This window comes from Streptomyces sp. NPDC088910 (assembly GCF_044749865.1).
Lineage (GTDB): Bacteria > Actinomycetota > Actinomycetes > Streptomycetales > Streptomycetaceae > Actinacidiphila.
The window spans coordinates 57,672-115,342 of record NZ_JBIVIV010000012.1; the positions used below are offsets into that span (position 1 = coordinate 57,672).

Below are 57,671 nucleotides of genomic sequence, written 5' to 3' on the forward strand. Positions count from 1 at the left end.
AATACGGCACGGTTTTCTCCCCGCACGGCGAGAACACCATCGTGGTCTACGACGAGCACGACATCCCGGTACGCCTCGCGGTGAAGGACTTCGTCGACGACATCAACGTTTCCGCGGACCCACTTCCCGAACACGACGGCATGCCGGACGACGTACGCCAGGTGCTGCTCACCGAACGGCCCGAATTCCTCACCCAGTTCATCCACGCGGGCCTCTTCATCGGGGTCCTGCGCTATCTCGCGCCCCTGTGCGAGGCACAACTGGACGTGCCCGAAGCCGAATTCTGGACCCTGGTGCGGGACGAGATCATCCGCCACCAGGAGCGCTTTCCCGAACTCAAGGAACGTTTCGCCGCCTTCGACCTCCTTACGCCCCGCATCGACCGACTCTGCCTCAACCGCAATCGGCTGCACCTCGACGGCTACCGCGACCGGGCACAGCGCCCGCACGCCGCCGTGCACGGCACGGTCGCCAACCCCCTCCACCTTCCCCGTCCCTGAGGCGCGCCGCGACCGAGCCGATACGATCCGAGCACGGGGACCCGGTACGGAATCCCGTACGGAACGCGTACGGGAATCACCGCGGAAAGGTGGGGGCGGCCATGCGGGAGGCAGCGGGCGCCGAACCCTGCCCGGAGTGCGCTACGGCCGTGCGGCCGGGACAACTGCTCTGCCAGGGCTGCTTCGTGCCCTTCTCGCTGATGGCCGCGGCCCGCGCCGCGCAGACCCCGCCGCAGGGAGCCGCCCCCGAGGCATCCCCGGAACCGACCGCGCTGCTGCCGAGCGCCCACGGCGCCGACTCCGAACACACCCGAGTGATCAACGTGATCCCCGGAGCGCTGCCCCGACCCCTGGAGACGCGCAGGGACGCACCGCCGCGGGCGCTGCGACTGCGGTTCCCCAGCGGCGAGATCGTCGCGGTGGAGCCGGCCAACTCGATCCGGCTCGGCCGCGACCCGAAGCACTGCCCCGCCGTGCCCTTCCTCTCCGCGCACGACAATCTGTCCCGTATCCACGCCATGGTCGGCGTCGAGCCCGACGGCTCCGCCTGGATCTCCGACGAGAGCTCCACGAACGGCACCTTCGTCCACGGCTACCGGCTCGCGCCCGGCGAGCGGGCGCCCGTACGCCCCGGCGACACCCTCCGGCTCGCCGCCGACGTCACCGTCCGCGTACTGCTCTGACCTCCGCGTAGGCGGCGATGCAACGGGCCAGCGGGTGCTCGGGGCCCAGCGTCTGCGCGGCGTCGGCCGACAGCTCCTCGAAGCGGCGGACGACGGCGGCCGTGCCGTTCAGACCCTCCAGGGCCCGCGCCCGGCCGAAAAGCGCCGCAAATGGTGCGGCCTCGTTTTCCGCACCCTGGCGCGCGATGTGCTGGAGCGCCTGCCAGTAGCGCTCGTCCGCGTCGGTGAACCGGTCCGCGGCGAGCAGCCCCTCGGCGTCCTCTAGCAGCGCCCACAGCACATGGCCGGCGCTCTGGTCCAGCACCGTGGGACTGCGCCGTACGGGAGCGGGCCGCATCAGCGCGCGCAGCCGCTCGGCCACCTCCCCGGCGTCGGCGGGCCGGTCGTCCGGCTTCTTGGCGAGCATCCGGTGCACCAGGCGCGCGAGTCCGGCGGGCACCTCGGGGCGCCGCCGCTCGATGGGCTCCGGCACCTCGTGGACGTGCATGTACGCGTATCCCACGGACGTCCCGGCCGAGAAGGGCGGCCCCTCGGCGAGCATCGCGTACAGGACGCAGCCGAGCGAATAGAGGTCGGACCGCGCGGTCACCTCGGCGCCGCGCGCCTGCTCGGGCGAGAAGTACGGCGGTGAGCCCATGACCGCCCGCGGATCGGTGTACCGCGTGGCGCTGTCGTCGCGGTGCGCCACCAGGCCGAAGTCGCAGATCTTGACGACGCCGTCCGGGAGAAGCATCAGATTCTCCGGCTTGATGTCCCGGTGGACGAGACCGCGCTCATGCGCGTGCCGCAGCCCGGCGCTGATCTGCATGCCATAGGCGATGACATCGGCCACCGGCAGTCCGCCGCGGTCCAGCAGCACTTGGCGGAAGTCCGCGCCGCGCAGCAATTCCATGACGATGAACGGCCTGCCCCGGTGCTCGCCCGCGTCGTGGACGGTGGCCACATTGGGATGGCTCAGCGCGGCGGCGGCCATCGCCTCCCTGCGGAACCGGCCCTGGCGCTCGTCACGCTCGCCGTCGCCCCAATCGGCGCGCAGCGTCAGCACCTTCACCGCGACACGCCGCCCCAGACTCCGGTCGAGAGCCGCGTAGACCTGCCCGTACCCGCCGCCGCCCAGCGACTCCTCCAGGAGGTACCGGTCGCTGAGGACCGTACCGATCCCGATCTCCCCCGACACGTCGTCCTCGTCCCCGCTCGTTCGCCGTCGCGGCCCGGTTCACCCGGGCTCCTGCCCCGGCGGCCACGGTACGGCCATCATGGTGGGACCCGCCGCGTCCGCGCTCACCCGCGGTCCGACGGTACCGTCCGCCGGGTCCTCCTCGAAGACGAACTGACGGCCGCTGGGCAGCAGTTCCAGCCGTTCGTGCAGGACGACGGAATCCCCCTGGCGCAGATGCCACAGCGCGCCGTGCGGCAGCGGCACCAACTCGTCACCAGTGGGGCGGCGGCACCGCACCCAGGTGCCGTTCGCACTGCGCTCGTCCACCACGCTCAGCCCTGTGCCGTCGTAACTGACCATCACATGAGTACGGCTCACCGACTCGACCTCGGTGTCGTCGATCCAGGCGCCGAGGACGACACCGCCGTCGGCGGGCGCCCGGCCGACCGCGAGCGGCTCGCCCGCCGTCACCATGAAGCGGCCCCGCACCGTCCCGTCCATGACCACCTTCACCTGCGCGCGGGACGGACGGGGACCCGCGTCCGCCAGGGGCAGCCCGTGCGTCGGGCAGAGAACCTGGGATTTCCGGCGGCGGGGGAGCGCGGTGCTCGGCCGGTCGGCGGCGCCGAACAGCGGGCAGTCGGCCTCGGGACAACGCCAGTCACGGCCGAGGACCGCCCGGTGCGCCGACCGGTCCCAGCGCCGGTACACGCCCGCCTCCAGGAGCAGCCCTTCCTCCTCCTTGCGGGAGACCTGCCACTCGGGAGGCACCGGCATGATCCGCGGCCGTACGCCGATCACGCCGTCCGGCTGAAGGAAGGGCCGCAGAAAACGGTCCCGGTTGCCGGGAATCCACGGATAGGCGCGGTGGAAGTCCAGGAAATTGTCCGCGCTGACCACCCGCAGCTCCAGCGCGTCGGCCAGCTCCAGGATGCGGTCGTCCGCCCTCGGCAGGACCTCCAGCAGCCCTTCGAGATACCAGCGGTCCAGGCGCTGCCGCTCCTCGGGCGTCAGACGGCCGTCGGTCAGCAGGGAGCGGTCGGTGATCGCGTACACCTGCACGGCGGGATCGCGGGTGAATTCCGCCAGCGCGTCCAGCAGACCCGACAACCGGGCCAGATCCGCCGCCCGTTCCCCGCCGAGCGCCGGTTCACGCACCACATTCGCGACGTCGATCACATATTCCGCGGCGGAGGCATCCAGAGTCAGGCGGCGCTCGAACGGCATGTGTCCAGAAGCTATCACCGCCCGACTTGAACGGTCCGCCGAACGATCCGCGGCACCCGGCGCGGACGGCGATGTCAGTGCGGCCCTCTAGGCTTGCCTCCCTATGACTGCCACGCCCCCACCCGCGCTCACCGACCTGCTGCACGCCGCCGTCACCGCCGTCGGAGGTGTCGAGCGGGCCGGTCAGGTCACCATGGCCCAAGCCGTCGAGGCCGCCGTGGACGACCAGTCCCATCTGCTCGTCCAGGCCGGTACCGGCACCGGAAAATCGCTCGGCTATCTGGTGCCCGCGCTCGCCCACGGCGAGCGCGTGGTGGTGGCCACCGCCACCCTCGCGCTCCAGCGCCAGCTCGTCGAGCGCGACCTGCCGCGCACCGTCGACGCGCTGAAGCCGCTGCTGCGCCGTGAGCCGCAGTACGCGATGCTCAAGGGCCGATCCAACTACCTGTGCCTGCACCGCCTGCACGAGGGCGTGCCGCAGGACGAGGAGGACGGTCTCTTCGACCCCTTCGAGGCCGCCGCGCCGACCAGCAAGCTCGGCCAGGACCTGCTGCGGCTGCGCGACTGGGCCGACGAGACCGAGACCGGCGACCGGGACGGCCTCACCCCCGGCGTCTCCGACCGCGCCTGGAGCCAGGTGTCGGTCACCTCGCGCGAGTGTCTGGGCGCCACCAAGTGCGCCTACGGCGCCGAGTGCTTCGCCGAGGCCGCCCGTGAGCGCGCCAAACTGGCCGACGTGGTGGTCACCAACCACGCGCTGCTGGCGATCGACGCCATCGAGGGCGCCCCGGTGCTGCCGGGCCACGAGGTCCTGATCATCGACGAGGCGCACGAACTGGTCTCCCGCGTCACCGGCGTCGCCACCGGCGAGCTGTCCCCGGGCGCCGTCAACCGCGCGGTCAAGCGCGCGTCCCGGCTGGTCAACGAGAAGGCCGCGGACGCCCTGCTCACCGCCGCCGAGGGCTTCGAGCGCGTGATGGAGCTGGCCCTGCCGGGACGCCTGGAGGAGATCCCCGAGGATCTGGGGTACGTCCTCGCGGCGCTGCGCGACGCCTGCCGCCAGGTCATCACCGCCATCGGCGACACCCGCGACAAGTCCGTGCAGGACGAGGACGCGGTCCGCAAGCAGGCACTCGCCGCGGTGGAGCACATCCACGGGGTCAGCGAGCGGCTGGTGCTCGGCTCCGAATTCGACGTGGTGTGGTGCGAGCGGCACGACCGGTACGGGGCCTCGCTGCGGGTCGCCCCCCTGAGCGTGTCCGGATTGCTGCGCGAGAAGCTCTTCACCGAGCGCTCGGTGGTGCTCACCTCCGCCACCCTCAAGCTGGGCGGCGACTTCAACGGGGTGGCCGCCTCGCTCGGCCTGGCCCCCGAGGGCACCGAGGGCGAGGACGTCCCGCAGTGGAAGGGCATCGACGTCGGCTCGCCCTTCGACTACCGCAAGCAGGGCATCCTCTACGTCGCCAGGCACCTCAACCAGCCGGGCAGGGACAGCAACCGCGAGGACATGCTCGACGAACTCGCCGAGCTGATCGAGGCGGCCGGCGGCCGTACCCTCGGGCTGTTCTCGTCCATGCGCGGCGCCCAGGCCGCCGCGGAGGCCATGCGGGGCCGCCTGGACCACCCGGTGCTGCTCCAGGGCGAGGAGACGCTCGGTGAGCTGATCCGTACGTTCTCGCAGGACGCCAAGACGTGTCTGTTCGGGACGCTCTCGCTGTGGCAGGGCGTCGATGTGCCGGGTGTGAACTGCCAGTTGGTGGTGATGGACCGGATCCCGTTCCCGCGGCCCGACGACCCGCTCATGAGCGCCCGGCAGAAGTCGGTCGAGGAGCACGGCGGCAACGGCTTCATGGCCGTGGCCGCCACCCACGCGGCCCTGCTGATGGCACAGGGCGCGGGACGGCTGATCCGGGCTATGGGCGACCGCGGCGTGGTCGCCGTCCTCGATCCACGGCTGGCCAACGCCCGCTACGGCAGCTTCCTGCGGTCCTCGATGCCCGACCTCTGGTACACGACCGACCGCAATCAGGTCCGGCGTTCTCTGGCGGCGATCGATGCGGCGGCGACGGCGGCGGTCGTCGGCTGACAGGACGGGGACAGGGCAGGGACAGGACGGGGAAAGGGCGGGGACAGGGCGGGGACAGGGCCGACCGGAGCGGGGCTTCAGGCTGGCGGCTGACAGGGGAGTCGTACGGCTCAGTCGACGCGAGGACGGCCACTCAGCGGGCATGGCGGGGCCCCGGAACCGGCGCAGAGGTCCCGGGGCCCGTTCGTTGGGGTCGGTCAGACCCGGCGGAGCACCGCCACCACCTTGCCGAGGATCGTCGCCTCGTCGCCGGGGATGGGCTGGTACGCCGCGTTGTGCGGAAGCAGCCACACATGGCCGTTGTCCCGCTTGAAGCGCTTCACCGTGGCTTCGCCGTCCAGCATCGCGGCGACGATGTCCCCGTTCTCCGCGACGGGCTGACGGCGTACCGTCACCCAGTCGCCGTCACAGATCGCCGCCTCGATCATCGAGTCGCCGACCACCTTGAGCACGAACAGCTCGCCGTCGCCGACCAGTTGGCGGGGGAGCGGGAAGACGTCCTCGACCGACTCCTCGGCGAGGATCGGGCCGCCCGCCGCGATCCGGCCGACGAGCGGCACATACGAGGCGGAGGGCTTGCCCGCCGTGTCGGTGGGCTGCGGGTGGCCGCCGTCGGAGCCGCGGACCTCGTACGCGCGGGGACGGTGCGGGTCGCGGCGCAGGAAGCCCTTGCGCTCCAGGGCCATGAGCTGGTGGGCCACCGAGGACGTGCTGGACAGGCCGACGGCCTGGCCGATCTCGCGCATGGACGGCGGATATCCGCGACGCTGCACGGAGTCCCTGATGACCTCGATGACGCGGCGCTGCCGCTCGGTGAGCCCGGAGCTGTCGGCACGAATACCGGGGGGCCGCCCGGGGAGCGATCGTGCGGGCTTCGGGCTGTTGTCTTCGCCTGTCACGTCCAACGGGCCGATCCGATCCTGGGAGCGGTCATGGGCGGTCAATGTGGCGCTGTCTGCGGTGGTGGTCACGGCGGCCCCTTTTCGATGTTCTCCCACCGCATGGACTGCGGCCGGCCCGCTTCGCAGTCGCGGGCAGTTAGTACAACGGTAGTGGGTTTCGAAAGGTTGCGCCAAACACACGTTCGAGTGAATCTGCGTAAATCCGCTGACGTGATCAAGGTATCGGGTGTATTGGTCGAATGGAAGTTCGATTATCCACGGCCTGCCGAGTGTCCCGGGGGCTCCGTGCGGCTCAGTCTGCCACCCGTGCCCCGGCGGCGGGCCGTCACGACACTTCCCCTAGGCTCACCTCCGGCCGCAGGCGCGACACGCGGAGCGACGGTGTTTGCCCGCCGCCCCCAGATCTAGTGGTTGTATATGCACCAGCCACCACCCGTAGTGGTTTCGCGGGGGGCTGGCGGCCGCAAACTCCGCGGGATCGCCTATGCTTGGGACTGCTTCGAGGGGCCGGCAAGGCTCCCCGAAGGCCATTTTGTCGTGCGCTCACCGCGGGTGAGGAAGGGAGCCGGGAACCATGCACTGCCCCTTCTGCAAGCACCCCGACAGCCGCGTCGTCGACAGCCGCACCACCGATGACGGCACCTCGATCCGCCGCCGTCGGCAGTGCCCGGACTGCGGTCGCCGTTTCACCACGGTCGAGACCGCGTCACTGATGGTCATCAAGCGCAGCGGAGTGACCGAGCCCTTCAGCCGCAGCAAGGTGATCGCGGGCGTGCGCAAGGCATGCCAGGGCCGCCCCGTCACCGAGGACGCCCTCGCCCAGCTCGGGCAGCGCGTCGAGGAGGCGGTCAGGGCCACCGGCAGCGCCGAGCTGTCGACCCACGACGTGGGACTGGCCATACTCGGTCCGCTTCAGGACCTCGACCTGGTCGCGTATCTGCGCTTCGCCTCGGTCTACCGGGCGTTCGACTCGCTCGAGGACTTCGAGACGGCCATCACGGAGCTGCGCGAGCAGCTGCCACCCACCACTCCCGGCGGGCTCGACGAGGACCTCGGAGTCCCCGCGCCCGCAGTCGCCGCCGACTGAGCGGAACGGCGGGGACCCACAGATTTGCCGGAGCGCCAGGTGCGCCGAGGCGGCAGACATCACCGTGTTGCGGGAAGATCCGCGCACATTAGGGCGTTTTCGCCCGTATAGGGAGGCGGAATGACAGAGACGACGAGCGGCCCGGCACGCGGTTCCCGTACCAAGGGATCCAAGGCGAGCAAGGGTCTGCGCATCGAGCGCATCCACACCACCCCCGGCGTGCATCCGTACGACGAAGTGGTCTGGGAGCACCGTGACGTCGTCATGACCAATTGGCGCGACGGCTCGATCAACTTCGAGCAGCGTGGCGTCGAGTTCCCCGACTCCTGGTCGGTGAACGCGGTCAACATCGTCACCAGCAAGTACTTCCGTGGCGCGGTGGGCAGCCCCAAGCGCGAGAAGAGCCTGAAGCAGCTCATCGACCGAGTGGTGCTCACCTACCGCAAGGCGGGCGAGGACCACGGATACTTCGCCTCCCCCGCGGACGCCGAGATCTTCGAGCACGAGCTGACCTACGCGCTGCTGCACCAGGTGTTCAGCTTCAACTCCCCGGTGTGGTTCAACGTCGGCACCGCTCAGCCCCAGCAGGTCTCCGCCTGCTTCATCCTGTCCGTCGACGACTCCATGGAGTCGATCCTCGACTGGTACAAGGAAGAGGGCATGATCTTCAAGGGCGGCTCCGGCGCCGGCCTGAACCTCTCCCGGATCCGCTCCTCCAAGGAACTGCTCTCCTCCGGCGGCAACGCCTCGGGACCGGTCTCCTTCATGCGCGGCGCGGACGCCTCCGCGGGCACCATCAAGTCGGGCGGCGCCACCCGCCGCGCCGCCAAGATGGTCGTCCTGGACGTCGATCACCCCGACGTCGAGGCGTTCATCGAGACCAAGGTCAAGGAAGAAGAGAAGATCCGCGCCCTGCGCGACGCGGGCTTCGACATGGACCTGGGCGGCGACGACATCACGTCGGTGCAGTACCAGAACGCCAACAACTCCGTCCGTGTGAACGACGAGTTCATGAAGGCGTACGAGTCCGGCTCGAAGTTCGGGCTGCGCGCCCGGATGACCGGTGAGGTCATCGAGGAGGTCGACGCCAAGGCGCTCTTCCGCAAGCTCGCCGAGGCCGCGTGGGCCTGCGCCGACCCGGGCATCCAGTACGACGACACGATCAACCGCTGGCACACCTCGCCGGAGACGGGCCGGATCACCGCCTCGAACCCGTGCAGCGAGTACATGCACCTCGACAACTCGAGCTGCAACCTCGCCTCGCTCAACCTCATGAAGTTCCTGCGCGACGACGGCAAGGGCAACCAGTCCTTCGACGCCGAGAGCTTCGCCAAGGTCGTCGAGCTGGTCATCACCGCGATGGACATCTCCATCTGCTTCGCCGACTTCCCGACCCAGAAGATCGGCGAGACCACCCGAGCCTTCCGCCAGCTCGGCATCGGCTACGCCAACCTCGGCGCGCTGCTGATGGCGACCGGCCACGCGTACGACTCCGACGGCGGTCGCGGCCTCGCCGGCGCCATCACCTCGCTGATGACCGGCACTTCCTACAAGCGCTCCGCCGAACTGGCCTCGGTCGTCGGCGCGTACGAGGGCTACGCCCGCAACGCGGACGCCCACAAGCGCGTCATGAAGCAGCACTCCGACGCCAATGGCGCCGCCACCCGCGTGGACGACCTGGACACCCCCGTCTGGGCAGCGGCCACCGAGGCCTGGCAGGACGTCGTCCGGCTGGGCGAGAAGAACGGTTTCCGTAACGCGCAGGCGTCGGTGCTCGCGCCGACCGGCACCATCGGCCTCATGATGGACTGCGACACCACGGGCGTCGAGCCGGACCTGGCCCTGGTCAAGTTCAAGAAGCTCGTCGGCGGCGGCTCGATGCAGATCGTCAACAACACGGTGCCCGCGGCCCTCAAGCGGCTCGGATACCAGGCCGAGCAGGTCGAGGCGATCGTCGCCCACATCGCCGAGCAGGGCAATGTGATCGACGCCCCGGGTCTGAAGCCCGAGCACTACTCGGTCTTCGACTGCGCCATGGGTGAGCGCGCGATCTCCGCCATGGGTCACGTACGGATGATGGCCGCCGCCCAGCCGTTCCTGTCGGGCGCGATCTCCAAGACGGTCAACCTGCCGGAGACGGCGACCGTCGAAGAGGTCGAGGAGGTCTACTTCGAGGGCTGGAAGCTCGGCCTGAAGGCGCTCGCGATCTACCGCGACAACTGCAAGGTCGGCCAGCCCCTCTCGGCCAAGAAGAAGGACGAGAAGCCGGCCGAGGCCGCCGCCGAGGCGTCCGCCGCAGTCGAGAAGGTCGTCGAGTACCGTCCGGTCCGCAAGCGCCTGCCCAAGGGCCGTCCCGGCATCACCACGTCCTTCACGGTCGGCGGCGCCGAGGGCTACATGACGGCGAACTCCTACCCGGACGACGGCCTCGGCGAGGTCTTCCTCAAGATGTCCAAGCAGGGCTCCACCCTCGCGGGCATGATGGACGCCTTCTCCATCGCCGTCTCGGTGGGCATGCAGTACGGCGTCCCGCTGGAGACCTACGTCTCGAAGTTCACCAACATGCGCTTCGAGCCCGCCGGTCTCACCGACGACCCGGACGTACGGATGGCGCAGTCGATCGTCGACTACATCTTCCGTCGCCTGGCGCTGGACTTCCTGCCCTTCGAGACCCGCTCCGCGCTGGGCATCCACTCCGCGCCCGAGCGGCAGCGCCACCTGGACACCGGCTCCTACGAGGCCGCCGAGGAAGAGGTCGACGTCGAGGGCCTGGCGCAGTCCGCGCCGCGCGAGGTCCGCGAGGCAGAACCCCGTAAGCCGCTGGCCGTGGCCAAGCCCGAAGCGGGCGCGGCGGCGGTACCGGCTCCCAAGGAAGCGCACAACTCCACGGAACTGCTGGAGATCCAGCTCGGCCTCAACGCCGACGCGCCGCTGTGCTTCTCCTGCGGCACCAAGATGCGCCGCGCGGGGAGCTGCTACCTGTGCGAGGGCTGCGGATCGACGAGCGGTTGTAGCTGACATCCGGGCGCGGCCCGTTTGTTGAACTGACTGGTCAGGGCGGTGGGGCCCGGGGGGCCCCCGGGCCCCACCGCCCTTTTCCGGCCCTTCCGGTCCCTCACGCGATTGCCTCCCCCGCACAGGGACGATCTCCGGCGTCAACGCCACTACGATGGCGCGGTGTTGGTGAAGTGGATGCGCTGCGGGGTTGTGGATCAGGCGGGGTTCGACCGGGGGCAGCGCAGGTGGGCGGCGCTCAAGGACCAGCCCGGCTTCCGAGGGCAGGGCGGCGGCTGGAGCCGTGCCCAGCCCGGAATGGCGCATCTCTTCGCCTTCTGGGACAGCCGGCGGTCCTACGACGCCTTCATGGCCGGGCCGCACGACGGGATCGCCGCGTCGCAGGGCGACACCTACGAGATGCTCGCGGTGAATCTCTTCGAGCACCGGCTGGACGTCAAGGTCGGCTTCGAACCGACCTTCGCCGACGTCGATGTCCTGCGCGTCGCCCTGTGCAAAGTGCGGCCGGACCGTGTCGACCACTTCACATCGATGCAGCAACGGGTGTGGAATCCCGCCATGGCGGGTTCTCCCGGCATGCTGCGCGGCGTCTTCGGCCAGGGTCCGGGAAACGACTTCCTGGTGCTGTCCATGTGGAATTCGGCGACGGAGCGCGGTAAATACCGCGAAGGAGCGGTGACGCGGCTGTCGGAGCGCGCCGAACTCGACACCGATGTGGTGTCCGTGGCGGGTGACGTGGTGGATGTGGTGCAGGGGTGGACGGTCTGAGAGCGGATGGCTCGGGTGACACGGGTGGTGCCGACCGCGCGCCGGATATAGGCGGCGCTGTCACGGGTGGGGTGGAAGCCACCGCTGTGACAGCAGTGGCGGCCGACGATACGCAAGCCCCTTCCCCGCACCAGGTGCGGCTTTTCGGGGCCGCTTATCGGATGCTCGGATCGGCGTGCGCGGCGGACGAGGCCGTACGGCACGCGCTCACCCGTACGGCCGACACCGGCGCGGGCGACGCGCTGCCCGAGCTGGTCCGCGAGGTCTTCGGCGCGATACGGGCCGTGCCCGAGCAGGCGGCGCGGCACCGGCGTGAAGCGCACGCGGGCTCCTGGCTGCCGGAACCGGTGCTCACCGAGGGCGGCGCGATGGGCGCCCTGGGCGCTCTCGAGACGGTCGAGAGCCGGGAATCGGTGTCCATGGCGCGGCTGGTCGCGCTGGAACGCCTGTCGTCGGCCGAGCGGGCCGCGTACGTCCTGCGGGAGACCTTCGGCTACGGGTCGGCGGAAACCGCCGTCGTCCTCGGACTGCCCGAAGTGCAGTGCCGCGCCCTGCGGCGCCGGGCACGGCAACGGGTGCGGGAGTCCGCCACTGGCGTTGACCTGCCCTGGCCGCAGCGGCGGCAGCTGGCCGAGGACCTGATGCGGGCCGCCTCGCACGCGGACCAGCAGGCGCTGGCGGAACTGCTCGCCGACGACGTGGTGGCCTGGTCGGACGGCGGCGGGGTCCCCGGGACGGCCCGGCGTCCCGCCCTGGGAGCTGCCAAAGTGGCCCGTTACCTGGCCGGACTGATCAGCCAGGCACCGGCGGGAACGCGCGGCCGGATCGTCGAGATCAACGGCGACGCGGCGGTGCTGGCGACGACCGGGGATGTCGTGGTGGCCGTCGTGGCGCCGGAGTTCGGGCCGCAGGGGCTGGTCGGCATCCGCACGGTGGCCGATCCGGGACGACTGGTGTTCCTCAACCGACAGTGGGCGCGGCGGGGGTTGCGGCGCTGACCGGTGCCTGCTCTTTCGCCTGCGCGCTCACCTGCTCTTTCGCTTGCGCGCTCACCTGCTCGTTCGCCGATGAGGCCGCGCCTGTGCTCGCGTCTACGCTTGTGGTCGCGCGTGCCCCGGCGGGTCCGTCCGCCCTCAGCAGCTTTGCCAGGGCGGTGGTGATCTGTTCCCCCAGGCTCGCGTCCACCGGCGCGTGGTGGCTGATCAGCCGGTACCACATGGCGCCGAAGGCGAAGTCGACCGCGAGGTCCAGCGTCCGGTCCTCCCCGGCCAGTTCACCGCGCTCCACCCCGCGGGCCAGGAGCGCGCGGAGCGCCTGCCGCCGGGGCCCGATCACCGTGGACTGGAGCCGCTGTGAGAGGTCCGGGTCGTGCTGGGCGTCGGCCATCAGTCCGACCAAGGCCTTGCCGGTGAGTTTGCGGGTGAGCACGAAGGTGGCGTCGAGCAGCGTACGGACGTCGCGCAGCGTGTCGCCGCTGTCGGGGTCCAGGTGCTCCGCCTTGCGCAGACCCAGGTCGCGCAGGGCGTCGAGCAGGACGTCCTGCTTGGCGGGCCACCAGCGGTACACGGTCTGGCGGCCGACCCCCGCGTTCTCCGCGATGCCCTTCATGGTCAGGGCCTGATAACCGCCGTCCTGGCAGAGCCGCAGGGCCGCGTCGAGCACGGCGCGGCGGGCGGTCTCACTGCGGGGTCTGCCCCGCGCGGGTGTCTCGTCCACGAATCCACTTTACAAGGCATGGTGTCTCGCATACTCTTAACGAGTCGGCATGTCTCGTAAATGGAGCTCGCAATGAACGAACGCGTTGTCGGCGGCCGGGGGGAGCGCCCCGAGGGCAAGGTCGAAACCGACTCCCGGCGGACGATCCTGATCACCGGTTCCACCGACGGCCTGGGTCGCTGGCTCGCCATACGCCTCGCGACCGACGGAGCCCGTGTGCTGATCCATGGCCGCGACGCCCGCCGGGCCGAGGAGGTTCGCGACGCCATACGGGAGGCGACGGGTGAGGACCGCGCGGAGGTGCTGCTCGCCGACGTCTCCGATCTCGGGCAGGTCGACCGGCTCGCCGACGAGGCGCTGGCCCGTGCCGACCGGCTGGACGTGCTGGTCAACAACGCGGGAATCGGGACCGCCTCGCCGGGCGGAGCGCGGGAGGCGGACGAGCACGGCGTGGAGCGGCGGTTCGCGGTGAACTACCTGGCGGGGTACCGGCTCACGCACCGGCTCCTGCCCCTGCTGACGGCGTCGGCGCCGTCCCGCATCGTCAACGTCGCCTCCGCGGGTCAGCAGGCGATCGACTTCGGCGACCCGATGCTGACCAAGGACTACGAGGGCGGGCGGGCGTACACGCAGAGCAAGCTCGCACAGGTCATGTTCACCTTCGACCTGGCCGAGGCGTTGAAAGGCACCCGTGTGACGGTGAACGCGCTGCATCCGGCCACGTACATGGACACCACCATGGTCAGAGAGGGAGGCATAGCGCCGTGGAGCTCGGTGGAGGAGGGCGGGGAGGCGACCTTGCGGCTCATCGAAGGCACCGATGTCGGCACCGGCCGGTACTTCAACGGCACCCGGGAAGCCAGGGCCGACCGGCAGGCGTACGACGGGGACGCCCGACGTCGGCTGCGGGAGCTGTCGGAGGAGCTGACGGCGCGACTGTGAGGCGGATGACCCCCGGATCAGCGCGCCGGAGCGACAGTCGCGCAATAGGCTGATCGTCATGGGACGCCCTCGCCGCATTGTGCTCATCCGGCACGGCGAGTCCCAGGGAAACAGGGACGACACCATTTACGAGCGGGTGCCGGACCACGCCCTGGAACTCACCGCCACCGGCCTTCAACAGGCGAGGGAGGCGGGAGCGGGCTTGCGTGAGCTGTTCGGCGAGGAACGGGTCCAGGCATTCGTCTCTCCGTACCGCCGCACCTGGCACACCTTCCGGGCACTGGGGCTCGACCCCCGGCTGACCCGGGCTAAGGAGGAGCCGCGCCTGCGGGAACAGGACTGGGGAAACTGGCAGGACGTCGAGGACATCCAGCGGCAGCGCAAAGCCCGCGACGCCTACGGCCACTTCTTCTACCGCTTCGCGATGGGGGAGAGCGGCGCGGACGTCTACGACCGGGTCGGGGCCTTCCTGGAGACGCTGTACCGCGCCTTCGACAAGGAGGACTTCCCGCCGAACGTGCTGGTGGTCACCCACGGGCTGACGATGCGGTTGTTCTGCATGCGCTGGTTCCACTGGACGGTGGAGGAGTTCGAGGCGCTGTCCAACCCCGACAACGCCGAGACCCGCACACTCCTGCTCGGCCCCTCCGGCGGCTATACCCTGGACCGTCCGTTCGTGAGGTGGCGGACGCCCGGCCCGCCTGGCGGCGGGGAGTGGTGAAGTCGGCCGGTGACTTTGGGCACACGGAGATTGACCGGGATTGAACACGATGTCAGAGTTTCCGACGCCATGACCCCTCACACCACTGAAACCGACCGCGCCGCGCGCGCCGTGGCCAGCCTCCGCGGACTGGCCGTGGGCGACGCCCTGGGCTCCCAGTTCTTCGTCCCCGCCAACTACCCGGCACTTCAGAACGGCCAACTGCCACCCGGCACATGGGGGTGGACGGACGACACGGAGATGGCCTGCTCGGTGGTCTCCGTGCTGATCAAGCACGGACGCGTCGACCAAGACGCCCTGGCCCACTCCTTCGCCGAGCACCACGACTTCGACCGCGGCTACGGCCCGGCTGTCAACCGGATGCTGCGGCTGATCCGCCAGGAAGGCGGCGACTGGCGGGAACTCGCGGCCGGCCTGTTCAACGGGCAGGGCTCGTGGGGCAATGGCGCCGCGATGCGCGTTGCGCCCCTTGGTGCCTGGTACGCGGGTGACGCCGTCCAGGCCACCCACCAGGCGGAGATCTCCGCCTACACGACGCATCAGCACCGTGAGGCGGTCGTCGGGGCCATGGCGGTCGCCGCCGCGGCGGCCCTCGTCGCCGACCCCACGGGACCCCAGGCCCCGTCCGACCTCCTCGGGGCGGTTCTCGACCTCGTACCGCGCAGCGCGGTGCACGCGGGCATCCGACGGGCCAGGGACATGCTCGACTACGCGGACGTCGCCACGGTGGCCGCCGTGCTGGGCTGCGGGCGGCGCACCAGCGCCCATGACACCGTGCCCTTCGCCCTGTGGGCGGCGGCCCGCCATCTCGACGACTACGAGCAGGCGTTCTGGACCACTGCCAGGGCCGGTGGAGACGTGGACACGACCTGCGCGATCGTCGGCGGCATCGTCGCGTCCCGGCCGGGCGGCCAACCGCCGGTCGACTGGCGGGAGCGGACCGAAGTCCTCCCGGACTGGGCGTTGTCCGACTGACCGACCACCGTGGGACGGCGCGAAGCAGCGGGGTAGGCTTGGTACTGCCATGCCGTACGAACCACCCACCCACAGCGTCGAACGCTCCCTTCGTGCCACCCTCGGGGCGCGGACCGTGGCGGGTGTGGACGAAGTCGGCCGCGGCGCCTGGGCCGGACCCGTCACCGTGTGCGCCGCTGTCACCGGACTGCGTCGCGCGCCCGAGGGGTTGACCGACTCCAAGCTGATCACCCCCAAGCGCCGGGCCCGGCTGGCCGCCGTCCTCGGCGACTGGGTCACCTCCTACGCCCTCGGGCACGCCTCACCCGAGGAGATCGACGACCTCGGGATGACGGCCGCGCTCCGGCTGGCGGCCGTACGCGCGTTGGAGGGACTGCCGGAACGGCCGGACGCGGTGATCCTCGACGGCAAGCACAATTACCTCGGCGGTTCCTGGAAGGTCAGGACCGTGATCAAGGGCGACCAGTCCTGCGTCGCGGTCGCCGCCGCGTCCGTCATCGCCAAAGTGCAGCGGGACACGGCGATGGCCGAACTCGGCGCGGATTACACGCCGTTCGCCTTCGCCGACAACGCCGGATATCCGTCTCCTGTTCACCGTGCGGCCCTGGAGGAGTTGGGGCCCACCGCGCAGCACCGGATGTCGTGGTCGTATCTGGACGCGCTGCCCCGCTGGCAGCACCTCAAGAAGGTCCGTCAGCCGGTCGAGTCAGGGGAACAACTCGGTTTCGATTTCTGATCCACACGCCACCCCCCGCTGCGCATCCGTGCGGCATTTGATAGACATCAACTCATGCCTCTCATCCCCGAGGAGCCTCAGATTCACGAGAGCGTCCCGGGTCCCCGTACAGCTCCGGCCACCGGCCGCAGTGCGTCGACCCCCCGTCCTGTCCCCGGTCCGCCGCGGCCCGCAGCGCCGCGTCCCGCGCCGCCGAGGGAAGCCGCCGCAGGCGTCGGTCCGGGCCGTCACGGCCCCGCCCGTCCCATCGGTACCCCTGGTCCCGCCGCACCCTCCGGCCCGGTGACCCCGGCCGCGACGGCGGTTCCTCCCACCGTGCCGCAGCAGCGCGCCCAAGAGCCCGCCGCCGCCCAGATCCAACTCATCCCCGCGCCGACCGACGGTGCGCTCGACGCCGCCGACGAGACGGTCGACCTGCTGCTTGACACGGGTCGGGCACCCGGCGAGATCCTGGTCTTCACCACCGGTGACCAGCACCCGTGGGCGGCGCACGAACTCACCTTCGGCGAAGCGTCCTACTGGGCGCAGTACGACGCGGCCGACGACGTCTTCTACGCAGACATCTCCGCCGAGCGCACCACCGGGCGACCGGTCGTGGTCGTCGCCGTCAACGGCGGCAGCGACGACACGCTGCCGAGGGCGCTGGCGGGCGCACTGGCCAACGCGGGCGTCCTGCTGATCGTCTGCGGCGACCCGGCCAGGGTCAATTCCCTGCTGGGCGCCAGCGCCTGACCGTCAGCGCGCGGCCGCGCGGCGAAGAGCCTGCGTCGTCCCACCGGGGATGCCGTGCGCCGCGTCGCCCGGCCGCCGCGACCACGAAGCGGCGTTCGGTGTGCGGCCGACGCGATTCTCGCCGATCACATTCCAGCCGTCGGCGGTCAGGGTGACGTACGACCCGGAGCGAAGGCCGTGCAGGGTGCAGGCGTCACGCAGCCCCCACATCCACGCCCCGTCCTCCTCGGTCCAGCCGGGACCACCGTCCCGGCAGACCATCAGGACAGCGGTGCGTACCGGTTTGCGCAGTCGCAGATCGTGCGGGATGACGCGGCGCAGGTGCGAGAGCAGCGCATTGCGCCGCTCCCAGCCGTCGACCACCCCGCTGCGGGCGGTGAAGGAGGCGCTGGCCCGGATCCGGCCGTCCGGGTCGTACACCGCGATCACCGCGGTGGACGGGGACGGCAGGTGCCGGGCGTGCAGGTCCTTGATCACGTCACGCGGATTGGCCAGCAAAGGTACGCCGATGCCTGCCCATTCGGCCGGCTCCAGAGTGCGCGACGCGAGGGAAGTTGCGGCGGAGGACGTCTCCGGAACGAAGCCGATGGTCACGGTCCTCCTTTCATGGATGCACCCGTAGACCGGGCGCGGGCGCACGCCGGTCAGATGGCTCGATGAGCCGATAGGGGATCCGGCATCAATTCTCGCTCCCGTATTGCCCCGCGGCAACGGGCAATTGAAGCCGCCGACCGGTATGGACCTGTCCGCCGCTTAGATCCTGTCCCGTCCGGCGCCTCGCCACGCACATTCACCCCTGAACGGCCAGGACCAGCGGGAAGACAGCCGTCGCACCGGCCCGCCGCAGCAGCCTGGCCAGGACCGCCAGTGTCCAGCCCGTGTCGGAGAGATCGTCGACCAGCAGCACGGGACCGGGATTCGCCTGAAGGGCCGCGGCCAACTCCTGCGGTACGACGAAAGCCCCGTGCAGGGCGCGTACCCGCTGTGCGCTGTTACTGCGCGGTACGCCGCCCGGGTCTCCCTGATCCGCGTACTCGACCCGGCCGAGCAGGGGCATTCTGCCGACCTCGGCGATACGGGTGCTGAGCGATTCCACCAGCACGCCGTGGCGGCGAGAGGCGACACCGACCACGCCGACCGGGCGTGCGGGGGCGTCCGGCGCGCCGCTGGCCCAACCGCCGGGCCCCTTGGCCCAGTCGGCGAGCACCTGGATCACGGCGTCCACCACTTCCGGCGAAACCGGCTGGTCGACGGCTCCTTCGGCGAACAGCGGCCGCAGCCGGTTGCCCCACCCGATGTCGGACAGACGGCCCAACGCCCGCCCGGTGGACGCCTGTTCCGTCGCCGGAATACGACCCTTGAGCGCGACCCCGATCGCCTCGAGACCGGTCGGCCACATCTTGCGTGCTTCCAGCTCGACTCCGGGGCGCCCGAGCGCCGCGCGTGCCGCGTCCAGCGCGGCGTTCGACACCTCCAGCGGGAAGCGCGCGCCCGCGCAGTTGTCGCAGCGTCCGCAGGGCGCGGCCTGCTCGTCGTCCAACTGCCGGCGCAGGAACTCCATCCGGCATCCGGTGGTGGTCGCGTAGTCCCGCATGGCCTGCTGCTCGGTCTCGCGCTGGCGGGCCACCCACGCGTACCGTTCGGTGTCGTACGCCCACGGCCGCCCGGTCGCGGTCCAGCCGCCGCGCACCCGGTGCACCGCGCCGTCGACGTCCAGCACCTTCAGCATGATCTCCAGGCGGGAGCGGCGCAGATCGACGCGTGTTTCCAGCGCGGGGATGGACACCGGGCGGTCGGAGGCCGCGAGCACTTCCAGGGTGCGGCGCACCTGCTCCTCGGGCGGGAAGGCGAGCGACGCGAAATACCGCCAGATCGACTCGTCCTCGCGCCCGGGCAGGAGCAGGACCTCGGCGTGGTCGACGCCGCGTCCGGCGCGGCCCACCTGCTGGTAGTAGGCGATCGGCGACGAGGGCGATCCGACGTGCACGACGAATCCGAGATCGGGCTTGTCGAAGCCCATGCCCAGGGCCGAGGTGGCCACGAGTGCCTTGACACGGTTGGCGAGCAGATCCGCCTCGGCCGCCTGCCGGTCCGCGTTCTCGGTCTTCCCCGAGTAGGAGGCGACGGGGAAGCCGCGCTGCCGCAGGAACGCCGTGATCTCGTCGGCCGCCGCCACGGTGAGGGTGTAGATGATGCCGGAGCCCGGAAGCGTTTCGAGGTGGTCGGCGAGCCAGGCCAGCCGGTGGGCGGCGTCGGGCAGTCGCAGCACGCCGAGCGACAGGCTCTCGCGGTCCAGCGGCCCGCGCAGGATGAGGGCGCCTTCCTGATCGGCCCCGGTGGCGCCGGTACCGAGCTGCTCGGCGACGTCGGCGGTCACGCGGGCGTTGGCGGTGGCCGTGGTCGCCAGCACGGGGACGCCGGGCGGCAGATCGGCGAGCATCGTCCTCAGCCGTCGGTAGTCCGGGCGGAAGTCGTGACCCCAGTCCGAAATGCAGTGCGCCTCGTCGACGACGAGCAGGCCGGTGGTGGCGGCGAGCTTGGGCAGCACCTGATCGCGGAAGTCCGGGTTGTTGAGGCGTTCCGGGCTGACGAGCAGGACATCCACCTCGCCCGCCGCGACCTCCGCCTCGATCTCGCCCCATTCCTCGGTGTTGGACGAGTTGATCGTGCGGGCCCGGATGCCCGCGCGTGCGGCGGCTTCCACCTGGTTGCGCATGAGGGCCAGCAGCGGCGACACGATGACCGTCGGGCCGCTGCCCCGCTCGCGCAGCAGAGCCGTGGCCACGAAGTACACGGCCGACTTCCCCCAGCCGGTGCGCTGGACGACCAGCGTTCTGCGGCCGTGCGCGACCAGCGACTCGACGGCGAGCCACTGGTCCTCGCGGAGCCGTGCGGTGCCCGGCTCGGCGCCGACGAGTCGGCTCAGTACGGTGTCGGCCGCGGAACGCAGCGCGGTGGGGGTCTCGGTCATGCCCCCATGCAACCTGATCGCACCGACATCGCGCCAACCCCGCTCCGTGGCCTGTGGATAACTCCACCGAAAGTTATCCACAGGTTTTTGGGGGGTCTGGTGTGATTCGCGCGATTACGGCATCGTCGATCTCATGACACAGAGCAACGAGATTCAGCACGGAGAGTCATCATCCGAAGCGGCCGACGTCAAAGTCACCTTGCGCGGGCCCGCCGACCTGGCCGACGCATTGCCGTACTTGATGGGTTTTCATCCCAATGACTCCGTCGTGCTCGTCGCACTGCACGGCGAGCACGGCCGCTTCGGCGGCCGACTGCGACTGGGCCTGCCGGAGGACCCGAGTGAGTGGCCGGAGACCGCCGACCAACTCGCCGACTGCCTCGTGAGAAACAGCACCCGGCGCGGTGGGCGACCCGACGCCATCGTGCTGTTCCTGTGCCGGGACCCGCGTGAAGGAGAGCGCGCGTCGACCGTGATGGAAAGGCTGAGGCCGCTCGCCCAGCGGATCCGGGTGGCCTGCGGGGCGCTGGACGTGCCCGTCGTCGAGGCGTTGTGCGTCTCGGCCGGCCGTTGGTGGTCGTACTGCCGCCCCGCGGAGACCGTCCCGGCTGAGGGAACGGTCCTGGCTCCGCCCGGCCGGTCCACGATGGCGGCGGCCAGCGCCTACGCGGGAATCCCGGCGCCGGGTTCGCTGCGGGACATGGAAGCCAGGCTGAAGCCGTCCGAGGCGCGGAATCGTGAACACGAGATCGCCCTCGACGCTGCCTGCGCCGAATTGGTGCCCCGCATGCTTAACGACGGTGACTGCGAGAGCATCCGACAGCGAACACTCGCCCTTGCCCGTGCGGCACTTGAGAAGTTCCGCTCCGCGCCCCGGATCGACGATCCCGCGCGTGCGGACCGGCGGGACGACCGGCTCCTCTCCGACGACGAGGGCGCGGCGGTCATCCTCGGCCTCCAGGACCGCACGGCACGCGACCGCGCCGCCGAATGGATGGAGCCCGAGCGAGCGGACGCCGCCCTTCGACTGTGGCGGGCGCTCGCCCGGCGCTGCGCAGGACCGTACGCGGACCATGCCGCGGCCCCGCTCGCCCTGGCGGGCTGGGTCGCATGGTCCTCGGGGGACGAGGCCGAGGCGCGGGTCGCCCTCGGCCTCGCGCTGGACCTCGAACCCCACTACACCTTCGCGCGGTTGCTCCACCACTCCGTCAACGAGGGTCTGGACCCTGAGCTGTTGCGGCGGAGCCTGCGGCAGGAGCGGCGACAGCGCGTGATCGCCTCGACTACAGCTCGCCGCGGGCCAGTCGGATCAGCCGGTCGAGGACCCGGCCGCCACTCACCCGGAGACCGTCGTGTTCGAACTCGTCGGTGACCCAGGTCCGCAGCCCGCGCACCGCGCGCGCGGTGGCCAGCGAGTGGGCGGTGTCGACGTACATGTCGTCGTGGTAGATCGCCGCCGCCACCGGAATCTCATTGGCCGCCAACTGGCGGGTGTCATAGAGGTCCGGCCACTTCTCGCGGCGCGCGACAAGCTCCGCCGTCTCGCGCAGCGGTGCGAGCGCCGGATCGGACGTGAACATCCACGGATGGATGCTCTCTCCCGTGAACAGCACGGGAGCGTCCCCTGCCAGCGCGCGCTCGGCGTCGAACCGCGGGAATTCACCGCGGACGGCCTCGGCGGCCCAGCCGGTGCCGTGAGGAGAGACGGACCCCTGTCCGTAGACCGACTCGTGCAGCACCGCGTAAAGGGGATTCGCGGCGAAGGACAGATGCTGCTGGACCTGGGAGAGAAAGGAGTCGGAGAAGACGGGACCGGTGGGACCCGTCACGAACGCGTACTCCAGCAGGTAGTGCAGGGTGTGCGAACCGGTGCCGGTGCCGAGCATCAGACCGAGGGACTGGAACGCCTCAGGTGTGAGGCGGCCTCCGCCGGGCAGCGACACCGCCTCGTCGCGCAGGCGGCGGACGATGGTGCGCACCGTCTCGACGTCTTCGGGGTAACGGGCGTAGTGACCGGCGTTCTTGCGCTCGATGCGGGGATAGGCGGCGCGGTAGACGGCCTCGGCGGTCACATCAAGACCCGGCAGGCCGCCCGTGACGAACACCTCCCGCAGACCTTCGGGCGCCGACGACAGATAGGTGACCGCGCAGAAGCCGCCGAAACTCTGGCCCAGCACGCTCCAGCGCGCGTCCTCTCCGAGGAGCTGACGCCTGATGAATTCGCAGTCCTGGACGATCGAGTCGGCCCTGAAGTACGACAGGTAGTGCGCCTGGGCAGCGGCGTCGCCACGGGTGGGCAGCGTCTGGCGGGTGGCGGGCGTGGAGCGCCCGGTGCCGCGCTGGTCGAGCAGCAGCACCCGGAAGTCGTCGAGCGCGCGCGGCAGCCAGCCGTCCCGTCCCAGCGGGCGCGGCGAGCCGAAGCCCGGACCGCCCTGGAGATACAGCAGCCAAGGCAACGACTCGCGCTCCCGGCCCGCAGCCACGACCTCGCGGGCGTAGACCTCGATCCGCTCCCCGTCCGGGGAGGAGTGATCGAGCGGTACGGCGAACGTGTGGTCGGTGATGACGGTGCCTGGCTGGCGGTGGACGGTCATGGAGTCTCTTTTCGGGGGTGCGGGCCGTGCGGGGAGCCGGGGCTCCCGTTCAGGAACGGTAGACGGGCCGTGACCTGTGCGCTCGGCGGGGCGTTCACCCGGCGTGCAGCACTCTCCCGGAAGACGAATCCCGTACGAGCGGGCGGCGGCTCCGGCCGTCGCCCGGGCCGCACGCGCGGCGAAGGCCGGAGCCCGGTGAGCACGCCGCCGCTCGTCGTACCGCGCCGGGCGGCACCCGGCCCGGTACCCGTCCACGACGCCGTCATCTGTGTGGCGGTGCCGGCCCTCGCGGTGTCCGCACAGCACGGGCAGATGCGCGGCGACGGTCTGGACGGCTTCTACCGCGACGGCAGGCGACTGCTGAGCCGCTGCGAGCTGACGGTCGCGGGAGCCGAACCGGTGACCGTGCAGGCCAGGCTGCTCGACGCGGGACGGGCACGTTTCCTGGCGGTCGTCCGGACACCCGGCGACCGTGGTCCCGACCCGGTCGTCACGGTGGAGCGCGTCAGGACCGCCGAGGGCGGTGAGCGGATCACGTTCGCCAACGCGGGGCCGGTACGGGTGGCGCTGCCCGTCGAGATCGCGTTCGGCACTGATCTCGCGGCGCTCTCCGCGGTGGCCGCTGGGCAGGCCGGGGCGGATCTGACGGCCGGCGTCAGCGGCTCGGGGCTGCGCTGGTCGAGCGGCGGGGAATCGTCGCGGGTCACCGCGACTCCCGCGCCGGACGCGGCGCTGGGCGCGTCGGGACTGCTGAGGTGGGGCCTGGAGGTGGCGCCCGGAGCGGCACGGACGATCGAGCTGCGAGTGGAGCCGGCACCGGCGGCCACGACGGCGGGCAGCGCGCGGGCACCGGTCGGCGACAGACCGCCGCCGATGTGGGCCGACGCGCGGCTGGAGGGCGACGACCCCAGAGCCGGTGTCCTGCTGGACGCCTCGCTCGGGGACGCACAGGCCCTGCTGCTCCGCGCGCCGGAACATCCCGCCGACCTCTACGTCGCGGCCGGGGCGCCCTGGCGGATGGGGCTGGCCCCCGCGGACGCGCTGTGGGCGGCGCGGATGCTGCTGCCGTTCGGCACGCGGCTCGCGGCGGGCACGCTCCGCACGCTCGCCAGGTTGCAGGACCCCGCGACGGGCCGTGTGCCCGGAGTGCCGCGGCACTCCGGACCGCACCTGCCGCCGTTGGACTCGGGCGTGGAGGCGACGCTGCTCTTCGTGACCGTGCTGGCCGAGGCCCGACGCTGGGGGCTTCCGGCCCGCGAGGTGGTGCCGTTGCTCCCGGCGGCGGAGCGGTGCCTCGGCTGGATGCGGGCGGCGACTACGGATTCCGGCCTGGTCGTGGACCCGTCGGCGGACGGTCCGGTGCGGGCGGAGGTACAGGCGTACGCGTATCGCGCGGCGGTGCAGGGTGCGGATCTGCTCGACGCCCACGAACGGAGTGGGGCGGACGGCTGGCGGGAGTACGCGGCGGCGCTGCGGGCGGGCTTCCGGCGGGGATTCTGGCTGGAGGATCCGGGCGGTGGGCGGCCCGCGCTGGCGCTGGCCGCCGGGGGAAGACCGGTGCCGGTGCTGTCCTCGTCGCTCGCGCACCTCCTCGACACCGGGCTGCTCGGCGAAGGGGCGCTCGCTCCCGGGTTGTTGGACAAGGGGCAGACGGAACAGCTCGGCAAGCTGTTCGCCGCGCCGGACATGAACTCCGGCTGGGGTCTGCGGACGATGTCGGCGAAGACGCCCGGCTTCAGCCCCTTCGGCCACCGCGGAGGTGCGGTGCGCGTCCATGAGACGGCGCTCGCCGTGTCCGGCCTCGCCGCGGCGGGGCTGGAGAAGGAGGCGTCCGCGCTGGTGGGCGGGGTGCTGGACGCTGCGGCGGAGTTCGGACTGCGGATGCCGGAGATATACGGGGGCGAGCAGCGTTCTGCGGGCGGTGCGCCGTGCCCGCACCCCGTGGCGTGCCGTCCGGCGGCGGTCGCGGCGGTCGGGGCCGTCCATCTGCTGACGGCGCTCGCCGGGGTGCGGCCGGACGCGCCGGGCGGCACGGTGGCGGTCCGGCCGATCAGCGCCGCGCCGCTGGGAGCCGTGCATCTGACGGGGTTGCGGGTCGCGGAGCAGCCGTTCTCCGTTCGGGTCAGCCGTCTGGGGATGGCCATGATCGAGGAGGCGGCGCCGGGGCTGCGCCTCGGGACCTGACCATGGGCGAGGACCGAGCGGGGAGGGACGGGAAAACGTATCGATCCGATAGGGATCAGGCTCTCGATCCGGCTGATTATCGTCAGGCAGACGACTATGATCGCGCCATGTCGCCCTACGACCCGTCGGCTTTCCCGCCATTCGCCGTCACCGTCGACCTGGTCGTGCTGACCGTGCGACATCACGCGCTGTGCGCACTATCGGTAAGGCGCGGCGAGCCGCCCTTCCAGGGGCGGTGGGCGCTGCCCGGCGGATTCGTCCGCGAGGACGAGGACCTTTCCCAGGCCGCGGCGCGGGAACTGGCCGAGGAGACGGGGCTCCGGGCGCAGAGCGGCGCTCATCTGGAGCAGCTCGCCACCTACGGGGATCCGCAGCGCGATCCGCGGATGCGCGTGGTCAGCGTCGCCCATCTGGTGCTCGCGCCCGACCTGCCCGCCCCCCGGGCGGGCGGTGACGCCCGCAGCGCGCGCTGGGCGCCGGTCGGGACGTTGCTGGGCGAAGGGGGACAGGAGCACGCGGGGGAGACGGCACCGCTCGCGTTCGACCATGCCCGGATCCTGGGGGACGGGGTCGAGCGCGCGCGGTCGAAGATCGAGTACTCGTCGCTGGCCACCGCCTTCTGCCCGCCCGAATTCACAGTGGGGGAGCTGCGGCGGGTGTACGAGGCGGTGTGGGGTGTGGCGCTCGACCCGCGCAATTTCCACCGCAAGGTGACCGGCACGGTCGGTTTCCTCGTGCCGACCGGGGGGACGACGACCCGTCAGGGCGGCCGTCCCGCGCAGTTGTTCAGGGCGGGCGGGGCCGCACTACTCAATCCGCCGATGCTGCGGCCCGAGGTGTAGAACCGGCTCCTTCCGCAAAACGCCCATTTGCGGAGCTATGGTGCAAGGGTGATCCAGGCCATCGGGTTGACCAGCATGCCCCGCCGCAACGCCCCGCCCGCCGTCACCGACCTCACGTTCGACATCAGGGCCGGTGAAGTCACCGGCCTGCTCGGTCCCGCCGGATCGGGCAAGTCCACCGCCCTGCGCCTGCTGCTCGGGCTGGAGGGCGGACGCGGTGCCACCCTCGTCGACGGCCGGCCGCTGCGCGGCCTCCCCCACCCCGCCCGCGTCGTCGGCGCCCTCCTGGGTGACGTGCCCGGACATCCAGGACGCACTGCCCGAAGCCACCTCCGCATGCTCTGCGCCGCCTTCGGACTGCCCGCCACCCGCGCCGACGAGGTGCTCGACCAGGTCGGCCTCGCCGAGGTCGCCGAACAGCGGCTCGGCACGTACTCGCTGGGCATGGACCGCCGTCTCGGTTTCGCCGCGGCCCTGCTCGCCGACCCCCGCGCGCTGATCCTGGACGACCCGGTGCGCGAACTCCCGGCCCGCGAAGCCGCCTGGGTGCACGCGCTCGTACGACGGCATGTCGCCGCCGGGGGCGCGGTCCTGCTCACCGGCCGTGATACCAAAGCCCTCGCCCGTACCGCCGACCACGTGATCGCGATCGACAAGGGGCGCCTGGTCGCGGACCAGTCGGCCGCGCACTTCGCCCGCACGAGGATGCGCCCGTACGTGGCCGTCCGCTCGCCCTACGCCGAGCGCCTGGCCACGCTGCTCACCGAGGACGGCGCCGAGGTGATCGCCGCGACCGGCAGCCGTATCGCCGTCTACGGCACCACCTCGGCCGCGGTGGGGGAGACCGCCTACCGCCACGGCATCCTGCTGCACCACCTCGCCGACGAGAGCGGAAACGGCGTCACAACCCCGGACGCCACCCCCGAGGCAGAAGGCGGCGTGGCGGCCGCCGTACCGCCCGCCCTGCCGCAGCCGCGGCGGCGTCCGGCACGGCAGCACGGCCCGGTCCGGCCACTGCGGTACGAACTGCGGCGCGCCTTCGGGGTCCTCACGCCATGGCCGATCGCCGGAGCGGCACTGGTCGGCTCGGTGCTCGGCACGGTCCTGATGGCACGCACCGGGGCTGTGTCCGTACCGCCGTTGCGGTTGATCTCCGGATGGGCGGTCCGGCTGCCGCTGCCCGCGGCGGCCGTGGGCGCGGGCGTGCTGGGCGCACTCGCCTACGGGCAGGAGTTCCGCTACCCCGCCCTCGCGCCGGGGTACGGCCCCGAGCCGCGGGTCCTGCGGCTGCTCGGCGCCAAACTCGCCGTGAGCGGAGTCTGCGCGCTGCTGCTCGCCGCGTTCGCCGCCGTCGCCGACACCCTGGCACTGCGGCTGACCCTCGGCCCGGGAAAGGCGCCGGATCTGACGACGCTTCCTGCCGCGCTCGGCGGCTGGGCGGCGCTCGCCGTCGGCTGCGCCTGGGCGGGGGTGCTCGCGGCGGGCGTGTTCCGTACCACCGCGCTCGGTGTGGCCGCCGTCCTCGCCGTACCGCTGCTGGTCGCTCCGGCCGTACGGGGACTGTTCGGTGGGCCGGTGGCACGACAACTCGCCGACGCGGGCGGAGCGTTGTGGTCGGTGGTCAGCGGGGTCTCGCAGGGCGGCGGCGGAACTGTCGAGAGACTGCTGCGCTTCGCCGCCCAACCAGTGGTCTCCGCGCTGTCGTTGTCACTCACCGTGCTGGTCTGCGCCTATCTGGCAACCGCGTTGCGCGGACGGCGACGCTGGCGCCGCCCAACTGCCCCACGCGTCAGCCGAACTGCGCCGCTTACCAGCAAGAAGGGATGATTCATCGCCATAAAACGTCAATTATGAGGTGATGAGCGCTCACCCTTTCGTGTGCTTTTCAGCAAAGCCCTCAAGGCGCGCATCGGCATCGCCGACAAAGGATGCGTGAGTACCCTTGCGCACACCATGATGACCGCGGCTCGTTCTGCCGACTCCGGAATCGCCGGATCGGGCGAGCTGGACCGCTATTCGTACGCCGAAGCCCCTGGCACCGACCGACCTGGACTGACGTCCTGGGAGGGCATGGAACCGGATATGAACCGGATGGGCCGCCGGGCCGGCGGCAGCCGTGGCCGGGGACTGCACGGACAACTCGTCCAGCAGCTCGGGCAGATGATCGTCTCCGGCGATCTGGGCGCCGACCGCCCGCTGGTCCCCGAGGAGATCGGCCAGCGCTTCGAGGTCTCCCGCACCGTGGTGCGCGAGTCCCTGCGCGTGCTGGAGGCCAAGGGCCTGGTCAGCGCCCGGCCCAACGTCGGAACCCGGGTCCGCCCGGTGAGCGACTGGAATCTGCTCGACCCCGACATCATCGAATGGCGCGCCTTCGGGCCGCAGCGCGACGACCAGCGCCGCGAACTGCTCGAACTGCGCTGGACGATCGAGCCGCTGGCCGCCCGGCTCGCCGCGGGCCACGGCCGCGAGGACGTACAGCAGCGCCTCGCCGACATGGCGGAGATCATGGCGCACGCCGCCGCACAGGGCGACGCGCTGACCTTCTCCAGGGCCGACGCCGAATTCCACGCCCTGCTCCTCCAGGTCGCGGGCAACCGGATGCTGGAGCACCTGTCGGGGATCGTCTCCTCCGCGCTGCACGTGTCCGGCGGCCCGGTCACCGGCTGCGACCGCCCCGGCGACACCTCGGTCGGCCTGCACCAGCGGATCGTCGAAGCGCTCGCCGAGAGCGACGGCGGCACGGCGGAGGCGGCGATGCGCCAGCTCCTCACCGTTCTGCCCGAGCAGCCCGAGTCCGCTCCCGCCGACCACGTCGTCCCCGGTCCGCGCGAGCAGCACTGACCGTGTCGCCCTCCGCCGCGGGCCCCGGAACACCGGGGTCGGCGGCGGTCCCATGTGGTCTCCCGTGGCTCTCCCGGCCGCTCTCCCGCGCCCTCGCACGGCCGGACGGGTCATGTGTCCGGATTTATGACCGATCTGCACGATTTAGGGTGTGACTCGGGCCACGTAGGGTGGGCGTAACGCTTGGCGAGGCAGCGCGATGACTTAAGAGGTGGCCACGGCACAAGGAATATTCAGCGACGATTTTGACGCTGAGTGGCTGTGCGGTTCCACCGAGTCGTTCCCATCGTTCCGAGAGGTTGTTCGTGTCGGCCAGCACATCCCGTACGCTCCCGTCCGAGATCGCCGAGTCCGAGTCTCTGATGGCGCTCATCGAGCAGGGTAAGGCCCAGGGGCAGATCGCCGGCGACGACGTGCGTCGGGCGTTCGAAGCGGACCAGATTCCGGCAACCCAGTGGAAGAACGTTCTGCGCAGCCTCAACCAGGTCCTCGACGAGGAGGGTGTGACGCTGATGGTGACTGCCGCTGAGGCGCCCAAGCGCACCCGTAAGAGCGTCGCAGCCAAGAGCCCGGCGAAGCGTACTGCCACCAAGACGGTCGCCTCCAGGGCGACCCCTGTCAAGAAGACCGCTGCGCCCAAGGCCGCCGCCCCGGAGGCGGAGGCCGAGGCCGAGACCACGGTGGAGCCATCGGTGGAGGCGGAGAGCCCAGCAAGGAAGGCGCCGGCGAAGAAGGCCGCCGTCAAGAAGACCGTTGCCAAGAAGGCCCCCGCCAAGAAGGTGGCGGCCAAGAAGACGGCCGCAGGCGAGGACGAGGCCGTCGACGCGGAGGAGACGGTCGAGGAGGCCGCCGCGGGCAAGGGCGGCGAGGAGGAGACCGAGAAGTCGGAGTCCGAGAGCTTCGTGCTCTCCGACGACGACGAGGACGACGCGCCCGCACAGCAGGTCGCCGTCGCCGGTGCCACCGCCGACCCGGTCAAGGACTACCTCAAGCAGATCGGCAAGGTCCCACTGCTCAACGCCGAGCAGGAGGTCGAGCTGGCCAAGCGCATCGAGGCCGGTCTCTTCGCCGAGGACAAGCTGGCCGCGGCCGACAAGCTCGCCCCCAAGCTCAAGCGCGAGCTGGAGATCATCGCCGAGGACGGCCGCTGGGCCAAGAACCACCTGCTGGAGGCCAACCTCCGCCTCGTGGTCTCGCTGGCCAAGCGCTACACCGGTCGCGGCATGCTCTTCCTGGACCTGATCCAGGAGGGCAACCTGGGTCTGATCCGCGCGGTCGAGAAGTTCGACTACACCAAGGGCTTCAAGTTCTCCACCTATGCCACCTGGTGGATCCGGCAGGCGATCACCCGCGCGATGGCCGACCAGGCCCGCACCATCCGTATCCCGGTGCACATGGTCGAGGTCATCAACAAGCTGGCCCGCGTGCAGCGCCAGATGCTCCAGGACCTGGGCCGCGAGCCCACCCCGGAGGAGCTGGCCAAGGAACTCGACATGACCCCCGAGAAGGTCATCGAGGTCCAGAAGTACGGCCGCGAGCCGATCTCCCTGCACACCCCGCTGGGCGAGGACGGCGACAGCGAGTTCGGCGACCTCATCGAGGACTCCGAGGCGGTCGTGCCGGCCGACGCGGTCAGCTTCACGCTGCTGCAGGAACAGCTCCACTCGGTGCTCGACACCCTCTCCGAGCGGGAGGCGGGCGTGGTCTCCATGCGCTTCGGCCTCACGGACGGGCAGCCGAAGACGCTGGACGAGATCGGCAAGGTCTACGGGGTCACGCGCGAGCGGATCCGGCAGATCGAGTCCAAGACGATGTCCAAGCTGCGTCACCCGTCGCGGTCCCAGGTGCTGCGCGACTACCTGGACTGACCCGGCCGGGCTGACCCGACGTCATTTCCGCGGAGTTCTCCGGAGCCCTTCGGGCCTCCGGAGAACTCCGCGGACGTCTTTCGGGCGACATGGCCTCTTTGCGGATGCGGCCTCCGGCCCTATCGATCACTCTGGGTGTCCAGAGTGCTCCACAGGGTCAGGAGGCCGCATGCGTTTCCCCTTCCGTGCCGTGACCGGTCGTCGTCGTGCTGTGATCGGCGGTCTCGCGGCGGCGCTGTTGCCGACGCTGGCCGTCCCGCTGGCCGCGCCCGCGACCCCGGCCGCCGCCAACGGCGTCGTGATCGGTGGCAACCCGGCCAGCACGGACAGCACGCCATGGGTGATGGCCCTGGCCAGCCGTAAGCGCTTCGGCTCCGGCAGGTCCGGCCAGTTCTGCGGCGCGGTGGCCGTCGGGCCTCGTACGGTGATCACCGCGGCCCACTGCTTCGGCCGTGAGGCGCTCGGAGCGAGCGACTGGCACCAACTGCCCGACCTGCGTGTGATCGCCGGTCGTACGGACCTCAGCGGCGGTCGTGGGCAGGAACTGGGCCTGTCGCAGGTGTGGGTCAACCCCGGCTTCGACTCGACGACGAACTCCGGCGACATCGCGGTCATCACGCTGGCGACCGCGTTGCCGAAGGGCGCGACGATCCCGATCGCGGACTCCTCCGACGAGCAGGACTACCGGGCGGGCACTCAGGCGCAGGTCTACGGGTGGGGTGACACGACCGGCCGCGGCACGTACTCGAACACGCTGCGTTCCGCGACGGTCACGGTTTTCGCGGACACGGTGTGCGCCCAGGCGTATCCGGGGAGTTTCGACGGCACTTATGTGCGCGCCTCGATGATGTGCGCGGGTGCCAAGGGCGGCGGCCGGGACGCCTGTCAGGGCGACAGCGGCGGCCCGCTGGTCGTGGGGGACCGGGTCGTCGGTCTGGTCTCGTGGGGCAGTGGCTGCGCGGAGGCGGCCTATCCAGGGGTCTATACGCGCGTCTCGGCGATGGCCTCACTGGTGGCGGCCCACAGTAGCTGAGCGCTGGCGCAACGCGGTCGAGTGCTGGCGGAAACCAGCTGAGCTGCGGGCCGCGGTTGAACGGAAGACGGCGGGCGGACACCCCCTGGAGGGGTCTGTCCGCCCGCCGACTCGAATTCGTCGCCGATGCGAAGTGTCAGCGCTCGTCTTCTCCCGCCGTTGCCGGGGTGTCGGTCAGCCGTCCGGTCTCGTCCTGTATTTCCGAAGCGATCTTCTTGAGCTCCGGCTCGAACTTGCGTCCATGGTGTCCGCAGAAGAGCAGCTCACCACCGCTGATGAGGACAACGCGCAGGTATGCCTGAGCGCCGCAACGGTCGCAGCGGTCTGCCGCTGTCAGCGGACTCGCGGGGGTCAGAACAGTAGTCACGTCGCCTCTTCTCTAGCTCGACGAGCTGTCGTACCAGGGTCAACATCCAACCAGGCCGAAAACGTTCCCGCTCTCAGCTTTTCCTCGAAAACCGACCTCGGGGTGACTGGATGTTACCGATTGGCGGCGAATAGGAGTCAGTTGCGTCAGATGTCGCTTATGGAGCTGTTGTCCGGACTTGCTCCCGGCTGGCTTGCCGGTTGTTGCTGAGGACGTGCCCGGAGCCTAAATGGTTCATGCCTCTTTGGGAACGTGACATGTGTATCACTCGCGCGGGTTATCGAACGCATGCTCGAAGAGGGCTAGCATGGAAGCCGGGACGAGGGCCGTGTTGAGGCCCGGATACCGGGTCGCGGCGCTGTCACCCCTCCGGGCATCGGTACCCTCTCACCGACACGGCTGAAAAAAACTTCAGAACATTCCTGATCGAGGAGCTGCCCGCGTGACCGCCGAAACATCCGTGCCGTCCTCTGCGCTGCTGACGGGTGCAGATCGCGACGGCTCCAACTACACCGCGCGGCACCTGCTCGTCCTCGAAGGGCTGGAAGCGGTTCGCAAGCGGCCCGGTATGTACATCGGGTCAACAGACAGTCGCGGTCTGATGCACTGCGTCTGGGAGATCATCGACAACTCCGTCGACGAGGCGCTCGGCGGTCACGGCGACCGCATCGAGGTCATCCTGCACGAGGACGGCTCGGTCGAGGTCCGTGACAACGGCCGCGGCATCCCGGTGGACGTGGAGCCCAAGACGGGCCTGTCCGGCGTCGAGGTCGTCATGACCAAGCTGCACGCCGGCGGGAAGTTCGGCGGCGGCTCGTACGCGGCCTCCGGCGGTCTGCACGGCGTCGGCGCGTCCGTGGTGAACGCGCTGTCGGCCCGGCTGGACGTCGAGGTCGACCGCAACGGCGCCACGCACGCCATCAGCTTCCGTCGCGGGGTCCCCGGGATCTTCACCGAATCCGGCGCCGAGGCGCCCTTCGACCCCGCCAGCGGGCTCACCAAGGCCAAGCGGGTCCCCAAGACCCGCACCGGCACCCGCGTGCGTTACTGGGCCGACCGGCAGATCTTCCTCAAGGACGCCAAGCTCTCCCTGGACCACCTGCACCAGCGCGCCCGCCAGACCGCCTTCCTGGTGCCCGGCCTGACCATCGTGGTGCGCGACGAGCGCGGCATCGAGACCGACAAGCCCGTCGAGGAGGTCTTTCACTTCGACGGCGGCATCAGCGAATTCTGCGAGTTCCTCGCCCCCGACAAGCCGATCTGCGACGTCCTGCGCCTGTCTGGCAGCGGCACCTTCAAGGAGACCGTGCCCGTCCTCGACGACCGCGGCCACATGACCCCCACCGAGGTCACCCGCGAGCTGGGCGTCGACATCGCGCTGCGCTGGGGCACCGGCTACGAGACGACCGCCAGGTCCTTCGTGAACATCATCGCCACCCCCAAGGGCGGCACCCATGTGACCGGATTCGAGCGCTCCGTCACCAAGACGATGAACGAGGTGCTGCGCTCGGCCAAACTGCTGCGCGTCGCCGAGGACGACATCGTCAAGGACGACGCCATGGAGGGCCTGACGTCGGTGATCACCGTGCGTCTGGCCGAGCCGCAGTTCGAGGGCCAGACCAAGGAAGTGCTCGGCACCTCCGCCGCAAACCGCATCGTGGCCAATGTCGTCGCCACCGAACTGCGCGAGTTCCTGACCTCCACCAAGCGGGACGCCAAGGCCCAGGCGCGCGCCGTCCTGGAGAAGACCGTCGCCGCCGCCAGGACCCGCATCGCGGCCCGGCAGCACAAAGAGGCGCAGCGCAGGAAGACCGCGCTGGAGACCTCCTCGCTCCCCGCCAAGCTGGCCGACTGCCGCAGTGACGCCGTCGACCGCAGCGAACTGTTCATCGTCGAGGGCGACTCGGCACTCGGCACCGCCAAACTGGCCCGCAACTCCGAGTTCCAGGCGCTGCTGCCGATCCGCGGCAAGATCCTCAACGTCCAGAAGTCGTCCATCTCGGACATGCTCAAGAACGCCGAGTGCGGCGCGATCATCCAGGTCATAGGAGCCGGGTCCGGCCGCACCTTCGACATCGACCAGGCCCGCTACGGCAAGGTCATCTTCCTGGCCGACGCCGATGTCGACGGCGCCCACATCCGCTGCCTCCTGCTCACCCTTTTCCAGCGCTATATGCGCCCGATGGTCGAACAGGGCCGGGTCTTCTCCGCCGTCCCCCCGCTCCACCGCATCGAACTCGTCCAGCCCAAGAAGGGCCAGGACAAGTACGTCTACACCTACTCGGACAACGAGCTGCGCCAGACCCTCCTCGACCTCCAGCGCCGCAACGTCCGCTACAAGGACAGCATCCAGCGCTACAAGGGCCTCGGTGAGATGGACGCCAACCAGTTGGCCGAAACCACCATGGACCCCCGCCACCGCACCCTGCGCCGCATCAACATCAGCGACCTCGAATCCGCCGAGCAGGCCTTCGACCTCCTGATGGGCAACGAGGTCGCCCCTCGCAAGGAGTTCATCACCAACTCCGCCACGACCCTGGACCGGTCGAGGATCGACGTCTGACCTGCGGCGGAGCAAGCGGGCTGCCGTGCGGGTGCCGCAGCGGTCCGCACCCAGTCCGCAGCCGCACTGACAGGACGTCAGTGCGGGGGAGCGGCTACGTCTCCTCTGGGGGCGGCGTATTGCCGTCGCCGGGGCCGTCCGCGTACGCCTTGTCGACGGCAGCCCGGGTCCGCTCCTCGGAGTCAGGCCACAGGTGGGTGTAGATGTTCAGCGTCATGGCCGCGTTGGTGTGGCCGAGGCGCTCGGAGACGGTCTTCACGGATTCGCCGTGCTTGATCAGCAGGCTGGCGTAGTGGTGCCGCAGAGCGTGCGGGCCGATGCCGTCCGGTATGTCGGCCTTCCGGCACGCGGGGCGCCAGACCCGCTTCATGAACTCGTTGTACGCCACGGCGCCGCCTTGGGGCGCCGTGAACAGCCAGTCCTGCGGCGCCGGTGCCGGGAACATCTTGAGATGCGCCTTCATGGCCTCGGTGGCCATCCTCGGGAGCGGCACGACGCGGTAGGAGCGGTCGGTCTTGGGCGGGCCCACGAACACCCCGTGCTTGGTCTGCTGGACCTGCTGGTCGACAGTGAGGGCCGCCTGGGGCAGGTCCAGGTGCCGGCGCTGGAGACCGAACACCTCGCCTGGCCGCAGCCCGGTGGCTGCCGTCAGGAGGACGAGGCCCTTGTAGGGCGGGGCTATCTGCCCGGCGAGGTTGCGCACCTGGGGGACAGTCAGCGGCACGATCCGCTTCCTCGGCACTGTCGGCAGCTTGGCGCCGGTGCAGGGGTTGTTGGGGATCATGCGGTCGCGGACGGCCGCGGTGAAGACGGCGTTGACGGTGTTGAACACCGTACGTGCCGTGCTGGCGGCGAGGCCGTGGGTCGTCGTCAGGCCGGTGATCCAGCTCTGGACGTCGCCGGGCTTGATGCCTCCCAAGGTCCGTCCCTCCCAAGCGGGATAGGCGTGACACCGGAGGTGCTGCTCAACGGCTCGTGCGGTTGAGGGGCGGTGCGGCTGGCCGGCGCGCCACTGCTCGGCGTACTCCTTGAACGGCTTCTTCGCCGACTTCGGGTCGACGTACTGGCCGGTGAGGACACTTGCGGTGACTTCGTCGAGCCAACGCTGGGCGTCGACCTTGCGGTCGAAGTGGCGGGAGTGCTCCTTGCCGTTGGGATCGCGGTAGCGGGCGCGCCACTTGCCGTTGGGGCGCTTTTGGATGTTGGCCAAGTCAGGCTCTCTTCCTGTGGGTCAGTGGTAGTAGCCCCCGTCCTCGATGTACTCGGTCAGGGCGCGTGCGTCGCGCTCCTCGCCCATGAGGCGGAGGGCTTGCTGGTGGATAGCGGTGGAGCTGTCCGGGTGGGCTTTCAGATAGGCGGCGATCGTGGTGACGGCTCTGTGGAGGCGGTCCTGGGCGTCGCGGGATTCGTAGAAGGCTTCGACGGCCTCCTGGACGAAGCGCCGCCCTTCGAGGTCGATGCCGTCCAGTGGCGGCGACATGAGCTCTTCCAGAGGCAGTTCGAAGACGCGGGCGAAGCCGAGGGCTTCGTCCAGAGTGATCTTGCGGCGGGGCTTGCCGTTCTCCATGCGCCACACGGCGGTCTGGTTCATCGGGACGCCGGCCTTGGTCATACGGGCTGCCAGTTCGGTGGTGCTCCAGCCTCTCGTCTCGCGTTCCAGGGCGATGCGTGCGGCGGCGTTGCCTTCGCTGTACAGCAGCGGGGCGCCGCCGTGGTCGGTCCCGGTCATCGTTCGTGTCTCCTCTCCGGCGTGGTCGGGTTCCCCAGGGTCTAGTCAAAATGTACCATAGATTATGCGATTTGCATAGCGGCACTTTGTGTGGGATCATTATTCAAAATCGCTAGCGACCTAGTCGAAGAGGAGAGATGGACCGCTACCTGACCACCGCCGAGGTGGCCGAGCGCTACCGGACGGCTGACAGCACCGTGCGGTACTGGCGCCACATCGGCTACGGGCCCAAGGGGGTGAGGATCGGCCGCCGGGTCCTGTACAGCGAGGCCGAACTCACCCTCTTCGAGGAGCGCCTGGCCCAGCAGAGCCCCAGCCGCGACGACTGGACCCTGGGGGCCTGATGCGCGCAGCCCCGGAAAACGAAACGACCCCCGGCGCTACCAACGCCGAGGGCCTCGTGAACATCCCAGCAACCGAGCTATCGATTCACCACGGTGAAGGCGGGCCTGCCAGCCACAGCCTCACCGAGAGGAGTTCAGCATGAATGCTACGCCCCCGACTCCCGACGGCGCATCCCCGCTGCCTCCGTGGCCACCGGTCACCGTGCCGGGCCAGCAGATCCGGCAGATGCCCGCCGAGCGGGCCGAATCGGAGATGGTGGTGGAGGTATCGCCCGTCGTGGCGCCGAAGCCCCTGGACTGGGGTGCTGCTGAGGGCTCGCGGCTGCTGGGTGCCCTGCGGTCGCAGATAGCCCGCTTCGTCATCCTGCCTTCCACGTACGCGCTTGACGCGGCCACGCTGTGGGTTGCGGCCACACACTTGCAGGCCGCCTGGCAGCATGCCCCGCGCCTGGCGGTCGTTGGCCCAGCCAAGCGGTGCGGCAAGTCCCGGCTGCTGGATGTGCTGACCGAGACGGTTCACGAGCCGATGCTGACGGTCAACACGACGCCGGCCGCGGTCTTCCGGTCCATCGGCGACCAGCCGCCAACCCTTCTGGTGGACGAAGCCGACACGATCTTCGGCAGCGTGAAGGTCGCGGAGAAGAACGAGGAGCTGCGCGGCCTGCTCAACGCCGGTCACCAGCGCAATCGTTACGTCACACGCGTGGTCGGCAATGACCACACCCCGCACCGGTTCGCCACCTTCGCCATGGCTGCCCTCGCCGGGATCGGCGACCTCCCCGACACGATCATGGACCGGTCGGTGGTGATCCGGATGCGCCGCCGGGCCGAGGGCGAGCGGGTCCACCCGTTCCGGTCCAGGCGCGACACCCCCGCTCTGCACGCCCTGCGGGAGCGCATCGTCTCCTGGTCTGGACCGCTGGTGGACACGGCCGCGGACCTGGAGCCGGAGCTGCCGGTGGAGGACCGCGCCGCCGACACCTGGGAGCCGCTGGTCATCGTCGCCGACCTCGCAGGCGGACCGTGGCCGGACCTGGCCCGGCAGGCATGCGTTCGGATGGTCGCAGCCGAAGCACAGGCGGAGGAGGACAACCCCGGCGGCGCTAGGGTCCTGTCGGACATCCGGCGGATCTTCTTCGCCCGCCGCGAGCCGGACAGCCTGACCACCACCGACCTCCTCGCCGAACTCCGCTCGGACCCCGAGGCGCCGTGGGGGGAGTGGGGGAGGGCCGGACTGTCCGCACGAGACCTCGGCTCGCTGCTGCGGGAGTTCGGGATCGTCTCGGGCAACGTCCGCATCGCCGACGGCACCCAACGCAAGGGCTACACGCGCGGCAAGTTCCTCGACCCATGGCGCCGCTACTGCCCCACGGTCCACCCCGCCGCTGGCAGCCCAGCATCCGGTACGGGCTGAGCCCAGCCGCCCCCGGGCTGCCGTCCTTGCCGTCCCTGCCGTAACACCGCAGGCCAACAAGGGTCTTCGCGAGACGGCAACCGGGTCCAAGACGGCAACGCGATCATCACCTGGTCGCGTTGCCGCCTTGGGACGGCGCCCGTACCCGTCCCGTGCCGTCTTGACCGTCCCCGCCGTACCGCCGCAGGTCACACATGGCGCGGCTGGGACGGCAGCACCGCACTCGCCGTCCCAGCGCGCCGCCGTCCCGCCGGGCAGATCAGTGACGGCAGTCTGCCGTGCCTAAGACGGCACCGTCGGCCCACTGCCGTGACCGGCCTGACCTGCGGCTGCAACGGCCAAGACGGCAAGACGGATCTTCCAGCAAGCCCACGTCCGTAAGGATCTTCTCCCGCATGCCCACCACACCACCGAACGCCGACCCGGCCGCCACGGGAGCGTTCGCCCGCACGACGATCACGGTCGTGATGGCGGTCATCGCCACGCTCGCCTTCGTGTTCTCCTTCGGCAACGTCTGGGCCTTGGCCCTCCGGCTCGGCATACCGCGCCCGATCGCGCCGCTGATAGCCCCGATGGTCGACCTGTCTGTGGTCGGCCTGCTCGTTGCCCTGCACCACTTGGCCGCCCACGGCACCGACCCCGCCCACCTGCGCTCGGCCACGAGGCTGATGCACCTGTGTGGGCTGCTGACCGTTGCCCTGAACACCGCCGAACCTCTGCTCGCCAAGCATTACGGCCGTGCCGCACTGGACACCGTCGCCCCCGCACTCCTGCTCGGCTGGGGAACTGTCGGCCCCACGCTGCTCCGCCACCTCCACACACCCACCGTCACGGACACGACTCCGACCAGCACCGGTCGCGTACCCGACGCAGCGGTCGCGGCTGCGGTCCAGCAGCCGGAGCGCGCACAGGTCACAGCCTCGGACCGAATACCGGCACCCGCCCGTAGCCGACCGGAGAACGCCAAGCGCGCCCCGACCGGCAAACGCACGGGACGACCGCCGGCGGCATCCATGGACCAGCTCATCGCGATAGCCCGCCCCGCTGTCGCTGAGCACGGCCTCAGCCTGGCCGTGGTCAAGCAGGCGATAAGCGACACCGGTACACCGGTCGCCAGCTCCCGGCTGACCCAGCTGATGAAGCACCTCAAGGGCGAACACGCCCCCGCCGCCGAAGCGGTGGAACCGGCGCGGACGCATCCTGCGGACGCCTGACCAAAGCTCCGCCGACCAAGGCTTGCGCATGTCCGCGATCCGGATGTGCGGAACTCCCGCATGGGGCTTCCGCACATCCGGGCGCCGCTCTTCTACACCGCGAACCCGGATCGGCCAAACCGCCACCCGTCCGAACCATGACCCGTAATCGAGAGGACCCGCACCGTCATCCGCTACACCGGAAACACCCCGATGGAGATCACCGTGAAGCCCACCCCCGACACCGGCACGGACGCCGAGGAAAGCCCCGGACCCGCCGCCAAGGGCCATAAACTGGCGGGTCTGTGGCGGCGGGCCTTCACCAGCACGGCCCCGGGCGGAGCCAGTTGTACCCAGTCTCCGACTGTTGGCCGGAGTCTGGGGTCCTCCGCCCCGGGGGTGGCGGAGGAGGCCCGGCGCGAGGGCGCGCCGGACGGAGAAGCAGGCGCCGCCACCGGCCCCGGCATGGACCGGCTCGACGCCATACAACGCACCGTCCTTGCTGCCGCGCACGCCGGCGAACGTGTCCGAAGCGCGCCGATCAATACCAGTGACGACGCGTGCGAGGAAGACGCAGCGTTCATCCATGCCGACGTTCCCGCGCTCGATGTGCCGCCGCTCGCCGTGCCCGCCAATGCCCAGGTGATGCCGAGGGGCAGGATCCGCCGGTTCAACGGCAAGCGCCGCAGGCTGCGGGTCGGGCCGGTGGGCTTTACGGAGTCCGAGCATGCCGAGCTGCTGTCGGCAGCCGACCGGCACGGCTACGGGAGCACGCTGTCGGGGTACCTGGCGGATATCGCGCTGGCGTTCATCCGGGGCGCGTTCACCGTCGATCTTCCGCTGCACACCGACCGGCAGGCGGTGCAGGGGTTCCGCGCGCAGATCCGGTACGAGGTCAACCGGATCGGGGTCAACATCAACCAGATGGTGCACGTGCTGCACCGCGACGACCGGATCGAACCCGACATCCGCGAACGCCTGGAGGACCTGGACCTGCTGCTGACCCGTATCGCCTGCGCGCTGCTCCTGCCCACCGAACCCACCGCGCCCAGCGATGGGGAGGACGCGTGATCCCTTCGGTGAAGAAGCCCGGCGGGAACACCCGCGGGCTGCTGGCCTACCTCTACGGTCCCGGCCGGCATGACGAGCACCACGACCCGCACATCGTGGCCTCCTTCAGCCCCCGCGGCCTGCCCGACCCCGGCCGCAACCTGGACGCCACCCTCACCGCCCTCGGCCGGATCCTCGATGCCCCCGTCCGCCTCCGCAACGAGGGCTTCGGCAAGCCCGTCACCGATCACGTGTGGCACTGCCCCGTGCGCGCCGCACCCGGCGACCGGTACCTGTCGGACGCCGAGTGGGGCGAGATCGCCCGCCGTATCGTCCACGCCGCGGGCATCGCCCCCGACGGTGACCCGCTGGCCTGCCGGTGGATCGCCGTGCGGCACGCGGATGACCACATCCACATCCTGGCCACCACCGTCCGCGAGGACGGCCGCCGCCCCAAACTCCACAACTGCGGCATGCGCGCCCAGGCCGAAGCCCGCCTCATCGAAAAGGAGCTGGGCCTGCACCAGGTCGCGCCCGGCGACCGGACCGGGGACCGCCGCCCCACCCAGGCCGAGATGCACAAGGCCGAACGGCTCGGCTGGCAGCAGACCAGCCGCCAGTGGCTGCAGGAGCGCGTCCGGGCTGCCATCCCGCACGCCGCCAGTGTGGAGGAGCTGTTCGCCTATCTTGAGGCCGACGGTGTCGAGGTCAAGGTCCGCCGGCTGCCCTCGGGCGACCTCCAGGGCTACAGCGTCGGCCGCCCCGGCGACCTGAAAGCCGACGGCACCCAGCTCTACATCCCCGGCGGGAAAATCGCCCCCGACCTGACCCTCCCCAAACTCCGTGACCGCCTCGCGGGGAGCGCGCCGGAGGAACAGCCAACGGCCCGCCGCAACCGGCCCAGCACCTGCTGGCAGCGCACCACCAGCGCCCTCGACTCCCTCCATGACCACCTCACCCAGCACCCGGACGCCTGGGACGACGCGCGGGCGCAGGCGCAGATCACCGCGCTCGGCGAGATCATCGACGCCACCGCCCAGACCGGACCCGCCGAACTGCGCAACCAACTGCGCTCCGCAAGCAGGGAGTTCGCCCGCGCCCAGCGCTCCCGCATCCGCGCAGACCACCACACCGCAACCGGCTTGCGCCAGGCCGCCCGCGACATCGCCCACGCCGGCGACGGCCCCGACGGCAGCGCCTTCGCCGTCCTGCTCACCGCCCTGGTCTGGTCAGCGATCCTCGCGGCCCGCTGGCACCAGGCCCGTGGCCACCGCCAGCAGGCAGAAGCAGCCCGTACCGCGGTGATCCATCTGCAAGCCGCCTACGACCAGGCCGCCGCCCCGCACCTCACCGCCCTCACCCACCGGCAGCCCACCATGGAGATCACCCACACCCTCGCCGCACACGTCCGCGCCGCCGTCCCCGACCACGCCGACCGCATCCTCACCGACCCCACCTGGCCCGCCCTCGCAACCGTCCTCGCCGACGCCCAAGCCGCAGGCCACTCACCCCGCGCACTCCTGACCGAAGCAGCCGCCCGCCGTGAACTTGACTCAGCCCGCCAACCCGCCCAAGTCCTCCTCGGCCGCATCCAACACACCACCCGCAACCCCGCACCCAACCCCCGCGCCGAAGCCGCCCGCCAACGCTCCCAAGCGGTGTTCCCAGGGTTCCCTTCGGTGACGGCCGCTCCACCGATCTCCTCACCCTCCGCCCCGCCTCCGGACCGCGCCCGGTCTCATCGGTAGTCGCCCACCCAGGACCATGACTACTCGACGCCCGTCCAAGTACGCGCGTGGGGTCGTGCTTCTATACCGTCGAGATCGCAGACGCAGTCCGCCGCGTACGTCATGGCGGCTTGGCTGCCGTCCGTGGTGTGCCATGTATCGAAGCTGGGGAGTGGTCGCGTAATGCCGATGTCCGGTGCTGGGCGCGGTCACGAGGGCTTCACCTCGTCGCGTGCCCGCCAGGTCATGGTGGAGGCATGCGGCGCGGCGGGCTTGGACGCCGGGGGAGCGCGGCTGATTCGCCTCGGCGAGAACGCTTTGTTCCGGTTGGAACGCCAGCCGGTGATCGTACGGATCGCGCGCTCGGAGGAGTACCTGGATTCCGCGCGTCGGGAAGTAGGAGTATCGCGGTGGCTGGCGGACGAGGGATTCCCGGCAGCGCAGGTCGTGGAGGACATTGAGCAGGCGGTCGTTGTGTCCGGTCACCCGGTGACGTTCTGGCGTCGGATCGAGGAGAGCGGTCGGGCGGCGACGTATGGCGAACTCGGTTCGATCCTGCGCGAACTGCACGCGCTGCGGATGCCGGAGACGCTGGTCCTTCCGAGGTTCGAGCCGATGGGTCGGTCGGTCCTGAGGATCGAGAAGGCGGTCGGCATTTCCGAGTCCGACCGGGAGTTCTTGCGGGAACGCCACCGGCAACTGGAACGTGAGATCGGACAGTTGTCGTTCGCCTCCCCGGTCGGTCCCGTCCACGGCGACGCACACGTCCAGAACCTGATGGTGGACCGCTCCGACCGCGTGATCCTCATCGACTTCGAAGTCTTCTGCCGTGACCATCCCGAATGGGATCTGATGGTGACGGCCACGGAGCACGACAGCCTGGGCTGGCAGACGCCCGACCAGTACGCGGAGTTCGTCGGCGCGTACGGGCGCGATCTGCGCGACTGGCCGGGCTTTCCGACGCTGCGAGCGGTCCAGGAATTCAAGATGACCACCTGGCTCATGCAGAACGTCGGTGAGAGCGACGAGGTCGCCAGAGAGTACGCGCGCCGTATCGCCTCGCTCCGCGACGATCAGGCGCCCCGTGACTGGCATCCCGGCTGACGTCGCCGCTACTGGTCGTCCAGGCCGGAGAGCGCCGTCCGTACGTGGTCGTTGAACTGCTGCACTTCTGGGTTGCCGGCGTGCACCGAGACCTCGCGCTGGAAGTCCAGGACATAGCGCTGGAAGCGGGCCGATTGAAGAGCGTCCCCCGCCGTCACCGCGAGACCCGCGGTCGTGACGGCCGCTTCAAGTTGCCCGTCCAGGAGTTGGCTCTGCGCGAGCACCATCCGGCAGAAACCCAGCGACCGGGCGTACTTCGGATCGGTGAGCGCGACCGCCTGCTCGGCGTAGCTGACGGACTGGGCCGATGCGCCGAGGTCACGGAAGCAGTGGCAGAACTCGCCCACGAGCTCGGCTTCGTCCATGTAGGCAAGCCAGGGCGGATCACCTCCTTCACCCACATGAGCTAGGTGGTTCTCGGCTTCAAGCATGGCGCGCTGCGCGCCTTTCGCGTCCCGGGCCGTCGCAAGGGCGCGCGCCTCGTGAGCCGAATACATCGCCATCGCGCGCGGTGTTGCCCGACCGTTGCTACCGCCCTCGACCGCGGCCCTCGCCAGCCGAACCGCTCGCGGCACCTGCCCGAGGTAATTTGCCTGGTGGCTCATGTTGGCGAGGATGCGCGACCCCATCATCCGGTCGCCGGTCACCTGCGTCAGCCTGAGCGTCGACAGGAGGTACCGGTCCGCGAGGCGGTGGTGGCCGCTGTCATAGGCGGTCCACGCGAGGAGTTGGGAAATCTCGGCTGCGGCGTTGAAGAGGGCGGAGCCGACGCGCTCGCTGTAACCGGCGTCCAGCAACGGCAGGACCTCGTGCCGGAAGTAGTGACGCAGCGCCTTGTGACCGTGACCTCCCCCGTAGAGAAAGTCCAGGTGCATGAACATCTCCGCCGCGGTCCGGACTGCGGCGACATCTCGCATTCCGATGCGACGGGACGCGGGCCGGTCAGAGGGAACCCCGTCGGGTCGTGTGACGAGCCAGGACAGCACGGCGGCGTTGACCTCGTTGTCGTGCAGCAACTCGACGGCCGGTGGCTTGCCCTCGGGCCGCAGTTGCGTCAGTCCGTCGAGTACGCCCAGGGCCTCGGCGAGAGTCGCCGCGTAGGTCGTACCGTTCGGAGCGGGGCTGATCGTCGGGCTGGAGAAGCCGCAGTCGGCGGGGGTGATCCTGCGGCCTAACTTGGCGCCGAGCGCTTCTGCCACGAACGCCGCGTTCTCGGCCTGGATGCCGGCGCCGTCGAGCCACCGCTGCACTGACACGTGAGTGGTGCCGACGCGGACGCCGTGCCGCAGCGCAACGTCGCGGACGCGGCGGGCTAGGCCCTTGTTGGACGCTCCCCCCTCGGCCATCAACGCGGCGAGGCGGCGGTTGGGTTCTCTGTCCATGGTCCCCCTGCCATCGGGTGGTGACGGCGAGTGGCAATCCTGTCACGCTCCGGTCGGCTGGGGCAGGGGGTTCATGAGTGAACCCCCTCGACGCGCGGTGAACCTCCCGTACTCGCGAACTCCCCGGTGAACGCTGCCGCTCTCCTTGCCGTCGCCGTTGACTGGCGAGCACACCCGGTGGAGCGGCTGACAGGCCGGCTCCGTGGTGCATGTCGCAGCAGGGAGGTGAAGCGATGATTTCCGCAACGGCGGTTCTTCAGAGTCGATTCGATCTAGGGCACGAGCTGGTTGGCGTCAGCGACGCCCGGCGTCACGCGCGGGATGTCCTCTGCGAGTGGGGCATGCCTGATGAGGTGCTGGACGACGCGCTGAGCATCGTGACGGAGTTGGTCGCCAACGCCATCCGGCACGCCGAGACCGGGGAGTCGCGTCCGCGTCACTCGCCGCTGTCTTCCGTTCTGGAACTGCGGGTCGTCGTTGGCCACCTCTACGTGGTGGTGCACGACGCAAGTCGGCGGGCACCGATCCTCCGGCCTCTGTCCGAGGACGCCGAGAACGGACGCGGGCTGTTGCTCGTCGCGGCTCTGACTGAAGGTGCCTGGGGCTTCGTCTACGCCACTCACGGCGCAGGGAAGCTCGTCTGGGCCCGACTCTCCCTGCCACGCGCGGCAACGGACGGGGTGGCGCCGGACAGCGTGCCTGCCGCCGATCAAGCTGACCAGTTGCCGCGGTCCGTCGTTGCTGTCGGAGCTGGGACATGACGCCGTTGACCCACCGCGCCGCACCCGACGCGTGCCGGTCGCCATGACCGCGAGTCGGCAGCCGCCCGCCCGTATGCCGCCGAAAGCGGCTCCACTCACCGAAGGAACACGAATTCATGCCCGGTGCCCAGGAGGAACGGCTCATTTGCGGCCGGCGGGTGGTCTCACCGCCGGCGCTGGTAAAGGCCGCGCTCACCATGGCCAACGCCCTCACGCCGGGGACGTATTCGGACGACGACGCCCAGCAGGAACTCGTATGCGCGATCGACCACGACAACTCGGAGCACCAGGCGCTTGTTCTGGGCCTCCGGGGTCCGCACGCAGGGTCTCTGTGGACGGTGTGGTGTGACGGCGCGGAGCCGAGCACCGTCGTCGAGTTGCCGGACTGCCCGGCCGTACGGCTCGGGGAAGCGTGCAGCGAGTTCGAGGGCCATCCGGGCGGCCACAGCTGGGAGTTGGCTGACTCGCGCCTCCTTGCGCCCGAGCGCTCCGCCTGATCGCTGGCAGAGCCCGGCGCCTGACTCGGCTCTCATGATTCCCATCTCACGAAGGACTCACTTCCATGCCCCCTGCCGCCACGGCTACGCGGACCCGTAACTCCGCACCCAAAGCGTTCGACGCTCCCATTTCACCGCCCGCATCGGAGACGATCACGGTCTCCAACCGTTGGATAATCACCGCGGACGACGGCTCCGTCGTCGCGGGCCACTTGCCCGACTGGGCTCAGGAGGACCCCACCGCCCACGGTGTCCCCGCCGGTCAACTTCCCGCCCGCATGGCCGACATCACGCACTGGGCGGACTTCGAGGGCGCCTCCCTCCGTGCGCACACCGCCGAAACGGGCGGAGCGACCGGCCTGCCGGAGGCGGTCATGATCTTCGCCAGCAGCATCATGTGCCACCCCTTCCCGGACTCCTCAGAGCCGCGCGTCCCCTTCGCCGAGGTCCAGATCACCCCCGACTGCTGGATGACCGGCCTCGACCCGGACGCGCTCATCGCCCTCGCAGCCACCTTGCGCACGCTCGCCGGGCGCATCGAGAACGACGTGCGGCCCCTGCTGCTCAGCGCCCGCACGGACTGGGCGGCCCACCACCCCTCGTCCGTCCGCAGTTGAAGGAGAGAGGGGTACAACCGTGTCCTTCCAGAAGCTCCACGGCGCTGGCAACGACTTCGTCCTGCTCGCGCGCCCTCTCCCCGACGTACACCGGGACTGGTCCGCGACGGCGCGGCAGTTGTGCGCCCGGCGCACCGGCATCGGAGCGGACGGCCTCGTACTCACCGCCGTGACGAGCACCGACCCCCTGGTCCTCGACGTGGCGTGCTTCAACGCCGACGGCTCCGCGTCCAGCATGTGCGGCAACGCCCCGCGCTGCGTCGCCTGGTCCGCGGCCAAGACGTACGACTGCCGGACGCCGACCCTGACGATGACCGGCGTGAAGCATGAAACGCCGGTCGGGGGCGTCAGGTCAATTTCTTGATCTGTGCAGCAAGGACTGGCAGAGGGATTTGGGTGTCTTTATCGTTTTCTTTCGAGACTCCGAACGAGGAGAAGGTGATCAGGGTCGCTCCGATGCGAACGACGATGTAGGAGTGTTGTGTCGGTGGCACCATAGTGGCTGCTTTTCCGCGGAGTGTCCGTGTCATTCGGTAAGAGATCGCCTCGTCGCCGAGGTGCGGGTCAGGTAGTTCCTTGAGGTTGTTATAGGTGTATTCGGTGTCTCCTGGTATTCCCTTGAAGGCTGTGCACTTGCGGAGCGCTTGGTGGAGGTCGGAGATCGCCAGGCTCGCGGTTGTCGGGGTGTAGGAGGCGAGGATGATGGAGGTCTGTTGACCGTTGTCCTGTGACGTGTCCTCGGCGGTTTGGACGACGCGGCCGGTAGCGGGGTAAGCCGTTCGATACCTGATCACGTCCCAGACAGGCTGGCAGGCGGCCGGTGCGATGGGGATGCGCTGGCTTGTGTCGAGCAGGCCGACAGGTTTTCCTTTGCCGCCGATAGTCAGGATCTCGTAGCCGATGAGATCCGAGGGATCCAAAGCAGCCGTGTCCAGGCCGTGTTGATCGAGGACGCCGCCGGGCGCTTTCGGCGGAAGTACCGACGAAGGGGCACGTGTCGCTCCGGAAGGCGCTGCTGCCGATGAAGTCTCCTCGCCCTTCGTGGCGTTGTCGCCGCGAGGGGTGCCATTCGATCCGCAACTGGAGACCGCAGCCAATACGGCGAGCACTCCTATCGTTGCCAGGCTGGGCTTTGCTCTGCCTATGCTCACTGTGTTCTCTGTTCTCATGCTCAATGTCTCATTCTTGCTCTAAGACAGCTGTGCCCCGGCTGCCGTTGTAAACGGCCGTACGGATCTTAGGGCCGTTTGCGGCAGGTATCGACCTGGTGTCGCTGACTGCACGGGCTGAACAGAGGTTGAACAGGCTCTGCAGTCAGCTCTGTTCAGCCCGTGCACTGTGGTTCATGCTCCTGGCAGGTCAGAAGATGCCGGTGATGCGGGTGGCCCAGGCGGCGGTGCCCACGAGGTGGGGACTGCGGTGGGCGGTGGGTCCTCCTGGGTAGAACAGGAGACAGCCGGTGGGGCAGTTGGTACTCATGGCCGCGCCGGCGTCGTCGACGTAGTTGATGGTGGCGTTGGCATCGGCTGGCGTGGTGGCCCACAGGTCGCCGTAGGTTTCGCCGTCGGTGGGTTGGAACTGGCGATAGGCGATGTCGGCGCCGGCGTCAGGGTCGCTGTAGGTGGCGGTGGTGACGGTCCCCTGGACGTTTCCGGGGGAGGCCAGATACGGACGTAGCTGCCAGCTTGCGGTGCCGTAGACGGTGCGAGCGCCCAGTGAGTAACTCCCGTTGATGAGCTGGCCGGGATACAGGTAGAGCTGGCCGGTACTAGGGTCCCGGGCGATAATATCCTGGATGCCGTCGCCGTTTTGATCGCCGACAGCGAGGTTGGTGTAATCCTTCCAGCCGCCGTTTCCGATGGTCACGCGATTGCCCAGTTCGAAGGGCTCGACTTGGTTCTGCGATGCGGCGGTTCCACTGCCGACGGTGTTTCCGGTGTAGAGGTACAGATTGGCGTTACTGCAGGCGGCGCTTGTGCATTCGATGGTGATGAGGTCGTTTCCTCTTTCGTGGCCCTGCGTAGTGTTCAGGTCTATGTCGCCGGGCATGATGACCTGCCGGATACGGATCCAGTCCGCGGCGTCGTCGACATTCGTGTGGACGAGTTCGCGGCGGGTGTCGTAGTTGGGAGAGCCCAGGCCGTTACTGCCGTAGACGTAGAGTCTGTTGTTGCTGAGGCGCACGACGAAGTCTTCGTAGCCGTCTGGCGCTGCGGTCGAGCTGGCGAAGCCGCGCAGGTCGCCGCGGTGGGCGATGAGGGCGCCGCTCCAGCCGGAGAGTCCGACTGTCTTGGCTGCGGCGACCTTGCCGGTGCCATCTCCTGAGTACAGCAGTAGTTTGCCCTCGCTGTCTGTGGCGATCAGGTCGGGGTAGCCGTCCCCGTCGAGGTCCCCTGCGAGGTCACCGGTCGCCAGACCGGAACCGGGGTCCTTCCCGGGACCGTAGACGAACTCGGGCTGTGTAGTGCTGAGGACTGTCGCGTCGGTTATCTTGTCGAGAGGAGAATGGTTGCCAGCGAGGTCGTAGGCCAGAGCATGGAGAATGCTGACCGGCCAGCCGCTGGGGACCACGGAAATGGTGGCGGTGTGATGGTCGGTACCGACGTTCACCCAGGCGCCGTTCGAGCAGCGATCGCTGGCGGCCGACAGGTACTGGTCCATACTCCAGCAGAAACCGGCAACGTCGTTAGCGGAGTTGTAGAGCTTGAGCTGTACGGCCTTGCGGGCCGGGTATTTGTCGGTGGGCTCGTCGGCTGCGGTGCCGTCGGTGTTGGTGACGACAACGGTTGCTGCGGGGCCGATACGGTCGACCTGGAACCCACAGGAGGCCGTATAGGCGCTATAGGTGTTCTCCTGGTCCTTGGCACGGACTTTCCAGGTGTAGGACCCGTTGGTTAGTTTTGACGCGGGAACGGTGACGGAAGCTGTCTGGCCGCTGGAGACGGTGTCGGTGGAGGGGCTGAAGGACACTGCGGCGCCGCCCGATGTGGCCACGGAGAATTCGCCGGTGACCGTTCCGCGGTCCTTGTCGGTAAGTTTCGCGGTCAGCGTGATGCCGCTGTTTCCGATAAGGCTGCCACACGCGACTACCTTGTTGCCGTCGCCTCCCGGACTCCATGAGCCTTCCCACGCGGCGTGGCTGTCGACGGTCGGCTTGTAGTTGTAGGTGATTTCGAGCGCGGGGTTGTTCTTGAAACGCTTGAAGCTGTTCTGGTTGTCCTCGTAGCCGTCACCGGCACGCATACCGAAGGCCAACGCCTTCCAGCCGTTGTTGGCCGCCTGCTGAACGTAGTTGGTGAGCGCTGTGGAGTGGTAGTCATGCCCTAGGTTGCCTGGGCAGTATGTGGGGTTGCCGTGGGCGTAGGAGGCGGAGTCCAGTTTGGCCGCCCATCCAGGCTGGCTGTTCCAGGTCGGGGTGGTGTCAATACTGCCGGTTGACCACAGTTCGGTTGGTCCGGCGACGGACTTGTCGCACCCCCATGAGTGGGTTTCGACCACGGCGAAGGTCGCGTCGAGGATGTTCGCACCGGCCAGGCCATCGGTGTTCACGGCAAAGAACGACCGTGTGCGGCCAGTTCCGTTGAAACCGACCCGCGGCTCGTCACTCGGCGTGCCGGAGTGCCAGCCGGAACCGTTCGGGTAGGAGTCGCTCGGGGTGGCGGAGTACACAACTGCCCACTTTGTGCGTTGCCCACCGGTGAACACTGGGTCGACGACGAGTGGGAATTGGCCGGCCGTGGCCAACAATGTGGGATCCGGGGTCAAGACCAGAGTGCCGTCGCTGACCGTGGCGCCCACCGGAGCGGTTCGTGGCTGATCAACATCCGCGTCGGACGTGGTCGTGCGGGCAATGTCGTTGGTGTGCGGAGCTGTTCCGGCGGGCCGTTCGTCGGTACTGGCGGGCTGCTCCCACATTTTGGGGGGCGGAGCGCTGAAGACGGTGTTGCCGTCTGTGTCGGTGGCGGTCAGGTTGTTCTCGGCGTCGCTGGTCAGGGTGACCCCGTTCGTGGCGACGCCGAGTTTGATGCTCTGCACCTCGGGGTTCGCAGCGGCCTGGGGCGTGTTGATGATCAGGTGTTCGGTGAACCCGTCGACTTCGGCGATGACCTGGAGGTCCACGTCGGGAAGAACCGACCGGTACAAGGCGGTGTTGTCGCTGAGCTCGGGCTGCGGCAGCGCGGTGGGCCAGGACAAGGACAGGACCTTGTCGTCCTTGGTCATGGTTGCCAACGCTGTGGTGCCGCCGCCGGAGAAGGTGATACCGAAGGCTGGTGAGACGGGGCCCACGGTTCCGTCGGGGTGCTGGATCACGGTGGCGTCTGCCCTCTTCCACTCGCCCTCGTATCGCGACCACATCGGAGTGGAGTACTCGCGTCGGGTGACCGTGCCGTCTGGGTTGGCGAAGACCTCGGATGACGCTTCCCGTAGATCCTCGATCTCGACGCGCTGTCCGGTCTCCGCCGCGGTGTCGAACGCCATGGCCTCGGAGGCCGGCGGATTTGCCGGGGGTCCGTCGTCGGCGGCAGCGACGGTTGCGGCAGGCAGTGCCAGCGTGGCGACGGCAGTCACCGATAGTCCAAGGGCGAGAAGGAACGCTACCGGGCGCCCTCTTCTTTGGGCCTTCGGTCGGGGGTCTCTCATGAGGCGCCTTTCTGGAGCGCACGCAGAATACGTGGGACCCGCAGGTTATTCGGAACTCCCCACATTTTTAAAGTGCTCCAGGGTAGTGAATGCCGAGACAACGGAATGAAAAATTCCACTTTGCCCTTCCAGTGGAGGCGATATTTTGGGGTGACTTGTCCGATTGATTAGCGGGTGGGCATAAATGGCCGTCCAGGGTTATTTGTTCGGTCTACGGCAGTTGATCCTGCGGAAAAATCATCATGATTCGGGCATGGGCTCTCTGGGTCTTGCGTAGACACCATTGAATCCGCTTTGCTTTACAGGTTCTTTACGGGTGTGGCTCTAGGGGTGGGGATTCCATGATGTTCCGCCGTGGCTTTGGCATGCCGTTTTCGGCTCATTCGCCGGTCGGACGATTCAGCTTTCGCTCCGTTATGGTCGGTCCGCTTTCCGCCGCTCTCGGGCTGTCACTGCTCGCCGCCCCTGCGTGGGCCAAACCTGGCGACGGGTTCACGGTCCGGCCCGTACCGAAGACCGCATCGGTCTCGGGCAAAGACCTTGTCTCGCCTGCCCCCACCGTGCCGCCGCAGCACGAATCATGGAAACCGCTGAAGAAGGCCGACTGGCCAGTCGGTGGCGTGGCAGATGTCACGGTGCCCGTGGTGGCGACTGGCACCGCTAAGGGAGTCGGCAGCCAGCGGGCTCGGGCCGGGACGCTACCTATCAGCGTCGGCCGCCCCACCCAACCTGCCGCGGGAGCCAAGGCCGATGCCCGGTCCGCACGCACCCTCGGCAGCGCCACCGCCGCACCGGACCGCGTCCACGTCACCCTCGCCGACCACGGGACCGCGGAACGGGCCGGTGTCCAGGGCTTGCTGCTCTCACTTCAGCCCGTGGGCAGTGTCCCGGCGACCGCCGCGGCCGATGTCCAAGTCGACTACTCCGATGTGGAGTCGGCGTTCGCCGCAGGATGGTCGTCTCGGCTGCGGCTGGTCCAGATGCCTGCCTGCGCGCTGACCACGCCAAGCAAGGTCGGATGCCTCACCAGCCTCCCCCTGCCGACCGACAACGACAGCGCGGCCCGGACCCTGACCTCGACAGTTTCGTTCCCACCGAACCAGTCAGGTGCTGAGCGCACCGCCGCCGACAGCGGCATGGTGGTGTTGGCCGCCACCGCCGGAACGAGCGGCGACGAGGGGTCGTTCAAGGCGACGTCGCTGGCTCAGGCCGGATCGTGGTCGGCAGGCGGTAACTCCGGCGCGTTCGGCTGGGACATGCCGCTGGCCGTTCCGCCCGTGCCCGGCTCCTTGGAGCCGAACGTGGCCTTGTCGTACAGCTCCTCCTCTGTGGACGGTCGCACCTCTTCGACCAACAATCAGACCTCGTGGATCGGTGAGGGCTGGGAGTACTCACCGGGGTTCATCGAGCGCACTTATGCCTCGTGCGAGAACGACAAACAGGGCGGCAACAACACGGCCAAGGTCGGCGACTTGTGCTGGAAATCGCCGAACGCGACACTCTCGCTGAATGGCAAGTCCAGCGCCCTCGTCTGGGACGCGGGCAAGAACACCTGGAAACTGGCCAACGACGACGGCTCCCGTGTCGAGCAGGTCTTCGGCAGTTCACCCGGAGACGTCAACGGGGATGCGGACAACGAGTACTGGAAGGTCACCGCGCTCGACGGCACGCAGTACTGGTTCGGGAAGAACCGCCTGCCGAACTGGACCAGCGGCAAGGAGGAGACGAACTCCGTCTTCACCGTTCCGGTCTACGGCAACCACACCGGGGAGCCTGGTCACGGCGCGGACTTCGCCTCGTCGGCCGAAACGCAGGGCTGGCGCTGGAACCTCGACTATGTGGTGGACCCGCACAACGACGCCATGGCCCTCTACTACGCCAAGGAGACCGGCTACTACGCACAGAACGGCAAGATCGCCACACCGGTCTCCTACATCCGCGGCGGGTATCTGAACCGCATCGACTACGGTCTGCGGGTCGGTGCCGTCTACTCCACCACCAACCCCGCTGGCCGGGTCACCTTCGGAACCACCGAACGTTGCCTGGCCAGTTGCGGAACCTTCGACGCCGCCCACTCCACAAACTGGCCGGACGTGCCGGTCGACCTGAATTGCACTGCGGGCACACAGTGTCTGCAAACCGGACCCTCGTTCTGGTCCCGTAAGCGACTGACGGACATCAACACCTTCGCGCTGCAAGGCAGCACTCTGCAACCGGTCGACACCTGGACGCTTGCTCAGTCCTTCCCGCCCACCGGGGATGTCTCGACTCCCACACTGTGGCTGGACTCGATCCAGCACACCGCCAAGGCCGGATCACTGCCCGACATCACGCTGCCGAAGACGACCTTCGGCTTCGGGAATGGGCCGATGCCCAACCGGGTGAACGCTGCCGAAGGCCGCCCTCCGCTGAACAAGTACCGCCTCGGGCAGGTCACCAATGAGACCGGCGGTCAGATCCTGATTACCTACAGCCCCACCGAGTGCACCCCGACCGACCTGCCCACGCCTGACCAGAACACCAAGCGCTGCTATCCGTCCTGGTGGACGCCGGACGGTGCGATTGACCCGGTCAAGGACTGGTTCCACAAGTACGTGGTCACCCAGATCGTCGAGGACGACACCACCGCCGGCAGTGGTTCGGCATCGACGACCACCACATACCAGTACGAGAGCGGCCCGAACTGGCGGCGTGACACCTCCGAGTTCACTGTCGACAAGCACCGCAGTTGGAGTGACTTCCGCGGCTACGGTCTGGTTCGCACCCTCACTGGCGCGACAAACCGCACAAAGACCGAGACCAGTTACTTCCTCGGTATGTCCGGCGACACCCTCGCCAACGGCAGCCCCAGAACGGTCCACACGGTCAACGGCATCGCCGACCGCAACGACTTCTCCGGCCGTATCGCCGAAGCCCGCACCTTCGACAAGGACGGAATCGGCGGCAAGGTCGTCGCCAAATCCACTTACCTGCCGTGGGAGTCCGACCCCACCGCCACTCAGCCGGTCACTGGCGTCACCGACCCCGACAAACCCAGTGTCCCCGGGCCCTCCCTGCCTGCCGCTCTCGCCCGCCACTCGGGAACCGTCACCGAGAAGGCCAGCACGTTGACGGACGACGGCACGAGCTGGCGCACCCTGACGACCAACCGTGTCTACGACACAGTCTACGGGCTCGTCACCGCAGAGGGAGACGGCGGCGACACCGCCCACGGGGTGGAGCCGAACTGCACCCGCACGTCCTACGTCACCCCCGACACCACCAACTGGCTCATCAGTTACCCGGCCCAGGTCACGAACGTCGACCAGGGCACCTGCGGTGCCGACTACCCCCCCACGGCGGTCACCGCCTCCACCCGCACCAGCTACGACAACAGCGCCCCAGGGGCTGCTCCTACTCCCGGTCAGGCGAACGCCACAAAGACTGAGGAGGCGTCGAAGCTCCAAACCGGTGGTCAACTGGTTTGGGATACCACCAGTCAGTCGGTGCACGATCAGTACGGGCGGGTAACCACTCTCAAGGGTCAGGATGCCCAGCCCGTCACCACCGTCTACACCCCGGCCACTGGTGCTCAGCCCACCATGCTGACGGTCACGAATGTCAAGGCGCAGTCCACCACGACCGTCCTCGACGGACTGCGCGGGCTCACCTTGAAAACTACCGATGCCAACCAGCGCACGGCAACGAGTGAGTATGACGCGCTAGGACGTCTCACCAAGGGGTGGAGCACCGGGCGACCTACCAGCGCCAACCCCAACGCGACGTTCACCTACAACGTCTCCGCGACCGTACCTTCCACGGTCACGTCGAAGAACCTGTACGAGGACGGCACCTGGGGTACCTCGATCGGGATCTACGACTCCTTGCTCCGGCAACGGCAGACGCAGACCGATGCGGTCGGGACTACGGGACGTGTCGTCACCGACACCTTTTATGACACCCTCGGCCGGCCCTTCCAGACCGACGCGCCGTTCTACAACGACAAGGCCGTCTCGACCACGCTGCTGACGGTCGTCCCCGACCAGATTCCCGTCTCCACCGTGACCGAGTTCGACGGCCGCAACCGGCCGACCGCGGTGATCACTCTATCGCTCAACGCGGAGAAGTGGCGCACCACGACCTCGTACGGAGACACCTGGACCTCGACTGCTCCCCCGACCGGCGGCACCGCGACCCTCACCGTCAGCAATATCCGGGGCCAAACCACCGAACTGCGCCAGTACAAGGACCGTAACCCGCTCATCGGGGCCGCAGCGAGCCAGTACGAGAAGATCACCTACGCCTACGACCGGGCCGGAAAGCTGTCCAAGGTCACCGACGCCTCCGGCCGCAACTCCTGGACCTACGGCTACGACCTGCGCGGTCGCCAGATCACCGCCAGCGACCCAGACAAGGGCGCAAGCGCTACCACATACGGAAGCGACGGTCAGGTCGCCACTGTCACCGACGCGCGCGGTATCACTCTGGCCAACACGTACGACGAACTCGGCCGCAAGACCAGCCTGCGGACCGGGTCGACTACCGGCACCAAGCTTGCCGAGTGGGCCTATGACACCGCTTCGGGTGGCAAGGGACTTCCCGCCTCCTCCATCCGCTACGACACCACCCAGACTCCGGTCGCCGCCTACACAACGGCGGTGACCGGTTATGACTCCGCAGGCCAGGCCACCGGCACCAAGGTCACAGTGCCCTCCGTGACTGGAGAGGAAATGCTTGCCGGCACCTACACCGTCGCCAGCACCTACACTCCAGTCAGTGGCCTTCCCACCACCACGGCCTACAGCACCGGCAATGCCAATGCCACGACGGCCCTGCCCGCAGAGACCGTCACCAACCACTACGGCGCTCAGGACCAACTCGGTATCGTCGACGGCACGCTGTCGCAGGTCTACCTGCGCGGTACCAGCTACACCCCGTACGGGGAACTCGCCCAGGCTCAGCTCGGCAATACCGGAGCCATGGTCGTCCAGACCCTCGGTTACGACGCCATCACTCACCGCCTGGCATCAACGCTCGTCGACCGCCAGGCGTCCGGACCGCAGACCCTGTCGAACATCAAGTACACCTACGACACGGCCGGGAACATCACGCGGGTCCGGGACGATCAGAACGACGGCACCATCGCCGACGACCAATGCTTCGCCTACGACTGGGCCCGGCGCCTGTCGGAAGCATGGACAACTGCTGACGCCTGCACGACACGACCGGACAACGGCACAGGTACCCCGGCGCTCGGCACCGTGGATCCCTACTGGACCAGTTGGACCTTCACCAACAGCGCCGACCGGGCCACGGAGACTCAGCACAAAGCTGGACCAATCACGGCCAACACAATCCGCAGCTACACCTACCCCACTACCACCGGTGTCGCACGGCCGCACGCGGTGCTCAACGTCACCGCCGTCGGCGGAGCCACGGGGACAGACACCTACCAGTACGACGAGGCCGGCAACCTCACCACGAAGACCCCCGCTACTGGAGCCGCGCAGGGCCTCACCTGGAACGACGAAGGCAGCCTCGCCACCTCGACAGTGTCCGGCGCCACCACGAAGTTCGTCTACGACACCCAGGGCACTCGCTTGCTCAAGCGGGAACCTGCAGAGACCACGCTGTATCTGCCCGGCGGACAAGAACTCGTCCTCACCAAGTCCACGAACGCCCTTGCCGGTAACCGCTATTACGCCGTCCCGGGCGGCTCCGCGATCCGCACCAGCAGCGACGCCAGGGTCCGCCTCCTCGTCGCGGACCCCCACGGCACCAACACCCTCTCCATCAGCGCCACGACACTCGCCGTCAACCGCCGCAAAACCCTCCCCTACGGTGCCCCCCGCGGCACCACTCCCACCTTCTGGCCCGGCCAAAAGGGCTTCGTCGGCGGCGACATTGACACCGCCACCGGTTACACCCACCTCGGTGCCCGCGACTACGACACCACCACCGGCCGTTTCATTAGCGTCGATCCACAACTGGACCTCGCCGACCCCCAGTCCCTCGGCGGCTACGGCTACAGCGACAATAGCCCCGTCACCCTCAGCGACCCCACCGGGCTCGGCGTCATGGAATGCATGAACGGCACCATGAGCAACTGCTCCAACGGAGTGCCGACATCCACCTCCAGGTACGACAAAACCAAGGACCCACGCGAGCCCACACCCGAACGGACATGGATAAACGACAACTCGCCGTCAACGACACAAGGTGGGGGCGACCTTTCCCGATCGCTCCACCCATTCATGCCCAATCAGCCTTACTCAGGAAACTACTGGTTCCCAACCACGAACGCCCCTGGTTCTGGGGAATCTGAGGTCGCCTGCTTCGGACGGCTGGCCTGCGCCAAGGCGTACACGTACATACTCGGTCACCCGAACGATGTGGCCGGGGCGCAAGAAATAGCTGCGACCTACTGCATCGGCCATTTCGAAGAGTGCGCCAAAGACGCGGCCGTTTCAGAGGCAAGCAAGAACCTCTACAGTGACACGGCCCTTATGCTAGCCGGAGGCGCCAAACTCCCTGATCTGGGCGAGCTCGACGACGTCGCCGCAGCGATCAGGGCCGGTCTCAAGAATGGGTGCAAAAACAGCTTCTCGCCGGACACCCCCGTGCTCCTCGCTGACGGTACCTCGAAGCCGATCGGTGAACTGAAGGTTGGCGACAGGGTCGCAGCCGCCGACCCCGGCACGGGCAAGTACGAAGGCGGTCG

Annotated in this window: 44 protein-coding genes (2 of these 44 cut by a window edge); 31 read left to right on the top strand and 13 right to left on the bottom strand. The window is 69.2% G+C overall.

Annotated features, from left to right (window positions below; translation table 11 throughout):
• Together ACIP4Z_RS25730 and ACIP4Z_RS25735 are read left to right on the top strand one after the other, a co-directional pair.
• On the top strand, nt 1–500 hold the end of the coding sequence (locus ACIP4Z_RS25730; RefSeq protein WP_401311866.1) for an IucA/IucC family protein. It extends 1,267 nt beyond the left edge of the window; only the last 500 of its 1,767 coding nucleotides appear in the window; the start codon falls outside the window, past its left edge; the stop codon is at nt 498–500.
• A 101-nt stretch (nt 501–601) separates the two neighbouring features.
• Nucleotides 602–1,183, top strand: a complete 582-nt coding sequence (locus ACIP4Z_RS25735) for an FHA domain-containing protein (RefSeq protein ID WP_401311869.1) — start codon at nt 602–604, stop codon at nt 1,181–1,183.
• On the opposite strand, the gene ACIP4Z_RS25740 is transcribed toward ACIP4Z_RS25735, so the two are convergent.
• Together ACIP4Z_RS25740 and ACIP4Z_RS25745 are read right to left on the bottom strand one after the other, a co-directional pair.
• The gene (locus ACIP4Z_RS25740) at nt 1,161–2,360 is read right to left on the bottom strand and encodes a serine/threonine-protein kinase (protein WP_401311872.1); all 1,200 of its coding nucleotides are present in this window, start codon (nt 2,358–2,360) and stop codon (nt 1,161–1,163) included. The two genes, ACIP4Z_RS25735 and ACIP4Z_RS25740, sit on opposite strands and share 23 nt — an antisense overlap.
• Before the next feature lie 39 nt (nt 2,361–2,399).
• Nucleotides 2,400–3,569, bottom strand: a complete 1,170-nt coding sequence (locus ACIP4Z_RS25745; RefSeq protein WP_401311875.1) for an FHA domain-containing protein — start codon at nt 3,567–3,569, stop codon at nt 2,400–2,402.
• A gap of 103 nt (nt 3,570–3,672) precedes the next feature.
• Between ACIP4Z_RS25745 and ACIP4Z_RS25750 the strand changes: the two genes are divergently transcribed.
• Nucleotides 3,673–5,655 (top strand): ATP-dependent DNA helicase, encoded by a 1,983-nt coding sequence (locus ACIP4Z_RS25750; protein ID WP_355338224.1) that lies wholly within the window; start codon nt 3,673–3,675, stop codon nt 5,653–5,655.
• Nucleotides 5,656–5,852: 197 nt separating this feature from the next.
• Here ACIP4Z_RS25750 and lexA read toward each other — a convergent pair whose 3' ends face one another.
• Complete coding sequence (gene lexA / locus ACIP4Z_RS25755; protein WP_355338227.1) at nt 5,853–6,626, bottom strand: transcriptional repressor LexA; 774 nt, start codon at nt 6,624–6,626, stop codon at nt 5,853–5,855.
• Nucleotides 6,627–7,131: 505 nt separating this feature from the next.
• Here lexA and nrdR point away from each other — a divergent pair.
• The 4 genes from nrdR to ACIP4Z_RS25775 all read left to right on the top strand — a co-directional run bounded on the left by nrdR (nt 7,132) and on the right by ACIP4Z_RS25775 (nt 12,425).
• The gene (nrdR, locus tag ACIP4Z_RS25760) at nt 7,132–7,644 is read left to right on the top strand and encodes a transcriptional regulator NrdR (RefSeq protein ID WP_366567504.1); all 513 of its coding nucleotides are present in this window, start codon (nt 7,132–7,134) and stop codon (nt 7,642–7,644) included.
• A gap of 120 nt (nt 7,645–7,764) precedes the next feature.
• A complete protein-coding gene (locus ACIP4Z_RS25765; protein ID WP_401311881.1) occupies nt 7,765–10,662 on the top strand; it encodes a vitamin B12-dependent ribonucleotide reductase in 2,898 nt (965 codons plus the stop codon).
• Between the two features lie 159 nt (nt 10,663–10,821).
• Nucleotides 10,822–11,427: a DUF4937 domain-containing protein gene (locus tag ACIP4Z_RS25770; protein ID WP_391049019.1), complete on the top strand. Its 606-nt coding sequence runs from the start codon at nt 10,822–10,824 to the stop codon at nt 11,425–11,427.
• A gap of 161 nt (nt 11,428–11,588) precedes the next feature.
• On the top strand, nt 11,589–12,425 hold the full coding sequence (locus tag ACIP4Z_RS25775) for a sigma factor-like helix-turn-helix DNA-binding protein (protein WP_401311885.1): 837 nt from the start codon (nt 11,589–11,591) through the stop codon (nt 12,423–12,425).
• Here ACIP4Z_RS25775 and ACIP4Z_RS25780 read toward each other — a convergent pair.
• Complete coding sequence (locus ACIP4Z_RS25780; RefSeq protein WP_401311887.1) at nt 12,388–13,143, bottom strand: TetR/AcrR family transcriptional regulator; 756 nt, start codon at nt 13,141–13,143, stop codon at nt 12,388–12,390. The two genes, ACIP4Z_RS25775 and ACIP4Z_RS25780, sit on opposite strands and share 38 nt — an antisense overlap.
• Before the next feature lie 72 nt (nt 13,144–13,215).
• On the opposite strand from ACIP4Z_RS25780, the gene ACIP4Z_RS25785 reads away from it, so the two are divergent.
• The 5 genes from ACIP4Z_RS25785 (at nt 13,216) to ACIP4Z_RS25805 (ending at nt 17,249) form a co-directional block, all read left to right on the top strand.
• On the top strand, nt 13,216–14,085 hold the full coding sequence (locus tag ACIP4Z_RS25785) for an SDR family NAD(P)-dependent oxidoreductase (RefSeq protein WP_401311890.1): 870 nt from the start codon (nt 13,216–13,218) through the stop codon (nt 14,083–14,085).
• Between the two features lie 58 nt (nt 14,086–14,143).
• On the top strand, nt 14,144–14,806 hold the full coding sequence (locus tag ACIP4Z_RS25790; protein WP_401311893.1) for a histidine phosphatase family protein: 663 nt from the start codon (nt 14,144–14,146) through the stop codon (nt 14,804–14,806).
• 69 nt (nt 14,807–14,875) lie between these two features.
• Entirely contained in the window at nt 14,876–15,781 is a 906-nt protein-coding gene (locus ACIP4Z_RS25795; protein WP_401311896.1) for an ADP-ribosylglycohydrolase family protein, read from the top strand.
• Nucleotides 15,782–15,830: 49 nt separating this feature from the next.
• A complete protein-coding gene (locus tag ACIP4Z_RS25800; protein ID WP_355338254.1) occupies nt 15,831–16,517 on the top strand; it encodes a ribonuclease HII in 687 nt (228 codons plus the stop codon).
• 54 nt (nt 16,518–16,571) lie between these two features.
• Nucleotides 16,572–17,249, top strand: a complete 678-nt coding sequence (locus ACIP4Z_RS25805; RefSeq protein WP_391163818.1) for a hypothetical protein — start codon at nt 16,572–16,574, stop codon at nt 17,247–17,249.
• A 3-nt stretch (nt 17,250–17,252) separates the two neighbouring features.
• Here the strand turns inward: ACIP4Z_RS25805 and ACIP4Z_RS25810 are convergent, their stop codons facing one another.
• A complete protein-coding gene (locus ACIP4Z_RS25810; RefSeq protein ID WP_355338259.1) occupies nt 17,253–17,843 on the bottom strand; it encodes a hypothetical protein in 591 nt (196 codons plus the stop codon).
• A 196-nt stretch (nt 17,844–18,039) separates the two neighbouring features.
• A complete protein-coding gene (locus ACIP4Z_RS25815) occupies nt 18,040–20,220 on the bottom strand; it encodes a DEAD/DEAH box helicase (RefSeq protein WP_401311901.1) in 2,181 nt (726 codons plus the stop codon).
• A gap of 268 nt (nt 20,221–20,488) precedes the next feature.
• Here ACIP4Z_RS25815 and ACIP4Z_RS25820 point away from each other — a divergent pair, with 268 nt between their 5' ends.
• Nucleotides 20,489–21,592, top strand: coding sequence for a DUF4192 domain-containing protein (locus ACIP4Z_RS25820; RefSeq protein ID WP_401311904.1), 1,104 nt, complete (start codon nt 20,489–20,491; stop codon nt 21,590–21,592).
• On the opposite strand, the gene ACIP4Z_RS25825 is transcribed toward ACIP4Z_RS25820, so the two are convergent.
• Nucleotides 21,504–22,814, bottom strand: a complete 1,311-nt coding sequence (locus ACIP4Z_RS25825) for an alpha/beta fold hydrolase (protein WP_401311907.1) — start codon at nt 22,812–22,814, stop codon at nt 21,504–21,506. The two genes, ACIP4Z_RS25820 and ACIP4Z_RS25825, sit on opposite strands and share 89 nt — an antisense overlap.
• 195 nt (nt 22,815–23,009) lie before the next feature.
• Here ACIP4Z_RS25825 and ACIP4Z_RS25830 point away from each other — a divergent pair, with 195 nt between their 5' ends.
• The 6 genes from ACIP4Z_RS25830 to ACIP4Z_RS25855 all read left to right on the top strand — a co-directional run bounded on the left by ACIP4Z_RS25830 (nt 23,010) and on the right by ACIP4Z_RS25855 (nt 31,582).
• The gene (locus tag ACIP4Z_RS25830; RefSeq protein ID WP_401311910.1) at nt 23,010–24,998 is read left to right on the top strand and encodes a glycogen debranching N-terminal domain-containing protein; all 1,989 of its coding nucleotides are present in this window, start codon (nt 23,010–23,012) and stop codon (nt 24,996–24,998) included.
• Between the two features lie 107 nt (nt 24,999–25,105).
• Complete coding sequence (locus ACIP4Z_RS25835; protein WP_188286086.1) at nt 25,106–25,840, top strand: NUDIX domain-containing protein; 735 nt, start codon at nt 25,106–25,108, stop codon at nt 25,838–25,840.
• 48 nt (nt 25,841–25,888) lie between these two features.
• Nucleotides 25,889–27,667 (top strand): ATP-binding cassette domain-containing protein, encoded by a 1,779-nt coding sequence (locus tag ACIP4Z_RS25840; protein ID WP_401311914.1) that lies wholly within the window; start codon nt 25,889–25,891, stop codon nt 27,665–27,667.
• A gap of 105 nt (nt 27,668–27,772) precedes the next feature.
• Nucleotides 27,773–28,681 carry a FadR/GntR family transcriptional regulator gene (locus ACIP4Z_RS25845; RefSeq protein ID WP_355338277.1) on the top strand — a complete coding sequence of 303 codons (909 nt, stop codon included), beginning with the start codon at nt 27,773–27,775 and terminating at the stop codon, nt 28,679–28,681.
• A gap of 305 nt (nt 28,682–28,986) precedes the next feature.
• Entirely contained in the window at nt 28,987–30,549 is a 1,563-nt protein-coding gene (locus ACIP4Z_RS25850) for an RNA polymerase sigma factor (RefSeq protein WP_391048985.1), read from the top strand.
• Nucleotides 30,550–30,718: 169 nt separating this feature from the next.
• Nucleotides 30,719–31,582: a S1 family serine peptidase gene (locus ACIP4Z_RS25855; protein ID WP_401311919.1), complete on the top strand. Its 864-nt coding sequence runs from the start codon at nt 30,719–30,721 to the stop codon at nt 31,580–31,582.
• A gap of 136 nt (nt 31,583–31,718) precedes the next feature.
• Here the strand turns inward: ACIP4Z_RS25855 and ACIP4Z_RS25860 are convergent, their stop codons facing one another.
• Nucleotides 31,719–31,949 carry a hypothetical protein gene (locus tag ACIP4Z_RS25860; RefSeq protein WP_188286081.1) on the bottom strand — a complete coding sequence of 77 codons (231 nt, stop codon included), beginning with the start codon at nt 31,947–31,949 and terminating at the stop codon, nt 31,719–31,721.
• 442 nt (nt 31,950–32,391) lie between these two features.
• On the opposite strand from ACIP4Z_RS25860, the gene ACIP4Z_RS25865 reads away from it, so the two are divergent.
• Nucleotides 32,392–34,512 carry a DNA topoisomerase IV subunit B gene (locus ACIP4Z_RS25865; RefSeq protein ID WP_355338286.1) on the top strand — a complete coding sequence of 707 codons (2,121 nt, stop codon included), beginning with the start codon at nt 32,392–32,394 and terminating at the stop codon, nt 34,510–34,512.
• 94 nt (nt 34,513–34,606) lie between these two features.
• Here ACIP4Z_RS25865 and ACIP4Z_RS25870 read toward each other — a convergent pair whose 3' ends face one another.
• A complete protein-coding gene (locus tag ACIP4Z_RS25870) occupies nt 34,607–35,722 on the bottom strand; it encodes a tyrosine-type recombinase/integrase (protein ID WP_401311924.1) in 1,116 nt (371 codons plus the stop codon).
• A gap of 21 nt (nt 35,723–35,743) precedes the next feature.
• On the bottom strand, nt 35,744–36,241 hold the full coding sequence (locus ACIP4Z_RS25875) for a helix-turn-helix transcriptional regulator (RefSeq protein WP_401311927.1): 498 nt from the start codon (nt 36,239–36,241) through the stop codon (nt 35,744–35,746).
• Between the two features lie 137 nt (nt 36,242–36,378).
• On the opposite strand from ACIP4Z_RS25875, the gene ACIP4Z_RS25880 reads away from it, so the two are divergent.
• The 6 genes from ACIP4Z_RS25880 (at nt 36,379) to ACIP4Z_RS25905 (ending at nt 43,073) form a co-directional block, all read left to right on the top strand.
• Nucleotides 36,379–36,585, top strand: coding sequence for a helix-turn-helix transcriptional regulator (locus ACIP4Z_RS25880; protein ID WP_401311930.1), 207 nt, complete (start codon nt 36,379–36,381; stop codon nt 36,583–36,585).
• A gap of 253 nt (nt 36,586–36,838) precedes the next feature.
• Entirely contained in the window at nt 36,839–37,999 is a 1,161-nt protein-coding gene (locus ACIP4Z_RS25885; protein ID WP_401312245.1) for a DUF3631 domain-containing protein, read from the top strand.
• A gap of 395 nt (nt 38,000–38,394) precedes the next feature.
• Nucleotides 38,395–39,213 (top strand): DUF2637 domain-containing protein, encoded by an 819-nt coding sequence (locus tag ACIP4Z_RS25890; protein ID WP_401311933.1) that lies wholly within the window; start codon nt 38,395–38,397, stop codon nt 39,211–39,213.
• A gap of 192 nt (nt 39,214–39,405) precedes the next feature.
• Nucleotides 39,406–40,263, top strand: coding sequence for a plasmid mobilization relaxosome protein MobC (locus ACIP4Z_RS25895; protein WP_401311936.1), 858 nt, complete (start codon nt 39,406–39,408; stop codon nt 40,261–40,263).
• Complete coding sequence (locus ACIP4Z_RS25900) at nt 40,260–41,990, top strand: relaxase/mobilization nuclease domain-containing protein (protein ID WP_401311939.1); 1,731 nt, start codon at nt 40,260–40,262, stop codon at nt 41,988–41,990. The genes ACIP4Z_RS25895 and ACIP4Z_RS25900 overlap by 4 nt, the downstream gene beginning before the upstream one ends.
• 162 nt (nt 41,991–42,152) lie before the next feature.
• The gene (locus tag ACIP4Z_RS25905) at nt 42,153–43,073 is read left to right on the top strand and encodes a phosphotransferase enzyme family protein (RefSeq protein WP_401311942.1); all 921 of its coding nucleotides are present in this window, start codon (nt 42,153–42,155) and stop codon (nt 43,071–43,073) included.
• Nucleotides 43,074–43,081: 8 nt separating this feature from the next.
• Here the strand turns inward: ACIP4Z_RS25905 and ACIP4Z_RS25910 are convergent, their stop codons facing one another.
• Nucleotides 43,082–44,455 (bottom strand): sporulation protein, encoded by a 1,374-nt coding sequence (locus ACIP4Z_RS25910; RefSeq protein WP_401311945.1) that lies wholly within the window; start codon nt 44,453–44,455, stop codon nt 43,082–43,084.
• Nucleotides 44,456–44,688: 233 nt separating this feature from the next.
• Here ACIP4Z_RS25910 and ACIP4Z_RS25915 point away from each other — a divergent pair, with 233 nt between their 5' ends.
• The 4 genes from ACIP4Z_RS25915 (at nt 44,689) to ACIP4Z_RS25930 (ending at nt 46,694) form a co-directional block, all read left to right on the top strand.
• A complete protein-coding gene (locus tag ACIP4Z_RS25915; protein ID WP_401311948.1) occupies nt 44,689–45,216 on the top strand; it encodes an ATP-binding protein in 528 nt (175 codons plus the stop codon).
• 116 nt (nt 45,217–45,332) lie between these two features.
• Nucleotides 45,333–45,713 carry a hypothetical protein gene (locus ACIP4Z_RS25920; RefSeq protein WP_355338325.1) on the top strand — a complete coding sequence of 127 codons (381 nt, stop codon included), beginning with the start codon at nt 45,333–45,335 and terminating at the stop codon, nt 45,711–45,713.
• A 65-nt stretch (nt 45,714–45,778) separates the two neighbouring features.
• Nucleotides 45,779–46,330, top strand: a complete 552-nt coding sequence (locus ACIP4Z_RS25925) for a DUF6907 domain-containing protein (protein WP_401311952.1) — start codon at nt 45,779–45,781, stop codon at nt 46,328–46,330.
• A gap of 19 nt (nt 46,331–46,349) precedes the next feature.
• Nucleotides 46,350–46,694 (top strand): hypothetical protein, encoded by a 345-nt coding sequence (locus ACIP4Z_RS25930; RefSeq protein ID WP_401311955.1) that lies wholly within the window; start codon nt 46,350–46,352, stop codon nt 46,692–46,694.
• Here ACIP4Z_RS25930 and ACIP4Z_RS25935 read toward each other — a convergent pair.
• Together ACIP4Z_RS25935 and ACIP4Z_RS25940 are read right to left on the bottom strand one after the other, a co-directional pair.
• Nucleotides 46,678–47,499: a hypothetical protein gene (locus ACIP4Z_RS25935; RefSeq protein WP_401311958.1), complete on the bottom strand. Its 822-nt coding sequence runs from the start codon at nt 47,497–47,499 to the stop codon at nt 46,678–46,680. The two genes, ACIP4Z_RS25930 and ACIP4Z_RS25935, sit on opposite strands and share 17 nt — an antisense overlap.
• Before the next feature lie 190 nt (nt 47,500–47,689).
• The gene (locus ACIP4Z_RS25940) at nt 47,690–50,899 is read right to left on the bottom strand and encodes a hypothetical protein (RefSeq protein WP_401311961.1); all 3,210 of its coding nucleotides are present in this window, start codon (nt 50,897–50,899) and stop codon (nt 47,690–47,692) included.
• Between the two features lie 413 nt (nt 50,900–51,312).
• On the opposite strand from ACIP4Z_RS25940, the gene ACIP4Z_RS25945 reads away from it, so the two are divergent.
• A protein-coding gene (locus ACIP4Z_RS25945; protein ID WP_401311964.1) for a polymorphic toxin-type HINT domain-containing protein crosses the window boundary here: on the top strand, nt 51,313–57,671 show its 5' portion. It continues 652 nt past the right edge of the window; 6,359 of the gene's 7,011 nt are visible here — the first part of the coding sequence; its start codon is at nt 51,313–51,315; its stop codon lies beyond the right edge, outside the window.

Excerpts from the sequence above, each read along its gene's own strand:
- ACIP4Z_RS25750 (WP_355338224.1), top strand. The coding sequence starts at position 3,673 with ATGACTGCCACGCCCCCACCCGCGCTCACCGACCTGCTGCACGCCGCC.
- ACIP4Z_RS25855 (WP_401311919.1), top strand. The coding sequence starts at position 30,719 with ATGCGTTTCCCCTTCCGTGCCGTGACCGGTCGTCGTCGTGCTGTGATC.
- ACIP4Z_RS25915 (WP_401311948.1), top strand. The coding sequence starts at position 44,689 with ATGATTTCCGCAACGGCGGTTCTTCAGAGTCGATTCGATCTAGGGCAC.
- ACIP4Z_RS25785 (WP_401311890.1), top strand. The coding sequence starts at position 13,216 with ATGAACGAACGCGTTGTCGGCGGCCGGGGGGAGCGCCCCGAGGGCAAG.
- ACIP4Z_RS25890 (WP_401311933.1), top strand. The coding sequence starts at position 38,395 with ATGCCCACCACACCACCGAACGCCGACCCGGCCGCCACGGGAGCGTTC.
- ACIP4Z_RS25920 (WP_355338325.1), top strand. The coding sequence starts at position 45,333 with ATGCCCGGTGCCCAGGAGGAACGGCTCATTTGCGGCCGGCGGGTGGTC.
- ACIP4Z_RS25910 (WP_401311945.1), bottom strand. The coding sequence starts at position 44,455 with ATGGACAGAGAACCCAACCGCCGCCTCGCCGCGTTGATGGCCGAGGGG.
- ACIP4Z_RS25885 (WP_401312245.1), top strand. The coding sequence starts at position 36,839 with ATGGTGGTGGAGGTATCGCCCGTCGTGGCGCCGAAGCCCCTGGACTGG.
- nrdR (WP_366567504.1), top strand. The coding sequence starts at position 7,132 with ATGCACTGCCCCTTCTGCAAGCACCCCGACAGCCGCGTCGTCGACAGC.
- ACIP4Z_RS25925 (WP_401311952.1), top strand. The coding sequence starts at position 45,779 with ATGCCCCCTGCCGCCACGGCTACGCGGACCCGTAACTCCGCACCCAAA.
- ACIP4Z_RS25790 (WP_401311893.1), top strand. The coding sequence starts at position 14,144 with ATGGGACGCCCTCGCCGCATTGTGCTCATCCGGCACGGCGAGTCCCAG.
- ACIP4Z_RS25745 (WP_401311875.1), bottom strand. The coding sequence starts at position 3,569 with ATGCCGTTCGAGCGCCGCCTGACTCTGGATGCCTCCGCCGCGGAATAT.
- ACIP4Z_RS25880 (WP_401311930.1), top strand. The coding sequence starts at position 36,379 with ATGGACCGCTACCTGACCACCGCCGAGGTGGCCGAGCGCTACCGGACG.
- ACIP4Z_RS25935 (WP_401311958.1), bottom strand. The coding sequence starts at position 47,499 with ATGAGAACAGAGAACACAGTGAGCATAGGCAGAGCAAAGCCCAGCCTG.
- ACIP4Z_RS25895 (WP_401311936.1), top strand. The coding sequence starts at position 39,406 with ATGGAGATCACCGTGAAGCCCACCCCCGACACCGGCACGGACGCCGAG.
- ACIP4Z_RS25905 (WP_401311942.1), top strand. The coding sequence starts at position 42,153 with ATGCCGATGTCCGGTGCTGGGCGCGGTCACGAGGGCTTCACCTCGTCG.
- ACIP4Z_RS25775 (WP_401311885.1), top strand. The coding sequence starts at position 11,589 with ATGCTCGGATCGGCGTGCGCGGCGGACGAGGCCGTACGGCACGCGCTC.
- ACIP4Z_RS25735 (WP_401311869.1), top strand. The coding sequence starts at position 602 with ATGCGGGAGGCAGCGGGCGCCGAACCCTGCCCGGAGTGCGCTACGGCC.
- ACIP4Z_RS25795 (WP_401311896.1), top strand. The coding sequence starts at position 14,876 with ATGACCCCTCACACCACTGAAACCGACCGCGCCGCGCGCGCCGTGGCC.
- ACIP4Z_RS25825 (WP_401311907.1), bottom strand. The coding sequence starts at position 22,814 with ATGACCGTCCACCGCCAGCCAGGCACCGTCATCACCGACCACACGTTC.
- ACIP4Z_RS25765 (WP_401311881.1), top strand. The coding sequence starts at position 7,765 with ATGACAGAGACGACGAGCGGCCCGGCACGCGGTTCCCGTACCAAGGGA.
- ACIP4Z_RS25815 (WP_401311901.1), bottom strand. The coding sequence starts at position 20,220 with ATGACCGAGACCCCCACCGCGCTGCGTTCCGCGGCCGACACCGTACTG.
- ACIP4Z_RS25875 (WP_401311927.1), bottom strand. The coding sequence starts at position 36,241 with ATGACCGGGACCGACCACGGCGGCGCCCCGCTGCTGTACAGCGAAGGC.
- ACIP4Z_RS25835 (WP_188286086.1), top strand. The coding sequence starts at position 25,106 with ATGTCGCCCTACGACCCGTCGGCTTTCCCGCCATTCGCCGTCACCGTC.
- ACIP4Z_RS25800 (WP_355338254.1), top strand. The coding sequence starts at position 15,831 with ATGCCGTACGAACCACCCACCCACAGCGTCGAACGCTCCCTTCGTGCC.
- ACIP4Z_RS25805 (WP_391163818.1), top strand. The coding sequence starts at position 16,572 with ATGCCTCTCATCCCCGAGGAGCCTCAGATTCACGAGAGCGTCCCGGGT.